The sequence below is a fragment of the Kitasatospora sp. NPDC029312 genome (assembly GCF_055569215.1).
On the sequence record NZ_JBVHXY010000028.1, the window covers coordinates 1 to 57,671 of the forward strand.

35 protein-coding genes (1 of these 35 running past the window's edge) are annotated in these 57,671 nt (G+C 74.2%); 23 read left to right on the top strand and 12 right to left on the bottom strand.

Going from position 1 to position 57,671, the window contains the following annotated elements; all coding sequences use genetic code 11:
* Positions 1–128: 128 nt before the first annotated feature.
* From ACZ4WV_RS22565 to ACZ4WV_RS22580, 4 genes are all read right to left on the bottom strand, one after another.
* Entirely contained in the window at positions 129–1,202 is a 1,074-nt protein-coding gene (locus ACZ4WV_RS22565) for a M14 family metallopeptidase (RefSeq protein ID WP_465749424.1), read from the bottom strand.
* 14 nt (positions 1,203–1,216) lie between these two features.
* On the bottom strand, positions 1,217–1,555 hold the full coding sequence (locus ACZ4WV_RS22570) for a hypothetical protein (RefSeq protein ID WP_465749426.1): 339 nt from the start codon (positions 1,553–1,555) through the stop codon (positions 1,217–1,219).
* Positions 1,556–1,640: 85 nt separating this feature from the next.
* Entirely contained in the window at positions 1,641–2,363 is a 723-nt protein-coding gene (locus ACZ4WV_RS22575; protein ID WP_465749428.1) for a TetR/AcrR family transcriptional regulator, read from the bottom strand.
* A 197-nt stretch (positions 2,364–2,560) separates the two neighbouring features.
* The gene (locus tag ACZ4WV_RS22580; RefSeq protein ID WP_465749430.1) at positions 2,561–3,211 is read right to left on the bottom strand and encodes a LysE family transporter; all 651 of its coding nucleotides are present in this window, start codon (positions 3,209–3,211) and stop codon (positions 2,561–2,563) included.
* Positions 3,212–3,413: 202 nt separating this feature from the next.
* Here ACZ4WV_RS22580 and ACZ4WV_RS22585 point away from each other — a divergent pair, with 202 nt between their 5' ends.
* The 8 genes from ACZ4WV_RS22585 to ACZ4WV_RS22620 all read left to right on the top strand — a co-directional run bounded on the left by ACZ4WV_RS22585 (position 3,414) and on the right by ACZ4WV_RS22620 (position 24,445).
* Positions 3,414–4,043: a maleylpyruvate isomerase N-terminal domain-containing protein gene (locus tag ACZ4WV_RS22585; RefSeq protein ID WP_465749432.1), complete on the top strand. Its 630-nt coding sequence runs from the start codon at positions 3,414–3,416 to the stop codon at positions 4,041–4,043.
* A 102-nt stretch (positions 4,044–4,145) separates the two neighbouring features.
* Complete coding sequence (locus tag ACZ4WV_RS22590) at positions 4,146–4,490, top strand: hypothetical protein (protein ID WP_465749433.1); 345 nt, start codon at positions 4,146–4,148, stop codon at positions 4,488–4,490.
* 173 nt (positions 4,491–4,663) lie between these two features.
* Positions 4,664–6,154 carry a class I SAM-dependent methyltransferase gene (locus tag ACZ4WV_RS22595; RefSeq protein WP_465749435.1) on the top strand — a complete coding sequence of 497 codons (1,491 nt, stop codon included), beginning with the start codon at positions 4,664–4,666 and terminating at the stop codon, positions 6,152–6,154.
* Between the two features lie 251 nt (positions 6,155–6,405).
* Positions 6,406–20,151 (top strand): non-ribosomal peptide synthetase, encoded by a 13,746-nt coding sequence (locus tag ACZ4WV_RS22600; RefSeq protein ID WP_465749437.1) that lies wholly within the window; start codon positions 6,406–6,408, stop codon positions 20,149–20,151.
* Between the two features lie 49 nt (positions 20,152–20,200).
* Entirely contained in the window at positions 20,201–20,416 is a 216-nt protein-coding gene (locus ACZ4WV_RS22605) for an MbtH family protein (protein ID WP_465749439.1), read from the top strand.
* A complete protein-coding gene (locus ACZ4WV_RS22610; RefSeq protein WP_465749441.1) occupies positions 20,413–21,486 on the top strand; it encodes a ferritin-like domain-containing protein in 1,074 nt (357 codons plus the stop codon). Before ACZ4WV_RS22605 ends, ACZ4WV_RS22610 begins: the two co-directional genes overlap by 4 nt.
* A gap of 126 nt (positions 21,487–21,612) precedes the next feature.
* On the top strand, positions 21,613–22,977 hold the full coding sequence (locus ACZ4WV_RS22615; RefSeq protein ID WP_465749443.1) for an MFS transporter: 1,365 nt from the start codon (positions 21,613–21,615) through the stop codon (positions 22,975–22,977).
* A 73-nt stretch (positions 22,978–23,050) separates the two neighbouring features.
* Positions 23,051–24,445 (top strand): condensation domain-containing protein, encoded by a 1,395-nt coding sequence (locus ACZ4WV_RS22620; RefSeq protein ID WP_465749445.1) that lies wholly within the window; start codon positions 23,051–23,053, stop codon positions 24,443–24,445.
* Positions 24,446–24,515: 70 nt separating this feature from the next.
* Here ACZ4WV_RS22620 and ACZ4WV_RS22625 read toward each other — a convergent pair whose 3' ends face one another.
* Positions 24,516–25,940 carry an aminobutyraldehyde dehydrogenase gene (locus tag ACZ4WV_RS22625; protein ID WP_465749447.1) on the bottom strand — a complete coding sequence of 475 codons (1,425 nt, stop codon included), beginning with the start codon at positions 25,938–25,940 and terminating at the stop codon, positions 24,516–24,518.
* Between the two features lie 85 nt (positions 25,941–26,025).
* Positions 26,026–27,270 (bottom strand): cytochrome P450, encoded by a 1,245-nt coding sequence (locus ACZ4WV_RS22630; protein ID WP_465749450.1) that lies wholly within the window; start codon positions 27,268–27,270, stop codon positions 26,026–26,028.
* Between the two features lie 334 nt (positions 27,271–27,604).
* Here ACZ4WV_RS22630 and ACZ4WV_RS22635 point away from each other — a divergent pair, with 334 nt between their 5' ends.
* The 11 genes from ACZ4WV_RS22635 (at position 27,605) to ACZ4WV_RS22685 (ending at position 44,708) form a co-directional block, all read left to right on the top strand.
* Positions 27,605–28,966: an aromatic ring-hydroxylating oxygenase subunit alpha gene (locus ACZ4WV_RS22635; RefSeq protein WP_465749452.1), complete on the top strand. Its 1,362-nt coding sequence runs from the start codon at positions 27,605–27,607 to the stop codon at positions 28,964–28,966.
* Positions 28,959–29,603, top strand: coding sequence for an aromatic-ring-hydroxylating dioxygenase subunit beta (locus tag ACZ4WV_RS22640; protein WP_465749454.1), 645 nt, complete (start codon positions 28,959–28,961; stop codon positions 29,601–29,603). The genes ACZ4WV_RS22635 and ACZ4WV_RS22640 overlap by 8 nt, the downstream gene beginning before the upstream one ends.
* A 43-nt stretch (positions 29,604–29,646) precedes the next feature.
* Complete coding sequence (locus ACZ4WV_RS22645; protein WP_465749456.1) at positions 29,647–29,892, top strand: hypothetical protein; 246 nt, start codon at positions 29,647–29,649, stop codon at positions 29,890–29,892.
* Positions 29,889–30,758 (top strand): FAD binding domain-containing protein, encoded by an 870-nt coding sequence (locus tag ACZ4WV_RS22650; protein ID WP_465749458.1) that lies wholly within the window; start codon positions 29,889–29,891, stop codon positions 30,756–30,758. The genes ACZ4WV_RS22645 and ACZ4WV_RS22650 overlap by 4 nt, the downstream gene beginning before the upstream one ends.
* A 3-nt stretch (positions 30,759–30,761) precedes the next feature.
* Complete coding sequence (locus ACZ4WV_RS22655) at positions 30,762–31,238, top strand: (2Fe-2S)-binding protein (protein WP_465749460.1); 477 nt, start codon at positions 30,762–30,764, stop codon at positions 31,236–31,238.
* Entirely contained in the window at positions 31,235–33,757 is a 2,523-nt protein-coding gene (locus ACZ4WV_RS22660; protein ID WP_465749462.1) for a xanthine dehydrogenase family protein molybdopterin-binding subunit, read from the top strand. The genes ACZ4WV_RS22655 and ACZ4WV_RS22660 overlap by 4 nt, the downstream gene beginning before the upstream one ends.
* Positions 33,758–33,797: 40 nt before the next feature.
* Positions 33,798–35,405 (top strand): benzoylformate decarboxylase, encoded by a 1,608-nt coding sequence (mdlC, locus tag ACZ4WV_RS22665; RefSeq protein WP_465749464.1) that lies wholly within the window; start codon positions 33,798–33,800, stop codon positions 35,403–35,405.
* Between the two features lie 78 nt (positions 35,406–35,483).
* Positions 35,484–35,765: a hypothetical protein gene (locus ACZ4WV_RS22670; protein ID WP_465749466.1), complete on the top strand. Its 282-nt coding sequence runs from the start codon at positions 35,484–35,486 to the stop codon at positions 35,763–35,765.
* Positions 35,762–42,109 (top strand): condensation domain-containing protein, encoded by a 6,348-nt coding sequence (locus ACZ4WV_RS22675; RefSeq protein WP_465749468.1) that lies wholly within the window; start codon positions 35,762–35,764, stop codon positions 42,107–42,109. The genes ACZ4WV_RS22670 and ACZ4WV_RS22675 overlap by 4 nt, the downstream gene beginning before the upstream one ends.
* Complete coding sequence (locus ACZ4WV_RS22680) at positions 42,109–42,387, top strand: acyl carrier protein (protein WP_465749470.1); 279 nt, start codon at positions 42,109–42,111, stop codon at positions 42,385–42,387. Before ACZ4WV_RS22675 ends, ACZ4WV_RS22680 begins: the two co-directional genes overlap by 1 nt.
* The gene (locus ACZ4WV_RS22685) at positions 42,384–44,708 is read left to right on the top strand and encodes an amino acid adenylation domain-containing protein (RefSeq protein WP_465749472.1); all 2,325 of its coding nucleotides are present in this window, start codon (positions 42,384–42,386) and stop codon (positions 44,706–44,708) included. The genes ACZ4WV_RS22680 and ACZ4WV_RS22685 overlap by 4 nt, the downstream gene beginning before the upstream one ends.
* Positions 44,709–44,827: 119 nt before the next feature.
* On the opposite strand, the gene ACZ4WV_RS22690 is transcribed toward ACZ4WV_RS22685, so the two are convergent.
* Positions 44,828–46,726, bottom strand: a complete 1,899-nt coding sequence (locus ACZ4WV_RS22690; RefSeq protein ID WP_465749474.1) for a KedN5 family methylcobalamin-dependent radical SAM C-methyltransferase — start codon at positions 46,724–46,726, stop codon at positions 44,828–44,830.
* 124 nt (positions 46,727–46,850) lie between these two features.
* Here ACZ4WV_RS22690 and ACZ4WV_RS22695 point away from each other — a divergent pair, with 124 nt between their 5' ends.
* Positions 46,851–47,576, top strand: coding sequence for a thioesterase II family protein (locus ACZ4WV_RS22695; RefSeq protein WP_465749475.1), 726 nt, complete (start codon positions 46,851–46,853; stop codon positions 47,574–47,576).
* Between the two features lie 21 nt (positions 47,577–47,597).
* Here the strand turns inward: ACZ4WV_RS22695 and ACZ4WV_RS22700 are convergent, their stop codons facing one another.
* Genes ACZ4WV_RS22700 through ACZ4WV_RS22710 form a run of 3 tightly spaced genes read right to left on the bottom strand, consistent with a single transcriptional unit; the run spans position 47,598 to position 51,699 of the window.
* Positions 47,598–49,400: an AMP-binding protein gene (locus tag ACZ4WV_RS22700; RefSeq protein ID WP_465749477.1), complete on the bottom strand. Its 1,803-nt coding sequence runs from the start codon at positions 49,398–49,400 to the stop codon at positions 47,598–47,600.
* Positions 49,397–50,650, bottom strand: coding sequence for an FAD-dependent oxidoreductase (locus ACZ4WV_RS22705; RefSeq protein WP_465749479.1), 1,254 nt, complete (start codon positions 50,648–50,650; stop codon positions 49,397–49,399). Before ACZ4WV_RS22705 ends, ACZ4WV_RS22700 begins: the two co-directional genes overlap by 4 nt.
* Entirely contained in the window at positions 50,647–51,699 is a 1,053-nt protein-coding gene (locus tag ACZ4WV_RS22710; RefSeq protein WP_465749481.1) for a transcriptional regulator, read from the bottom strand. Before ACZ4WV_RS22710 ends, ACZ4WV_RS22705 begins: the two co-directional genes overlap by 4 nt.
* Positions 51,700–52,402: 703 nt before the next feature.
* On the opposite strand from ACZ4WV_RS22710, the gene ACZ4WV_RS22715 reads away from it, so the two are divergent.
* Complete coding sequence (locus tag ACZ4WV_RS22715) at positions 52,403–53,317, top strand: VOC family protein (RefSeq protein ID WP_465749485.1); 915 nt, start codon at positions 52,403–52,405, stop codon at positions 53,315–53,317.
* Between the two features lie 184 nt (positions 53,318–53,501).
* Here the strand turns inward: ACZ4WV_RS22715 and ACZ4WV_RS22720 are convergent, their stop codons facing one another.
* Positions 53,502–54,296: an SDR family oxidoreductase gene (locus ACZ4WV_RS22720; protein WP_465749487.1), complete on the bottom strand. Its 795-nt coding sequence runs from the start codon at positions 54,294–54,296 to the stop codon at positions 53,502–53,504.
* 792 nt (positions 54,297–55,088) lie between these two features.
* On the opposite strand from ACZ4WV_RS22720, the gene ACZ4WV_RS22725 reads away from it, so the two are divergent.
* Positions 55,089–56,174, top strand: a complete 1,086-nt coding sequence (locus ACZ4WV_RS22725; protein WP_465749489.1) for a peptidoglycan-binding protein — start codon at positions 55,089–55,091, stop codon at positions 56,172–56,174.
* A gap of 172 nt (positions 56,175–56,346) precedes the next feature.
* On the opposite strand, the gene ACZ4WV_RS22730 is transcribed toward ACZ4WV_RS22725, so the two are convergent.
* Positions 56,347–57,246: a lysozyme gene (locus ACZ4WV_RS22730; RefSeq protein WP_465749491.1), complete on the bottom strand. Its 900-nt coding sequence runs from the start codon at positions 57,244–57,246 to the stop codon at positions 56,347–56,349.
* A 273-nt stretch (positions 57,247–57,519) separates the two neighbouring features.
* Between ACZ4WV_RS22730 and ACZ4WV_RS22735 the strand changes: the two genes are divergently transcribed.
* On the top strand, positions 57,520–57,671 hold the beginning of the coding sequence (locus tag ACZ4WV_RS22735) for a GNAT family N-acetyltransferase (protein WP_465749492.1). Its footprint extends 445 nt past the window's final position; only the first 152 of its 597 coding nucleotides appear in the window; it begins with the start codon at positions 57,520–57,522; the stop codon falls past the right edge of the window.

Below are 57,671 nucleotides of genomic sequence, written 5' to 3' on the forward strand. Positions count from 1 at the left end.
TGCCTCCCCCGGCGAGGCAAGCCCACCCCACCCCCCCCCCCCCCCCCCTCCCTGCCCCCCCCCCCCCCCCCCTTCCCCCCCCCCCCCCCCCCCCCGCTGTCGGGCACGGTGGCTACGGTGGCCGGGCGTCAGGCGGTGGCCAGGCAGAACCGCACGAGCCCGGCGTCCACGTCGAGGACGATCCTCTCCATCTCCGCCCACGGCGGGTGGAAGGACTTCACGCCCCACTCGACGGTGAAGCCGAGCACCTTGCCCTGGTCGGGATCGGTGAAGTGGCGGGAGTAGACGTAGTCGTCGCTGGTCCCACTAGTCGGGTAGAGGTGGAAACCGCTCAGCGGCCGGTAGGTGACGCCGCGTACGCCGTGGACGCCCTGGCAGAACGCCTCGGCGAGATCGAGCGCGGTGTCGGCGTCGTCCTTGGGGATGTACTCGGCGTAGTCGTCGCCGGGCAGGCCGCGGGCGCCGTCGTACCGGCTGTTGCGGAAGTTCATGTCGGGGTCGACCGACTGGTTCTCGTCGTCGCCCCAGTTGTAGAGCATGTCCTGGGAGTAACTGTGCACGTCGACGAACCAGCGGGTCCGCGGGAACTGGTCGAGCAGCCAGCGGACGTTGCGGGTCTCGGGCTCGGAGAACGGGCTCGGGCCCTCGTAGACCTGCTGGTCGCACGGGTCGGCCGACACCTGTGGGGTGGCGGTCGGAGCGAAGGCGGAGCGGAAGTCGAACAAGAAGTCGTAGTTGCGGTTGATGTCGACGCCGATGCACGCCGGGTTCGAACTGCCGCCGGAGTGGGCCGCGTTGCGGTTCTTGCGCCACATCGGGTCGACGGTCTGGCTGTGCAGCCGGCCGTCCGGGTTGACCAGCGGGAAGACGACGATGTCCAGCCGCTCGAGCAGTCCCCGGACTTGGGCGGCGGTGAAGGCGGTGCCTCCGTAGCCGAGGCCGGTGCCGACCTCGAAGGCCTCCAGCAGGTCGGCGGCGAAGTGGATGAGGACCTCGCAGCTGCCCCACTCGCGGGCGTGCACACCGCCGATGATCATCACGCAGCTCTTGGGGATCGGGGCGACGGCTCCGATCTGCAGCGCGTGACAGGTGCGGCCCTCGACCGAGGGCTCGGGCAGGGTGATGAGCTGGGACGTTCCGGGGTAGGCGGTGGCCAGGCCGGCCAGGGCGGATTCCACCTCGGTGATGTTCAGATACGACATGACGACCTCCCGCCTCAGTCCGCGAGCTTCGCGGCCAGGCCGTGCGGGACGGCGTCGTCGGCGGCGAACCGGTCACCGGTGCCGACCTCGGCCTGGGCGGCCAGGCCGGCCTCGCTGGCGTTCCCGATGCGGGTGACCGTGACGCCCTCGCGTTCGAGGGCCGCGACCCGGTCCTCCGGGACGTAGACGTCGATGCCGACGCGGCCGTCCGCCTCGACGTGGGCGCGGCCGCCGGTGTCGGGACGGGTGTCGCGCAGCAGTGCGCGCAGGGTGTCCGCGTCCTTGGCGGTGACGCGGAGCTGGAGGATGTCAGGCCGGGGTGGGACGGGTTGTGCGGATGGGACGGCGGACATGGTGACTTCTTCCGGGCGCCGTGGGGTCGGGCCCGTTCGGCGCCGTGATGATGAGCGGATATGTCCGACGTGTACCTCGTATACCTCAGGATGTGCCGTCGCCGTAGAACGAGTCAAGAGGTGGCTCCGGCACCCCGTTCAGCAGGCTGTCCAGACCGGCCAGCATCTCGCCGTCGTCGTCGAAGTCGGCGAACCGGGGCACCAGGGAGCGCAGCCGGGGGTACTCGGCGGCGGGCAGCCGGTGCAGGCCCAGGCGCAGCACCGGATCCGGGTCGTCCGGATTGTCGACCACCTGGCGCTTGTCCACCAGCAGGCAGCCGAGGTTCCACGCGACGAAGGTGCGGTAGACGGTCAGCGCACTGGCGTCGTCGAAACCGGCCCGTACGAGCACCGAGAGGATGTGCTCGGTGAGGTCGAGCACCGGGGCTGGGCGGCGGGCCATCGGCACGGACAGCGGCCGGGTCGCCACCAGCGGCAGGATCGCCGGGTGGGCGTGCGCGACGGCCGCGAACGCCCGGGCGATCCGGCGCAGTTCCCTCCGCCACTCGGGCTCGTGGGCGTCGCCGCCGGAGCTGATCCGCAGCCGGTTGTTGACCTCGGCGAAGTAGGCCTCGACCAGGCCGTCGAGCAGGCCCTCCTTGCCGGGGGTGTAGCGGTACAGGGCCATCGACTCGACGCCGAGTTCGGCCGCCAGCCTGCGCATGGTCAGGGCGCCCAGGCCCTCGCGGTCGACCAGCGCCACGGCGGCGCCCAGCACCAGCGGGCGACTGAGGCGTCCCCGCTTCTCGGGGGTGTCCTGCTCAACCATGTCCGCGCTCCTCCGGGTCGGTGCCGGGGTCGTCGGCCGCTCCGGGGCCGGTCAGCCGGGTGGGCGGGTTACGCAGCGGATGCGAGACCAGGATACAAGGTACGAATCGGTCGGAAACAGGCGGAGAGGCGGGTGCGGTGGGTGACACTGCGTAGCCGGTGCGGGGTGTCGGGATGCCGGGGTGCTGGGTGCCGGGGTCAGCCGGTCAGCAGCCGGACGGCGAGCCCGCCGACCAGGGCGGCGGAGCCGAGGGCGGTGACCAGGCGACCGCCCGGGCCGGTCAGCGCCCGGCCGAGCAGCGCGCCGCCGCAGGCGAGCAGCAGCTGCCAGCCGGCGGAGGCGGCGAAGACCGCGGCGGTGAACACCGCCCGGGCGAGCGGGCCGCTGGTGGCGTCGCCCCGGCTCCCGTCGCCCAGGACCAGGGCGGTGAAGTACACGACGGTCAGCGGGTTCAGCAGGGTGACCCCGAGCAGGGTCAGGTAGGCCCGGAGCGGGCTCGCGGACTGCGGCGGCGTCCCGGCCGGCGGCGCCCCCGCCCCTGGCGTGGCGGACGCGCGACGGTGGCGCAGGGCGGAGACGGCGGTGCGGGCGGCGAGGGCGAGGAGCGCGAGCGCCGAGGCGAGCCGCAGCGGTCGGGCGGCCGGCTCGAGCAGCGGCGCGAGGCCGGTGCCGCCGACGGCTGCGACCAGCGCGTACAGTCCGTCCGCGGTGGCCACGCCGAGGGCGGCGCAGACACCGGTGCGTAGCGAGGTGCGCGCGGTGAGCGACACCAGGTAGGCCCCGACGGCCCCCACCGGCACGGCGACGCCGAGCCCGGCGAGCAGCCCCGCGACCAGCGCGGCGTTCACGCCCGGCCGTGGTCGCGCCTCCACTGGCGGTCGCGCTGCTGCTGGACCGGGGCCGGGAGGGCGGCGGTCGCGGGCAGTGGGCGGCTCAGGGCATCGGTCATGGGCTGATCGTGGCGGTCGCGGCTGCGGGGCCGCAAATGGTTTACCGGGGCGCCAGGGTAGCGTGGGGACACCGGTGACCGCTGTGCGAAAGGATGATCAGATGGCACGTCAGACCGATCCCGTACGCGCGCTGTTGGCCGAGACCTGGGCCTCCTGGGCCGAACGCGGCTCGGCGCTGGCCGCCGAGGACTGGGACCGGCCCACCCGGCTGCCCGACTGGACGGTCCGCGACCTGTACGCCCACGTGGCACCGGTGCCGGAGATGTTCTCCGGACTGCGCACGGCGGTGCAGGACGGTCCGGCCGAGGTGGGCAGCGGGGCCGGCATCCTCCAGGCCTACAACCGGCCGGGCGGGATCGCCCACACCGCCGCCGGGCAGGTCGCCCAGGCGGCGAAGGCGTCGGCGCAGTCGGTCGAACCGGCCGCGCTGATCACCCGGTTCGGCGTCGAGGGGCCGGCCGCCCTGGCCGGGCTCGCGGACCTGCCGCCCGCCACCGTGGTGGCGCACCCACTGCTCGGCAGTGTGACGGTGGGGGCGCTGGGAGAGGTGGCGCTGATGGAGGCGACCGTCCACCTGCTCGACCTGATCGCCGCGGTCGGCGGCCCGGCGCCCGCTCGGGGAGCCCTGGACTTCACCCGGGCCTTGCTGGCCGAGGTCGCCGATCCGGTGGCCTTCATCGAGGCGGCGGCGGGCCGCAGCGCGGCGCCGGTGCTGCCGGTGATCCGCTGACCCCTGCGGGACGGCGTCCGGCCTGGTCAGGTCGTATGATCAGCGCCAGGAAATCGGTACCAGTGGGGGTCGTCAGTGGATTCGTTGTGGAACCTGTGGTGGTTGGTGCCCGCCGTACTCTACGGCAGCGGGTCGGTCACCGCGAAGCTCCGCCGCTCCCTAAAGGTCCGCCACGAGCGCAAGTTGGAGCTGCTGGACGCCGCCCAGCGCCGGCAGCTCGCCCTGGAGTCGGCCAACCGCCCGCCCGAGCCGGTCTGCGGCTGCACCCACCACCTGGCCAAGCACGACAGGCAGGGCCGCTGCCACGAGGTGGTCGAGGCGCCCACCGCCTGGGATGCCGACCGGCGCCCGCTGAGCTACGAGCCGCGGCCCTGCAACTGCCAGCAGTACGTGGGCCCCGAGCCGCTGGGCACGGTGTTCGCCCCGGAGCTGGTCGACCCGCGCTGAGGTGCACAGCAGGCGTCCGATCGCCACGTCCGCAGTGTTCGACTGCCGCTGTGCGCGGTTGGACGCCCCGATCTCGGTGATCGATTGACAGACCGTTCGCGCGTCCCGGTAAATGGCGCAGCAGTGGCCCGCCGTCGCGGGTGTTCCTCCGGTCGCAGTGAGGAGTTGATGCTGTGTCAGCGCGAGAGCGAGAGCACGAGAACGAAGGCGCGCCGGACCTCGGCGGCATGGTCGCCGCCGCGCTGGCCCCGCTGGTGCCGGTTCGGGCGGTCAGCGTGCGGGCGGGCACGGCCGGGGCGCGGCGGCTGGTCGTCGAGGTGCTGCCCGAGCCCGGGCCGGCGGGCGGTCCGGAGGCGGCGGCCGTCGTGGTGGAGTCCTGGCAGGCCGTGTTCGAGGACGCCTACGGACTCGTCGCGGACGACGACGGACCGGAGGCCGACCGGCTGGCGGGGTGGACGGACAGTTTCACCGGCCGTCCGATCGACGCCGCCCACATGGCCGAGTGGGTGGACACCACGGTGGCGCGGCTCGCCCGGCTCGAACCCCGAGCGGTCCTGGAGATCGGCGCCGGCACCGGGCTGCTCACCCGACCGCTCGTCGAGCGACTCGGCCTCCGCGAGTACACCGCGACGGACTTCTCCGCCGAGGCGGTGCGCCTGCTCCGCCGGCTGGGCGACGACCTGCGGCAGGTCCGGCCGGAGACCGTGATCACGGTGGCGGAGGCGGCCGCCGACGTACCCGCCCCGCCGGCCGCGACGGCGGGCGGGTACGACACGGCCGTCGTCAACTCGGTGGTGCAGTACTTCCCCTCGGTGACGTACCTGGAATCGGTGATCGCCGCGACGCTGCCCCGGATGGCACCCGGTGGGCACGTGTTCCTCGGCGACCTGCGGGACTCCCGGCTGCTGGAGCACTTCGCGGTGCTCAAGCACGAGCTGCGCCGCGAGCCGGGCCCGCGCAGCGGCCTGCGGCTGGACCACGTGGCGGTCGAACTCGCCGGTGACGTCGAACTGAGCGTCGATCCCGGCTACCTGGCCGGCCTGCCGCGGCGCTTCCCGGCCATCACGGCGGTGGAGCTCGCGCCACGGCTGGGCAGGGCGCCCACCGAGATGACGCTGTTCCGTTACGACGCCGTCCTGCACGTGGGCTGCCCGGCCCCGGCGGACACCGGCCCGTGGCGGCCCGCGGGCCGGATCGGCCTCGACGAGCTCGACCGGCTGCTGGCGAGCGTGGGTGGGTTCGGCCTCACCGGGATCGTCAACGCCCGCCTGGCCGAGGCCCGCCGGCTGCACGCGGCGCGCCGGGGTGCGCGGGCCGACGAGCCGTGTGTGGCAGGCCTTGATCCGGAGGCCGTCCACCGGCTGGCCGAACGGCATGGCCGCCCCGTCCGGCTGCGTTGGAACCCGGCCGGGCGGCCGGGGGACTTCGACGCGTGGTTCCCCGGCCGGGACGCGGACGAGCACGCGCACTACCGCGTCGCGGTGCCGGTGGTGGCCCCGGCAGCGATGGCGGCGATGGCGGCGCCGGGCGTGGAGTGCGGGCAGCAACCGGTACCGCCCGCCGTCGCGGAGGAGTGGCGACGGGCGGTGCGTGAGGCGCTTGCGCGGCACGTGCCGGACTCCGGTGCGCTGCCGGAGGTCGAGTTCGTCCTGGCGCTCGACTGAGCGCTGGTGGCCGGGGCGTCAGGCGCTTCCAAGGTGCCGGGCGGGGCCGGGCGGGGCCGGGCTGTCCGGGGGAGTCGGGTGGGCCTGGTGAACGCCCGGGTCTTCGGGTCATGATGCGGCTTCGACGGCTTCGGCGGTGTCCGTCCGTCCGGGGGTGCGCGCCGTGCTGCCGCGCGCCCTTCCCCGCGGGTACTCGCTCCGCCCACCTGAGAGCCACCCCCACAGCCCCACGATCCCGATGAGGTGACGCCATGCCGACCAACCCCGACCAGCCCCTCGCCGACGCGACGCGAGTGCCTCGGACGGCGCGCGAGGAGGTGCTCTGCGGCCTGTTCGAGCAGGTGCTGTCGCGCCCGCGGGTCGGGGTGGAGGACGACTTCTTCGACCTGGGCGGGCACTCCCTGCTGGCCACCTGGTTGCTCGGACGGATCCGCGCGGTCTTCGGGGTGGAGATCGGCCTCCGGGACTTCTTCGACGCCTCGACCGTCGTGGGCGTGGCCGAACTCCTGGACAGCGGCGCGGCGGAGAAGCGAGCGCCGCTCCAGGCGATGGCACGCCCCGAGCTGCTGCCGCTCTCGTTCGCGCAGCAACGCCTCTGGTTCCTGCGCGAGTTGGAGGAGGGCGCGGCCGTCTACAACGAGGTCGTCGCCGTGCGGCTGCGGGGCGCGCTGGACGAAGGGGCGCTGCGGGCTGCGCTGGAGGACGTGGTGGGCCGGCACGAGAGTCTGCGGACGGTCTTCCCGGCGGTGGACGGCGTGCCCTGGCAGCAGGTCGTGCCGGTGACCGGTGAGCCGCTGGTGCCCCTGGAGGTGCGGGAGTGCGCGGAACAGGAGGTGGCCGGGCTGGTCGATGAGAGCGTCGCCCAGGCCTTCGACCTGGCGCGCGAACTGCCGTTGCGGGCCTCGTTGTTCCGGATCGCGCCGGACGAGCACGTGTTCCTGCTGGTGGTGCACCACATCGCGTGCGACGGCTGGTCGATGGGCCCGCTGCTGCGCGACCTCGCCACCGCCTACGGCGCTCGCGGGGCGACCGGTGAGGCGCCCGTCTGGTCCTCCGAACTGCCGGTGCAGTACGGGGACTACGCGCTGTGGCAGCGGGAGGTGCTGGGTGAGGAGGACGAATCCGGCTCGCTGATGGACCGGCAGCTCCAATTCTGGCGGCGAAGGTTGGCCGGCGTGCCGGAGGAGTTGGCGCTTCCGGTGGACCGGCCGAGGCCGGCGGTCGCGAGCTTCGCGGGTGACACGGTGGAGTTGGCGGTGCCGGCGGAGGTGCATGCCGGTTTGGTGGGGCTGGCTCGTGAGTGTGGTGCGACGCTGTTCATGGTGTTGCGGGCGGGGTGGGCGGTGCTGCTGTCGCGGCTCGGTGCCGGCAGTGACATTCCGGTCGGGACGGTGGTGGCGGGGCGTTCGGATGAGGCGTTGGACGAGCTGGTGGGGTTCTTCGTGAACACGCTGGTGCTGCGGACGGACCTGTCGGGTGACCCGAGCGTCCGCGAACTGCTGCGCCGTGTCCGGGAGGCGGACCTGGAGGCGCTGGGCAACCAGGACGTGCCGTTCGAGCGCCTGGTCGAGGTCCTCAACCCGGTTCGGTCGGCGGCCCGGCACCCGCTCTTCCAGACCATGGTGGTGTTGCAGAACAACTCCTGGACCACCCTGAGTCTGCCGGGCCTTTCCGCCGAGGAGTTCCGGGTCGACCACCGGATCGCCAAGTTCGACCTGTCCCTGGACGCCTGGGAGCGGTTCGATGCGGAAGGTCAACCAGCCGGTCTCGGCGGTCAGTTGGAGTACGCGAGCGACCTTTTCGACCGGTCGACGGCTGAGGTGTTGGTGGGGCGGTTCGTTCGGGTGCTGGCCGGGATGGTGGCGGAGCCGGACGTTCGGGTGGGGGCGTTGGAGGTTCTGAAGTCGTCGGAGCGGTGCCGGTTGTTGGGGGAGTGGGCCGGGGTCGTGGAGCCGGTGCCGGACCTCGTTCCGGTGTACCGGCTGTTCGAGGAGCAGGCGCGTGCGCGCCCGGATGAACGGGCTGTGCTGTGCGAAGCGCGGGAGTTGCGCTTCGGTGCGTTGAACGCGTGGGCGAATCGGGTGGCGCGGGAGTTGGTGGCGCGGGGGGTGGGGCCGGAGGTGCGGGTCGCGGTGTTGTTGCCGCGGTCGGTGGAGTCGGTGGTGGCGTTGCTGGCGGTGTTGAAGGCGGGTGGCACGTATCTGCCGGTCGACGCGGAGTATCCGCGGGAGCGGGTGGAGTTCATGCTGGGGGACGCGGCTCCGCTGGTGGTGGTCACTGATCGGGAGCTGGGTGCGGAGTACCCGGACTTCGCTCAACTGCTGCTCGACGAACCGGCGGAAGCGCTGCAGGCCGATGAGAACCTGGCGGTGGCGGTGGCTCCACGGCACGCGGCGTACGTCATCTACACCTCGGGCTCGACAGGCCGCCCCAAGGGCGTCGTGGTCGACCACGGCAGTCTCGCCAACCTCTGCCACCACTACCAGGTCACGACCTACGCGGAACTGCTCGCCACCACCGGGCGGGAACGGGCGAGCGTGGCGACGGCGGCTCCGCTCGCGTTCGACTCGTGCTGGGTGGCACTGCTGGCCATGTTCGTCGGCCACGAGCTGCACCTGCTGGACGACGAGACCCGCCGCGACGCCGCGCGGCTGGTGGAGTACGTGGAGCAGGCCCGGGTCGAGTTCCTGGACACCACTCCGGGCTACGCGGCGGAGCTGGTCGAGCAGGGGCTCCTGGACGGGGACGACGGCTTCGCGCGGATGCTGAACGTCGGCGGCGAGGCCGTGTCGGAGTCGCTGTGGCGCCGGGTGCTGGACGCGCCGGAGTGGGTAGGGCAGAACACCTACGGTCCGACGGAGAACACGGTCGACGCGCTGATGGCGTGGTTCACCGTCGCGGAGTCTCCGGTGCTGGGCCGGTCGACGACGAATACCCGGGCGTACGTGTTGGATGCTGGGTTGCGTCCGGTGCCGGTGGGGGTGGTCGGGGAGCTGTACGTGGCCGGGGCGCAGGTGGCGCGGGGCTATCTCGGCCGTCCTGGGCTGACGGCGTCGCGGTTCCTGCCGGATCCGTTCGGTGGTCGGGGGGAGCGGATGTACCGCACGGGAGACCTGGTGCGGTGGACGGCGGACGGCCACCTGGTCTTTCTGGGCAGGTCGGACGATCAGGTGAAGGTGCGGGGTTTCCGGATCGAGTTGGGTGAGGTGTCGGCGGCGCTGGAGCGTTGTGCGGGCGTCGCCGGTGCGGTCGCGGTGGTGCGGGAGGACCGTCCGGGGGACCGCAGGCTCGTCGGGTACGTGGTTGCGGCGGTCGGTGCGGTGTTGGATGCCGCCGTCGTGCGCCGGGAGGTGGGGTCGGGGCTGCCGGAGTACGCGGTGCCGTCGGCGGTGGTGGTGCTGGACGCACTGCCGCTGACCGGCAACGGCAAGGTGGACCGCCGTGCCCTGCCCGCTCCGGAAGCCGAGGTGCACGCCGTTCGCGCGCCGAGGGATGCGCGGGAGGAGGTGCTGTGCGGGCTGTTCGAGCAGGTGCTCGGGCGGCCGCGGGTCGGGGTGGAGGACGACTTCTTCGAGCTGGGCGGGCACTCCCTGCTCGCGACGCGTCTGGTCAGCCGGGTGCGGTCGGCGCTGGGTGTGGAGCTGGGCATCCGGGACCTGTTCCAGGCGCCGACGGTGGCCGGGCTGACCGCCCTGCTGGACGAGCGCGGCGAGGCGCCCCCGAGGCCGCCGCTGCGACCCGTCGAGCGCCCGGAGCGGCTCCCGCTCTCGCACGCGCAGCAGCGCCTGTGGTTCCTGCGCGAATGGGAACGGGCGAGTGGCGCCTCGACGTACACCGTGCCGACCGCGCTGCGGCTGCGGGGCGCGCTGGACGAGGAGGCGCTGCGGGCTGCGCTGGAGGACGTGGTGGGCCGGCACGAGAGTCTGCGGACGGTCTTCCCGGTCGTGGACGGCGTGCCCTGGCAGCAGGTCGTGCCGGTGACCGGCGAACCGCTCGTCCCCTGGGAGGTATCGCCGTGCGGCCCCGAGGAACTCGGCGAGCGGCTGGCGTCGGCGTCCGGCTACGGCTTCGACCTCGCGCGTGAACTCCCAGTCCGTGCTTGGCTGTTCCGGATCGCTCCGGAGGAGCAGGTGCTGCTCCTGGTGGTGCACCACATCGCCTGCGACGGCTGGTCGATGGGCCCGTTGTTGCGCGACCTCGCCGCCGCATACGCCACCCGCAGCACGACCGGCGACGCTCCGCAGTGGTCCGAACTTCCGGCACAGTACGGCGACTACGCGCTCTGGCAGCGTGATGTGCTGGGCGATGAGGGCGAGTCGTCGTCGACGATGAGCCGCCAGCTCCATTTCTGGCGCTCACGACTGTCCGGGCTGCCGGAGGAACTCGCACTGCCCACCGACCGGCCCCGGCCGCTCGAACCGGGCTTCGCCGGTGGTGTCGTCGACGTGGTGGTGCCGGCGGAGGTGCACGCCGGTTTGGTGGGGCTGGCTCGTGAGTGTGGTGCGACGCTGTTCATGGTGGTGCGGGCGGGGTGGGCGGTGTTGCTGTCGCGGCTCGGCGCGGGAGTGGACATTCCGGTCGGGACGGTGGTGGCGGGGCGTTCGGATGAGGCGCTGGACGAGCTGGTGGGGTTCTTCGTGAACACGCTGGTGCTGCGGACGGATCTGTCGGGTGACCCGAGCGTGCGCGAGCTGTTGCGCCGGGTGCGGGAGGCGGACCTGGAGGCCTTGGGCAACCAGGACGTGCCGTTCGAGCGCCTGGTGGAGCTGGTGAACCCGGCACGCTCGGCGGCCCGGCACCCGCTCTTCCAGACGATGCTGATTCTCCAGAACAACGCCTGGTCCGAGGCCGCACTGCCGGGCCTGCGGGTCGACGAGGTCCCGGTGGACCACCGGATCTCGAAGTTCGACCTCTCCGTCGACCTCTGGGAGAACGCCGGGCCGGCGGGTGAACCAACTGGCCTTGGTGGTCAGTTGGAGTACGCGAGTGATCTGTTCGATCGGTCGACGGCTGAGGTGTTGGTGGGGCGGTTCGTTCGGGTGCTGGCCGGGATGGTGGCGGAGCCGGACGTTCGGGTGGGGGCGTTGGAGGTTCTGGAGTCGTCGGAGCGGTGCCGGTTGTTGGGGGAGTGGGCCGGGGTCGTGGAGCCGGTGGCCGACCCTGTGCCGGTGTACCGGTTGTTCGAGGAGCAGGCGCGTGCGCGCCCGGATGAACGGGCTGTGGTGTGCGAAGCGCGGGAGTTGAGCTTCGGTGCGTTGAACGCGTGGGCGAATCGGGTGGCGCGGGAGTTGGTGGCGCGGGGGGTGGGGCCGGAGGTGCGGGTCGCGGTGTTGTTGCCGCGGTCGGTGGAGTCGGTGGTGGCGTTGCTGGCGGTGTTGAAGGCGGGTGGCACGTATCTGCCGGTCGACGCGGAGTATCCGCGGGAGCGGGTGGAGTTCATGCTGGGGGACGCGGCTCCGCTGGTGGTGGTCACTGATCGGGAGCTGGGTGCGGGGTATCCGGGCTTCGCTCAACTGTTGCTCGACGAACCGGCGGTGGCGCTGCAGGCCGATGAGGACCTGGCGGTGGCGGTGGCTCCGCGGCAGGCGGCGTACGTCATCTACACCTCGGGCTCGACAGGCCGCCCCAAGGGCGTAGTGGTCGACCACGGCAGTCTCGCCAACCTCTGCCACCACTACGAGCAGGTGACCTTCGCCGGTCACCGGGACCGTTCCGGGGGCACCTGGATCCCCATGGTCTCGACGGCTCCGCTGGCCTTCGACTCCAGCTGGACGTCGGTGTTGGGACTCTTCCTCGGCCACGAGCTGCACCTGATGGACGACGAGGACCGCCGCGACGCCGCCCGACTCGCCGAGTACATCCGGCGGGAGGGCGTCGAACTGCTGGAGACCACGCCGGGCTACGCCGCCGAACTGGTCGACCAGGGCCTGCTGGAGACGGACCCGCGCGTGCCCCGCACTCTCGTCGTGGGCGGTGAGGCGCTGCCGGAGTCGCTGTGGCGCCGGGTGCTGGACGCGCCGGGGTGGGTGGGGCAGAACACCTACGGCCCGACGGAGAACACGGTGGACGCCCTGGCGGCGTGGTTCGGGGAGGGCGACGGGCCGGTGCTGGGCCGGCCGACGACGAACACCCGGGCGTACGTGTTGGATGCTGGGTTGCGTCCGGTGCCGGTGGGGGTGGCCGGCGAGCTGTACCTCGCCGGGGCGCAGGTGGCGCGGGGCTATCTCGGCCGTCCTGGGCTGACGGCGTCGCGGTTCCTGCCGGATCCGTTCGGTGGTCGGGGGGAGCGGATGTACCGCACGGGAGACCTGGTGCGGTGGACGGCGGACGGCCACCTGGTCTTTCTGGGCAGGTCGGACGATCAGGTGAAGGTGCGGGGTTTCCGGATCGAGTTGGGTGAGGTGTCGGCGGCGCTGGAGCGCTGCGCGGGCGTCGCCGGTGCGGTCGCGATGGTGCGGGAGGACCGCCCGGGGGATCGCCGGCTCGTCGGGTACGTGGTTCCGGCGGCCGGTGCGGGGCTGGACGCTGCGGCGGTGCGCCGGGAGGTGGGGTCGGGGCTGCCGGAGTACGCCGTGCCGTCCGTGGTGGTGGTGCTGGACGCACTGCCGCTGACCGGCAACGGCAAGGTGGACCGCCGTGCCCTGCCCGCTCCGGAGGCCGAGGTGCACGCCAGCCGTGCGCCGAGGGATGCGCAGGAGGAGGTGTTGTGTGGGTTGTTCGAGCAGGTGCTCGGGCGGCCGAGGGTCGGGGTGGAGGACGACTTCTTCGAGCTGGGTGGGCACTCGCTGCTGGCCATGCGCCTGGTCGCCCGGGTGAGGGGCGCGCTGGGTGTGGAGCTGGGCATTCGCGACCTGTTCCAGGCGCCGACGGTGGCCGGGCTGACCGCCCTACTGGACGAGCGCGGCGAGGCGCCCCCGAGGCCGCCGCTGCGACCCGTCGAGCGCCCGGAGCGGCTCCCGCTCTCGCACGCGCAGCAGCGCCTGTGGTTCCTCGGGAGCGTGGACAACGAGGCACGGACAGCCACGTACGCGATGCCGCTGGCCGTCCGGCTGCGGGGCGCGCTGGACGAAGGGGCGCTGCGGGCGGCACTGGAGGACGTGGTCGGCCGACACGAGAGCCTGCGGACGGTGTTCCCGGTGGTCGACGGCGTGCCCTGGCAGCAGGTCGTGCCGGTGACCGGCGAACCGCTCGTCCCCTGGGAGCTGGTCGATTGCGCCGAAGGTGAGGTCACCGGCCGGATCGACGAGGCCGTGCACCAGGTCTTCGAACTCGCGCGCGAACTTCCGGTCCGGGCTCGGCTGTTCCGGATCGCGCCGGAGGAGCACGTGTTCCTGCTGGTGGTGCACCACATCGCCTGCGACGGCTGGTCGATGGATCCGCTGTTGCGCGACCTCGCCGCCGCATACGCCACCCGCAGCGGGACCGGCGAGGCTCCGCAGTGGTCCGAACTGCCGGTGCAGTACGGCGACTACGCGCTCTGGCAGCGCGAGGTCCTGGGCGAGGAGAGCGACCCCGATTCACTGGTGAGCCGCCAGCTCGACTTCTGGCGCGATCGGCTGGCCGGGCTTCCGGAGGAGTTGGCGCTACCGGTGGACCGTCCGAGGCCGGCGGTCGCGAGCTTCGCGGGTGACACGGTGGAGTTGGCGATACCCGCCGACGTGCACGCGGCCTTGACAGGACTGGCTCGTGAGTGCGGTGCGACGCTGTTCATGGTGTTGCGGGCGGGGTGGGCGGTGCTGCTGTCGCGGCTCGGTGCCGGCAGTGACATTCCGGTCGGGACGGTGGTGGCGGGGCGTTCGGATGAGGCGTTGGACGAGCTGGTGGGGTTCTTCGTGAACACGCTGGTGCTGCGGACGGACCTGTCGGGTGACCCGAGCGTCCGCGAACTGCTGCGCCGTGTCCGGGAGGCGGACCTGGAGGCGCTGGGCAACCAGGACGTGCCGTTCGAGCGACTGGTGGAGCTGGTGAACCCGGCGCGCTCGGCGGCTCGCCACCCGCTCTTCCAGACCATGCTGATCCTCCAGAACAACGCCTGGTCCGAGCTGGATCTGCCCGGACTGGAGTCCGAGGACGTCCCGGTCGACCACCGGATCGCCAAGTTCGATCTGCTGGTGGACTGCTGGGAGGCGACGACGGCGACCGGCGCCCCGGCCGGGATCGGCGGGCAACTGGAGTACGCCACCGATCTGTTCGACCGCTCGACGGCCGAGGCGCTCGCCCGCCGGTTCGTCCGCCTGCTGGCCGGGATGGCGGCCGCCCCGGACGCCCGGATGGGCACGGTGGAGATCGTGGAGCCTGCGGAACGGCGCCGGTTGGAGGAATGGACCGGCAGCGTGGAGCCCGCGCCGGACGGTGAGCCGGTGCACCGGCTGTTCGAGCGGCAGGCGCGAACCCGCCCGGCAGAACGGGCGCTGGTCTGCGGAGAGCAGGAGTTGGCCTTCGGTGAGGTGAACGCGCGGGCGAACCGGCTGGCGCGGGTGCTGGTGGCGGGGGGTGTGGGCCCGGAGTCGGTGGTGGCGGTGGCGCTGCCGAGGTCGGTGGACGCCGTGGTGGCGGTGCTGGCCGTGCTGAAGGCGGGAGGTGTCTATCTGCCGGTGGACCCGGGGTATCCGCGTCAGCGGGTGGAGTTCATGCTGGCGGACGCGCGGCCCTCGCTGGTGGTCACGACGTCCGAGCTGGGGATCGAAGGGCCGCGCCTGCTGCTGGACGATCCGGCGACGACGGCCGCGGTGGCGGCCCAGCCGGATACGGACCTGTCCTGCCGGGTCCACCCGCAGAACGCCGCCTACCTGATCTACACCTCCGGCTCGACCGGCACCCCCAAGGCCGTCCAGGTCCCGCACGCCGGCCTCACCAACCTCGCTCGGCACCTCGACCACTCGGTGCTGGCCGACCACCTGGCCGCGACCGACCGCTCCCGGGCGCGCGTCGCCAGCACCTCCTCGTCCTCCTTCGACGCCAGCTGGCAGGCGCTGAACGCGCTGTTCCTCGGCCACGAGCTGCACGTGCTGGACGACGAGACCCGCCGGGACGGCACCGCCGTCGTGGCCGAGCTGCGCCGCGCCGGGGTCGACCTGCTGGACACCACGCCCGCGTACGCGACGGAGCTGGTCGAGCAGGGCCTGCTCCGGCCGGACCCGGCCGACGGCCTGCCCGTCGTCCGGAGCCTGCTGCTGGGCGGCGAGGCGCTCCCGGCGCCGCTGTGGGAGCGGCTGCGCGCCACACCCGGCCTGGTGGCCCACAATGCGTACGGACCGGCCGAGTGCACCGTCGACACGGTGATGACGCGGCTCTCCGCAGCCGGTTCGCCGGTGCTGGGCCGGCCGACGACGAACACGCGTGCCCATGTGCTGGACGCGGGGTTGCGTCCGGTGCCGGTGGGGGTGGCCGGCGAGCTGTACCTCGCCGGGGCGCAGGTGGCGCGGGGCTATCTCGGCCGTCCCGGGCTGACGGCGTCGCGGTTCCTGCCGGATCCGTTCGGTGCTCCGGGGGAGCGGATGTACCGCACGGGGGACCTGGTGCGGTGGACTCCGGACGGCCACCTGGTCTTTCTGGGCAGGGCGGACGATCAGGTGAAGGTGCGGGGTTTCCGGATCGAGTTGGGTGAGGTGTCGGCGGCGTTGGAGCGCTGCGCGGGCGTCGCCGGTGCGGTCGCGGTGGTGCGGGAGGACCGTCCGGGGGACCGCAGGCTCGTCGGGTACGTCGTTCCGGCGGCCGGAGTCGCGCCGGACGCCGCCGCCGTGCGCCGGGAGCTGGCGGCGGTGCTGCCGGAGTACGCGGTGCCGTCGGCGGTCGTGGTGCTGGACGCACTGCCGCTGACCGGCAACGGCAAGGTGGACCGTCGAGCCCTTCCGGCGCCCGCGGTGGTCACGCGGGTCGCGCACGCCCCACGCGACGCCCGCGAGGACCTGCTCGCCGGGCTCTTCGCGGAGATCCTCGGCGTGCCCAGGATCGGCGTGCACGACGACTTCTTCCACCTCGGCGGGCACTCCCTCCAAGCGATCCGTCTGGCCGCCCGGGTGCGGGCGGCGCTGGGTGTGGAGCTGGGCATCCGCGACCTGTTCCAGGCGCCGACGGTCGCCCGGCTCGCCACGCTCCTGCACTCCCGGACCGCCGAGCCGCCGGAGCCGCTGGTCGCGGTGGAGCGGGGCGAGCGGACGCCGCTGTCGTACGCCCAGCAGCGCCTGTGGTTCCTGCGCGAGTGGGAGGGTGCCGGGACCGCCTCGACGTACACCGTGCCGACCGCGCTGCGCCTGCGCGGGTCGCTGGACGCGGCGGCGCTGCGGGCGGCGCTGGAGGACGTGGTGGGGCGGCACGAGAGTCTGCGGACGGTGTTCCCGGTCGTCGACGGCTCGCCCTGGCAGCAGGTCGTTCCGGTGACGGGTGAGCCGCTCGTCCCCTGGGAGGCCGCCGACTGCGCCCCGCAGGAGCTGCCCGGACGGCTCGCCTCGGCGGCCCGGCGTCACTTCGACCTGGCGCGCGAACTGCCCTTGCGGGCCTCGCTGTTCCGGCTGGCGCCGGAGGAGCACGTGTTCCTGCTGGTGGTCCACCACATCGCGTGCGACGGCTGGTCGATGGGCCCGCTGCTGCGCGATCTCACGGCCGCCTACGCGAGTCGCAGCGCGGCCGGCGAGGCTCCGCAGTGGTCCGAACTGCCGGTCCAGTACGGCGACTACGCGCTCTGGCAGCAACGAGTGCTCGGGGTGGATCACCTGCTCGACCAGCAGCTCGACTTCTGGCGCGATCGGCTGGCCGGGCTTCCGGAGGAGTTGGCGCTTCCGGTGGACCGTCCGAGGCCGGCGGTCGCGAGCTTCGCGGGTGACACGGTGGAGTTGGCGATACCCGCCGACGTGCACGCGGCCTTGACAGGACTGGCTCATGAGTGCGGTGCGACGCTGTTCATGGTGTTGCGGGCGGGGTGGGCGGTGCTGCTGTCGCGGCTCGGTGCCGGCAGTGACATTCCGGTCGGGACGGTGGTGGCGGGGCGTTCGGATGAGGCGTTGGACGAGCTGGTGGGGTTCTTCGTGAACACGCTGGTGCTGCGGACGGACCTGTCGGGTGACCCGAGCGTCCGCGAACTGCTGCGCCGTGTCCGGGAGGCGGACCTGGAGGCCCTGGGCAACCAGGACGTCCCGTTCGAGCGCCTGGTCGAGGTCCTCAACCCGGCGCGCTCGGCGGCTCGCCACCCGCTCTTCCAGACCATGCTGATCCTCCAGAACAACGCCTGGTCCGAGGCCGCACTGCCCGGCCTGGAGATCGAGGAGGTCCCGGTCGAACTGCCCGCCGCGAAGTTCGACCTCGCCGCCGACCTCTGGGAGCGCCACACCGGCGGGCCGGACGGCCCAGGCGCCCCGGCCGGGATCGGCGGGCAACTGGAGTACGCCACCGATCTGTTCGACCGCTCGACGGCCGAGGCGCTCGCCCGCCGGTTCGTCCGCCTGCTGGCCGGGATAGCGGCTGCCCCGGACACCCGGGTGGGGGCACTGGAACTCCTGGATCCCGCCGAGCGGGCCGCCCTCCTGGCCCACGGGACGGGCCCCGCGCGCCCTGCGGATCCCGGTCTGCTCGCCCACCAGGCATTCGAGGCCAGGGCCGCGGAGCAGCCGTCCGCCCCGGCCGTGGTCCACGCGGAGCACGAGGTGAGCTTCGGTGAGGTGAACGCGCGGGCGAACCGGCTGGCGCGGGTGCTGGTGGCGGGGGGTGTGGGCCCGGAGTCGGTGGTGGCGGTGGCGCTGCCGAGGTCGGTGGACGCCGTGGTGGCGGTGCTGGCCGTGCTGAAGGCGGGAGGTGTCTACCTGCCGGTGGACCCGGGGTATCCGCGTCAGCGGGTGGAGTTCATGCTGGCGGACGCGCGGCCCTCGCTGGTGGTCACGACGTCCGAGCTGGGGATCGAGGGGCCGTGCCTGCTGCTGGACGATCCGGCGACGACCGCCGCCGTGGCGGCCCAGCCGGATACGGACCTGCCCTGCCGGGTCCACCCGCAGAACGCCGCCTACCTGATCTACACCTCCGGCTCGACCGGCACCCCCAAGGCCGTCCAGATCCCGCACGCCGGCCTCGCCAACCTGGTGGCCGCCTCCACGGCGAAGCTGCGCCTCGGCCCGGGCCGCTCCCTGCTCCAGCTCGCCTCCCCCGGCTTCGACGCGGCCGTCTACGAGTGGGCCAACGCGCTGCTGTCCGGCGCGGCGCTGGTGCTGCCGCCCGCCGACGGGCGCTCGGGCGAGTCGCTCGCACGGGTACTGGCGGAGCACGGCGTCACCCACGCCGTCATCACGCCCGCCGTCCTCGCGACGCTGCCCGGGGCGGCGGCGGAAGCACTCGGCGAGCTGAAGGTCCTGATCGTCGCGGGCGAGGCCCTCCCGGCCGACCTCGTGGCGCGATGGGCTCCCGGCCGGGCCCTGATCAACGCCTACGGACCGACCGAGACGACCGTCTGCGCCACCGCCAGCGAGCCGCTGCGGCCGGACGGCACCGTCCCGATCGGCCGCCCGCTCGCCAACACCCGGGCGTACGTGCTGGATGCGGGGCTGCGTCCGGTGCCGGTGGGGGTGGCGGGGGAGCTGTACGTCTCCGGCGTTCAGGTCGCGCGCGGCTACCTCGGCCGCCCCGGGCTGACGGCGTCGCGGTTCCTGCCGGATCCGTTCGGTGGTCGGGGGGAGCGGATGTACCGCACGGGAGACCTGGTGCGGTGGAGGGCGGATGGTCAACTGCTCTTCCTGGGCAGGACGGACGACCAGGTGAAGGTGCGCGGCGTCCGGATCGAACTGGGCGAGGTGACGACGGCGCTGGAGCGCTGCGCGGGCGTCGCCGGGGCGATCGCTGTGGTCCGGGAGGACCGCCCGGGGGACCGCAGGCTCGTCGGGTACGTGGTGGCGCGCGAGGGCGCGACCGTCACGGGCGGCGAGCTGCGGCGACAGCTGGCCGGGCTCCTCCCGGAGTACGCGGTCCCGTCGGCCGTCGTGGTGCTGGACGCGTTGCCGCTGACGCGCAACGGCAAGGTGGACCGCCGGGCCCTGCCCGCCCCCGAAGCCGAGGTGCACGTCACCCGCGCGCCCCGGGACCCGCGCGAGGAGTCGCTCTGCCGGCTCTTCGCCGAGACCCTCGGCCTGCCCGGGATCGGGGTGGAGGACGACTTCTTCCAGCTCGGCGGCCACTCCCTGCTGGCCACCCGACTCGTCACCCGGATCCGCGCCGAACTCGGCGAACCCGCCGAGCTCACCGACCTGTTCCGCGCACCGAGTCCGGCCGCCCTGGCTGCCCTGCTGGACGGCGGCCCGGCCGCCGACGCCGGGGTGCTGGTCCGGCTCGGCGGCGACGGCGCCAGGGCGCCGCTGTTCTGCGTCCACCCCGTGACCGGCCTCAGCCGCTGCTACACCGGCCTCGCCGACGGGCTGCCGGAGCGCCCCGTCTACGGCCTCCAGGCCCGTGCCCTGGACCGCCGCGCCGAGCAGCCGGCGAGCCTTGCGGCGATGGTCGAGGACTACGTCGCGCGGATCCGCGAGGTGCAGCCGACCGGCCCCTACCACCTGCTCGGCTGGTCGACCGGCGGGAACATCGCGCACGCGATGGCCTGCGCGCTGCGCGCGGCCGGTGAACAGGTGCGCCTGCTGGCCGTGTTGGACGCCTACCCGGTCGAGAGCGGACACTGGGGCGCCGAACCCGAGGACATCGACGCGGCCCTCGTCGCCGACCTGCTCGGCCGCGAGGGCGGCCGGTTCACCCCCGCCACCGCCGCACTGGACCACCTGGCCGCCACTGCGACCGCCGTCGTCCGGGCGGTGGCGGACGCCCCGACCGGACGGTTCGACGGCCGGCTGCTGCACGTCACGGCGACGCTAGGCCGGCCCGAGGACGCGGCCGGTGCCGAGGCCTGGGCGCCCTATGCGACGGGCGGGATCGACCGGCACGAGATCGCGGCCGAGCACTTCGACCTGACCCGCCCGGAGCCGCTGGCCGCGATCGCCCGGCTCGTCGCCCGAGCCCTGGACGGCTGCTGAGCCCCTCCACCCTTCCCCCCGCTCCCCATCACCCCCGAAGGGACCAACCATGTTCGACAACGACGCCGCCCGTTACCACGTCGTCCTCAACCACGAGGAGCAGTACTCCGTCTGGCCCGAGGACCAGGAGATCCCGGCCGGCTGGACCGCCGAGGGCACCACCGGCACCCTCGACGAGTGCACCGCGCACATCGACCGGGTCTGGACCGACCTGCGGCCGCTCAGCCTGCGCCGGCTGATGGCGGAGCAGGCCGAGCAGGCGTGACGACCCCGCCCCGGGACGACGGGCGCGCGCACCCACCGGCCGGGCGGCCGGCGGCGCCCCGGCTCCCGGCCGCGCTCGCCGGGCTGGCCGACCTGCGCATCGACACCCCGGTCAGCGCCGTCCTCAGCTGGGACCGTCCCACCGCCGGCTCGGGGTTCGCCCAGCTGTACGAGGGGGCCAAGCTCGCGCAGTGGAACGCCACCACCGACATCGACTGGTCGCTGGACGTGCCCTTCGGCGAGCCGCTGCCCGTGGGCTCGCCGTACGCGCTGGACTCGCTGCGCGCCTCGCCGATCGGCCGGCGTGGGCCCCGGGCCTGGGACGCCTTCCGCTGGCAGACCCAGGCGTGGATGGTCTGCCAGTTCCTGCACGGCGAGCAGGCGGCGATGCTGGCCGGCGCCCGGCTGGCCGAGGTGCTGCCGGACATCGAGGCGAAGCTGTGCGCCGTCAGCCAGACCGGGGACGAAGCCCGGCACGCGGAGGCGTTCGGGCGCTACGTCGGTGAGCACGTGCCCGAGCCGTACCCGGTGTCGGCGGGGCTGCGGCGGCTGTTCGCGGACGCGCTCGGGGCCACCGAGTGGGACCTGCTCGCGCTGGCCGTCCAGTGCCTGGTCGAGCCGCTGGCGCTGGCGGGCTTCCGGCTGGCCGAGGCCACCTTCCACGATCCGCTGATCAAGCAGATCGTGGCCCGGGTGGCCCGGGACGAGGCCCGTCACGTCTCGTTCGGCGTGTTGTTGCTGCGCGAGGCCGTCCCCGGGCTGTCGGCGGCCGAATTGGCCCGGCGGGAGGAGTTCCTGCTGGAGGCCGTCGAACTCATGCGCCGGCGCTTCCTGTTGGGCGACCTGTGGGAGCGCTTCGAAGTCCCGGCGGCCGAGGGCGCGGCCTTCGCGCTGGCCGACCCGGGCCTGGCCGGCTACCGGCAGATGCTGTTCTCCCGGGTGGTGCCGATGCTGGCCCGGATCAGGCTGCTCACCCCGCGCGTGATGCGCGGCCTGGAGTCGATGGACCTGCTGAGCCGGCTGAGCGCGGACACCGTCGCCCGGGTCCGGCACGAGGGGGCGCTCGCCTGATCACGGCCCGGCCGTGTGCAGAGCTGATCGCTTGTCGTGAACGAGCCGTCCTGAGTACGGTCGCTGACCGTGTCCGGTCCATCACGGCCGCCGCGCTGCGGCGGTCCCCCGAACAAGAGGTCCACCATGGCCCAGTCCCCAGACGCCGAAGCCCCGGCCACCCGAGCCCCCGACACCGACAGCGCGGACGCTGGCAGCGCGAACGCCGGCAGCGCGGACAGCGCCTCCGCGGCGAAGCAGCCGAGGCCCTCGGGCCTGTGGCGCAACCGTGACTTCGGACTGCTGATCAGCGGTCAGGTGGTCTCCTTCCTGGGCAGCCAGGTCCAGGTCTTCGCGCTGCCGCTGCTGGTGCTCGCCGTCTCCGGCTCGCCGACCCAGGCCGGCCTGGTGATGGGCCTGAGCTCGCTGTCCTGGCTGCTGTTCGGCCCGTTCGCGGGTGCCCTGGCGGACCGCTGGGACCGCAAGACCACCATGATCCTGTGCGATCTGGGCCGCGCCGTGGTGACGGTCAGCGTGCCGCTCGCGCTGTGGCTGGACGGCCTGACCGTCGCCCAGCTGTGCGGGGTGGCCGTGCTCAACGGGGTGCTGGAGACGCTCTTCGAGTCGGCCAACTCGGCAGCCCTGCCGAACGTCGTCGGTGCCGGGCAACTCTCGGCGGCGCTCGGCCGGTTCGAGACGGCGACGAACACGGTACGGATCGGTGGCGGGATGGTCGCCGGTGCGCTGTACTCGCTCGGGCGGGCGGTGCCGTTCGTGGTGGACGCGGTCTCCTTCGTGGTCTCCGCGATCTCGCTGCGCTTCACGCGGGCGGAGTTCCAGGAGGAGCGCAGCGAGGAGACCCCCGCCGGCCTGCTGAAGGAGGTCCGGGCGGGCCTGAGCTGGCTGATGGGCCAGCCGCTGATCCGGTTCCTCGCGATGATCTCGGCGGCGGACGCGATCCGCTACGGCGCCGGGTACCTGGTGATCATCACGCTGGCGGAGCGGATCGGCGCCTCGCCCACCGAGATCGGGTTCGTCTTCACGGGGGCCGCCGTCGGTGCGATGGTGGGTGCGCTGGTCTCCAGCCGGGTCAACGACCGCTTCCCGCTCGGCCGGATCGCCACCGTCACGCTCTGGGTCGAGGCGCTGATGTTCCCGCTCTACGCCGTCGCCCCGAACGCGTGGCTGCTCGGAGCGGTGGCCGCCGCCGAGTCGGTGCTCGCGCCGGTCTACATGGTCGCGCTGTCGAGCTACCGGCTCGCGGCGACCCCGGACCACCTGCGCGGGCGGGTCTCCAGCGCGGTGCAGACCCTCGGCATGAGCGCGATGTCACTCGGCGCCCTGCTCGGCGGTGTCATGATCGACGGCCTCGGCCCGCGCACCACCACGGTGATCTTCGGCGGCTGGCTGGTGATGCTCGCGGTGCTGACCACCGTCAACCGCGCGGTGCGCCACTCCGCCGGGACGCCCCGGTCGGCCCCGGCCACGAAGGCCGCGCAGGCCCGGTCCTGAGGCCCGGTCCTGAGGCCCGGACTCCGGGCGGATCCGGGCCGTCTTCCCCCGCCACCACCAGAAGGGCTCACCGATGACCGTGCTCAGGACCGTCGACGCCACTCCGGGGCAGCGGCTGCTCTGGATGATGGAGCACTACCGCGGCGCCGACACCCCGCTGAACGTCAACGCCTGCTACCGGCTGCGCGGCCCGCTCGACCGCCCCGCGCTGCGGACCGCGCTGGACGGGCTGGTCGAACGGCACGAGGCGCTGCGCACCACCTACGAATCCGTGCGGCGCAGGCTCGTCCAGCACGTCCACGCCCCCCGGCCGGCCGAGCTGGTCGAGGAGGAGGTCGGACCGGGGCCGCAGGCACTGGCCGAGGCGATGCTGCGGCACGCGCGGCACCGGCACGACCTGGCCGTCACCCCGCTGCACGCCGCGCTGCTGGTGCTCGGGCCGGAGGAGTCCGTGCTGGTGCTGAACATCCACCACCTGTCCACGGACGGCTGGTCGGGCGGGGTGCTCTCCCAGGAGCTCGGCCGGCTGTACCGGCCCGGCGGCGAGCCGGCGGCGGAACTCGGCACCGTGGAGTGGCAGTTCGCCGACTTCAGCGAGTGGCAGCGGCAGCGCTACGAGGACGGCGTCCTGGCCGAGAGCCAGAAGTACTGGCGCGACACCCTGGCCGGGGCCGCGGCACCCCGGCTGCCCGGCTCGTCGGCGATCCGCGACGGCGTCGGCCAGTTGCCCGGACTGGCCGCGTTCACCCTGGAGCCGGAGCTGGTGACGGGTCTGACGGCGCTGTGCCGCAAGCAGCGGGCGACCACCTTCGTCGCCGCCCTGGCCCTGTTCGCCGGAGTGCTGTACGGCCGGGGCGGGGAGCGGGACGTCGCGCTCGCCTCGATGTTCGCGAACCGCACGCGGCCCGAACTGGCCGGCACCGTCGGCTTCCTGTGCAACCTGCTGGTGCTGCGCCTGGACCTCGAACCGCAGGCGGGCTTCCTGGAGGTGCTGCGCTCGACCCGGGACACCGTGCTGGACTCGCTGGCCCACCAGGAGGTCCCGTACCACCTGGTGCCGCAGGGCCGGGGAGAGCGGGGCGAGGGTCTGGAGAACATCCTGTTCCAGGTCGCGGTGGGGCCCGAGTACGCGCTGCGGCTTCGCGGCCTGGAGGTGACCCAGGTGCACCCGCCGGGCGGCATGGCGAGCCGCTTCGACCTGGAGTTCGTGCTGATGCCCACCGCGGACCGGATCGAGGGGCAGGTCTGGTACGACCGCCGCCGGTTCGAGCCGGCCTGGGTCGAGGCCCTGACCGGTGACTTCCGGCGGCTCGCGGCGGCGGCCGTCGCGGAGCCGGGCCGGCCGTTGGCGGAGCTGGTCACGGAGCTGGCGGCGGGTGTCGAGGGCGCCGGGTCCGCGGCGGGTGTCGAGGGCGCCGGGTCGGCGGCGGGTGCCGACACCGTCCGAGTGCGCGGCGGCGGCAGTTGAACACGTGCCCGACACCGAAGGGGCCCGAGCGTCGAAACGCTCGGGCCCCTTCGGTGTTCCGGCGGCCGGGCTACTCGCCCAGGTGGTGCATCACGTGCTTCACCCGGGTGTAGGCCTCGAACCCGTAGACCGACAGGTCCTTGCCGTACCCGGAGTGTTTGAAGCCGCCGTGCGGCATCTCGCTCGGGAAGCCCAGGTGGGTGTTGACCCAGACGCAGCCGAAGTCCAGCCGCCGGGTCAGCCGCATCGCGCGGGCGTGGTCGGTGGTCCACACGGCCGAGGCCAGACCCTGCTCGACGCCGTTGGCGAGGGCGACCGCCTCGTCCTCGTCGGCGAAGGGCTGCACGGTGACGACTGGCCCGAAGACCTCATGCTGCACGATCTCGTCGTCCTGGCGGACGTCCGCGATGACCGTCGGCGCGTAGAAGTAGCCGGCCTCGCCCACCCGGTGGCCGCCGGTGACGACCCGCGCGTGGGCGGGCAGGCGGCGGACGAAGCCGTCCACCCGGGCCAGCTGGTCGGCGTTGTTGAGCGGCCCGTACGCCGCCCCGGCGTCGTCCGGCGGGCCGGGGCGGGCCGCCTGCGCGGCCTTGGTGAGCGCCACCAGGAAGTCCTCCTGGACGGCGCGGTCGACGAGCACCCGGGTGGCGGCCGTGCAGTCCTGGCCCGCGTTGCCGTACGCGCCCTCGACGATCTTCGCGGCGGCCGCCGGCAGGTCGGCGTCCGCGCAGACCACGACCGGGGTCTTGCCGCCCAGCTCCAGGTTGACCCGCTTGAGGCCGGCGGCCGCGCCCCGCGCGACCTCCATGCCCGTCGCCACCGAGCCCGTCAGCGAGACCACCGCCGGGACGGGGTGGCGCACCATGAGCCGCCCGGTGGCCGGGCCGCCGCACACCACGTTGAGCACCCCGGGCGGCAGCACGTCGGAGGCCAGCTCGGCCAGTAGCAGCGCCGTCTCGGGGGTGGTCTCCGCGGGCTTGAGCACCACGGTGTTGCCCGCCGCCAGGGCGGGCGCGCTCTTGAGCACGGCCATCAGCAGCGGGAAGTTCCACGGTGCGAGCTGCGCGCAGACGCCGACCGGCTCGCGGCGGGTGTACGAGGTGTGGCCGGGGGCGTACTCGCCCGCCGCCAGGCCCTCCAGCACGCGGGCGGCGCCGGCGAAGAAGCGCAGCTGGTCCACCATCAGCGGGGCCTCGCCGGCCGCCGCCGCACTGCCGGTGCTGCGGGCCTCGGCGGCGGCGAACTCGTCCAGCCGGGCCGCCAGGGCGTCGGCGATGCGCAGCAGGGCACCCTGGCGCTCGGCGGGGCTGGTCCAGCGCCACTGCTCGAAGGCGGTGGCGGCGGCCCGCACGGCCCGGTCGACGTCCTGCTCGCCGCTCTCGGGCGCCAGCAGGTACGCGGTGCCCGTGCAGGGGTCGAGCAGTTCGGTGTACGTCCCGTCGGCGGGCTCGGCGGCCCGGCCGTCGACGAAGTTGCTCAGGCGGGGAAGGGTCATCAGCGCTCCTGGTGGTCGGCGGAGTCGGCGGGTCGGCAGGCGGTGGCGGCGGGGTGACGGCAGCGGTGACGGCGGTGGGCGCCGCTCAGGCGCCGACCCGCAGCGAGGTGAAGCCGTGGAAGCCGAGGTTGTTGTTCCAGTTGAAGCCGTCCTGCGAGACGCGCAGCGCGGGCCAGCGCCGGTACAGGGTGGCGAGGGCGATCCGGAGCGTCTGGCGCACCAGCGGGTCGCCGAAGCACAGATGGCGGCCGGCGCCGAAGGTGAGGTGGCGGTTGGGCAGAGGGCGGTCGAGGACGAGTTCGTCGGCCCGGTCGAAGGCGGCGGCGTCGCGGTTGGCGGAGCCGACGTAGAGCATCATCGGGCGGCGGGCGGGCAGCATGATCTCCTGGCCGGCGGCGGTGGTGTAGGTGAAGTCCTCGCGGGCGACCCGGCCGACGAACTGGACCGGGGTGCAGAAGCGCAGGAGCTCCTCGACGGCCGGGCCGACGGCGGACGGGTCCAGCAGCAGTTCGCGCTCGTGCGGCGGGCGTTCGTCCAGGGCCTGCACGCTGTTGCCGATGAGGTAGCGGATCGAGGCGACGCCGGCGAACAGCAGGAGCGCGGCCTGGGCCACGACGTCCTCGTCGCTGAAGCGGTGACCGTGGATCTCCGTGGTGCGCAGCGTGTGCAGCAGGCCGTTCTGCTCCTCGGAGAGCTTGGCGCACTCGGGCGAGGCGAGGAACTCGGCGAGCTCACGGGTGCTGGTCCGGGTGCGGTCGAGGTGCTCGACGGTGACCTTGGTGGAGCCGAAGAGGTAGGCGATGTCGTCGGTCCAGCGGGTCAGTTCGGGGTGTGCCTCGGTGGGCACGCCGAGGACGTCGGCGATGACCATGGCCGGCAGCGGGAAGGCGAAGTCGGTCATCAGGTCGAAGCCGGCCGGGTCGACGTCGTCGAGGAGCCCGTCGACCAGCCGCTGGATCCTGGGCTCCAGCGCCGCGTCCGTGAAGGGGACGTAACTGCGGTTGGCCTGGCGGCGGTTGCGAGTGTGCTCGGCGCCGTCGTGGAAGGCCAGCCAGCGTTCGTAGACGCCGAGCATGTCGGCGTAGTCGGTGCGCTGTGCCTCGGGCAGGAACCAGAGCGGCACGGCCGCCCGCGCGTTGGAGAGCCGCTCGTCCTTCATCAGGGCCAGGCAGTCGGCGTAGCCGAAGAAGAGCCAGGCCCCGCCGAAGATCTTCTCCGAACGGTACGCCGGGTGTTCGGCGCGCATTCGGTCGTAGAAGGAGAAAGGGTCCGGAATGTACTCGAGGTCGTTGTGTGAGAAATCTTCGGCGGCGAGCGCGTGGGTGGCCAAGGAATTCCCTCCCGGCGGGATTCGGTCGTGGGTCGCCGCAGTCGACGGCCTTCGTGGATGTGCCTCAGTGGACCAACGGCTCAGGCCAGGTGACAAGGCGTCACCCATGAACGGCAGTCGGGCCGTCGGCCGAGGTCAGCGAGGCGTGCGGGCGGCCTCGGTTGGACACTGGCCAGTGGGCGCCGGGAGCGCCTAACCTGCGTTTTCGTTGCGGGGGCGCCCTGCCTCCCATTCCCGGGAACGCCGGGAACGCCGGGCCCGCCGGGCGCGTCCCCCCGTCGTCCCCGTCCTTTCCCCGTCGTTTCCCCGTTCGCGACCGGCCCGTGGAGTACGGATGGCTGAAGCTCTGCCCTGGCAGGAAGTCCTGCCCGGATATCCGCTGGACCGTCGGGCCTTCTCCGACGACGCGGTCCTCGACCGGGAACTGCGCCGGGTGTTCCGGGAGTCCTGGCAGTTACTGGCGTTCGCGTCGGAACTGCCCGACCCCGGCGACTACCTGGTGCGCAGGCTCGGGAACGACAGCGTGATCGTGGCCCGCGACGAGCAGGGCCGGTTCACCGTGCTGCTCAACTCCTGCAGCCACCGCGGCACCCAGCTCTGCCGGGCGACGTTCGGCAACGCCGCGCACTTCCGGTGCAGTTACCACGGCTGGACGTACGCCAACGACGGCCGCCTGGTGGGCGTGCCGGCGCTGCGCGGCAACTACCCGAAGGACTTCCGCAAGGACCGCTACGACCTGCCCCGGGCCCGGGTGGCCTGCTACCGCGGCTTCGTCTTCGCGACCTGGAGCGCGAGCGCCCCGCCGCTGGAGGAGTACCTGGGCGACGCCCGCTGGTACCTGGACGCGCTGCTCGACCTCGCCGGCGGCGAGTGGGAGGTCTACGGGCCGCCGCAGCGCTCGGTGATGACCGGCAACTGGAAGGTCGTCACCGACAACTTCGCCGGCGACGGCTACCACATGGGCACCACCCACCAGGCCGCGTTCGAGCAGGGCGTCTACGGCTCCAGCCTGGCCGACGGCACGCTCGGCAAGGGCGAGTTGGAGCTGATCGGGATCAACGTCCCCACGCCGCAGGGGCACGCGGTGCGGGCCGGCTACGTCGTCGAGAAGGGCCGGCGCAGTCTGCCGGCCAAGGTCGAGGAGCCCGCCTACATCGGCTACCCGCGCGAGGTGTGGGAGGCGTTCACCGCCGGGCAGACCCCCGAGCAGGTGCGCTTCAACTCGCACTGCGAGGTGGTGCACGGGGTGCTGTTCCCGAACGCGGCCTTCCTGAGCGTCTCGCACGACCGGGCGATCGGCCGCGAGGGCGACCCGCTGACCAAGTACTTCGTCTGGCGGGTGCACCACCCGATCGACGCCCGGCACACCGAGTGCCTCTACTGGACGCTGGTGCCCAAGCGGCACGTGGACGAGGAGTGGAAGCGCCGCTCGTACGCCTTCCAGGCCCGCTCCCAGTCGGCCGGCGGAATCCTCTTCGAGATGGACGACTTCGAGAACTTCGCCCGGATCGACGCGGCGATCGGCGGCACGGTGGCCGACGGCGCCCCGCTGGACCTCTCACTCGGCCTGGGCCTCGGAGAGCCGGTGCCGGACTTCCCGGGCCCCGGCCGCGCCGAGTACCTGACCCTCTCCGAGCAGAACCAGCGGGCGTTCTACCGGCGTTGGGCCGAGCTGATGGCGGGCGACGATGACTGAGGCGAGGACGAGCAGGCCCGGGCTCGGCGGGCCGGGGGCGAGCAGCCCGGGAACGAGCGGCCCGGGAACTGCCGGGACCACCCGCGCCGAGCAGGAAGCCGCGTACGACCTCCAGCCGTTCCCGCCGCGCGGAGCCCGGCAGGTGGAACTCGACGCCTCCGTCGGCGCGTTCCTCACCGAGGAGTCGGCCGCGCTGGACGAGGGCCGCCACCAGGACTGGCTCGACCTGCTCGACGACCGGTTCCTCTACCAGGTGCCCGTTCCGCTGCTGCGCGAGGACCCGGCCCTGCCCCGGCACAGCGACCGGGCGCTGCTCTTCGAGGCGACCAAGCACATCCTCGCGATGAAGCTCGGCCGCATCGGCCTGCGGTACGCGTGGTCCGACCGCCCGGGCGGGGTGACGCGCCACTTCCTCAGCGGCGTAAGGGTGTTCGCCGCGCCCGAGCCCGACACCTGGCGGGTCGAGTGCAACGTGCTCGCCTCCTGGAGCCGGGGCCACGGCGAGGCCGCGCTCGCCACCGCCGCCCGGCACGACCTCGTGCGCTGCCTGCCCGGTGCCGGCTACCGGCTGCTGCGCCGCCGGGTCCTGCTGGACACCGAGGTCGCCACGCACCAGCAACTCTCCATCATCTTCTAGCCCGGGCCGGCGCGCGCCGGCCCGGGGGAAGCGAGGCAGCGGCATGAACGGGCTGGCGTGGACGGCCGAGGAACGCGGGGAGACCGAACTGTGCCGGATCTGCTGCGAGTCCGCGGCGGTCACGGTGTCGAGCTTCCCGACCGGGAACGGGGCCCGGCTCAAACTCGTCTCGGAGCGCTCCGGTGCGGCCGTCCTGCTGGACGCCACCGTGCTGGACGCCCTGTGCCACCTCACCCCGGAGCGCGCCGCCGAGCTGGTGCGCGAGCGCACCGAAGGAGCCGCCCCGTGAAACCCGCACCCTTCGAATACCGGGCCGCCGGAACGCTCGACGAGGCCCTCGCCCTGCTCGACCCGCCCGGGCGCAGCATCACCCCGCTGGCCGGCGGGCAGAGCCTCCTGCCGCTGCTCAACCTGCGCCGCGTGCGGCCCGCCGTGGTGCTCGACCTCAACCGGCTGACCGAGCTCGCCGGCATCGAGGTCACCGAGACGGCCGTGCGGATCGGGGCGCTGACCCGGCTGCACGACCTGGAGTGGCACGACGGGCTGCGAGCGGCGCTGCCCGTCCTGCCGCAGACCGCCGCCCGGGTGGCGCACCGGCAGATCCGCCACCGGGCCACCCTTGGCGGCTCGCTCTGCCACGCCGATCCCGCCGCTCAGCTCGCCGCCACCGCGGTCGGGCTCGGCGCGGCGCTGCGGCTGCGCCGGGCGGGCGGCGAACGGACCGTACCGGCCGAGGAGTTCTTCACCGGGCCGCACCGCACCGTCCGACGCCCGGACGAACTGCTGACCGCCGTCTCCTTCCCCCGCAGGCCCGGCTTCCGCCACCGCTTCGAGTCCGTCACCCGGCGCGGCGGGGCCGGCTTCCCCCTGGTCGGCGTGTACGTGGGTATCCGGCTGGAGGCCGGCGCGGTGGCCGAGGCCCGCATCGCCGCCTGCGGGGTGGCCGACCGGCCGCTGCGTCTGACGGCGGCCGAAGCGGCCATGGCCGGGTACCGCGCCGACGTCGCGGACGGCGCGCTGGGCGAGGTCGCGGACGCGGCCGTCGGCGGCGCCCGGCCGCCCTCCGACCTGCACGGCAGCGCCGAGTTCCGCGGCGACCTGCTGCGCGCGGTGTTCCGCCGGGCCGTCGTCCACCTGCTCACCGAGGGGAGCTAGCCCGTGAGGACCACGACGATCAGCCTGACCGTCAACGGGACCGCCCGCGCCGCCGAGGCCGAGGACCGCACCCTGCTCAGCGACTTCCTGCGCCACGGGCTCGGCCTCACCGGCACCCACGTGGCCTGCGAACAGGGCGTGTGCGGCGCCTGCACCGTCCTGGTGGACGGCGAACCGGTGCGCTCCTGCCTGATGCTGGCCCGGCAGGCCGACGGCTGCCGGGTGGAGACGGTCGAGGGACTCGCCGAGGACGGCCGGCCCGCGCCCCTGCAGCAGGCGATGACCGACGCCCACGGCCTCCAGTGCGGCTTCTGCACGCCCGGCGTGCTGATGGGCCTGACCTACGCGGACCGGGCCGGCCTGAGCGCGGACCAGGCGGTGACCGAGGTGCTCCGGGGGCACCTGTGCCGCTGCACGGGCTACGCGGGCATCCGCGCCGCCATCGAGCGGCACTGGCGGCGCGAGGAGGCCCCGGCATGACCGGCCCCGACACCGGCCACCGAGCCGGCTCCGACACCGGTCACCGGACCGGCCCCGACAACGGCCGCCTGATCGGCCGTGCCGTCCCGCGCGTGCACGCGCCCCGGCTGGTGCGCGGCCAGGGTCGCTTCGTGGACGACATCGACGACGCCGGAGCCCTGCACGCGGTCGTGCTGCGCAGCCGGGTGGCGCACGGCCGGATCACCCGCTTCGACCCGGCCGCGGCGCTGGCCGGCGGCGAGGCGCTGCTGGTCCTCGGCCCGGACGAGATCGAGCGGTTCACCGACCCGATCCCCACCGCCTGGGGCCTCCCCGGCCAGCTCACCACGACCGTGGCGCTCAGCGACCGCACCGTCCGCTACGTCGGTCAGCCCATCGGCCTGGTGGTGGCCCGCAGCCGGGCCGTCGCCGAGGACGTGGCGGAGCTGGTCGCCGTCGACATCGACCCGCTGCCCGCCGCGATCGGCCTGTCGGCCGCGCTCGCACCGGACGCCCCGAGGCTCTACCCGCAGGCCCCCGACAACATCGGCGGGCGGATCCACTTCGGCGACGACCGGGCCGTCCTCGACGCCGTGCTCGCCGCCGCCCCGCACGTAGTGGAGCGCGAGTTCGCGGTGCAGCGGATCAACCACAGCCCGATGGAGCCGCGCGGCGTGCTCGCCGAGTGGATCCCCGCCACCGGGAAGCTGACGGTCCACAGCAGCACCCAGTCCCCGCACGCCGTCCGCCAGGAACTCGCCACCGCGTTGCGGCTGCGAGTCGACCAGGTGCGGGTGGTGACGCCGGACGTCGGCGGGTCCTTCGGCGGCAAGGTCACCCTCTACGTCGACGAGGCGCTGGTCTGCCTGGCCGCCGTCCGGCTCGGCCGCCGGGTCAAGTGGATCGAGGACCGCACCGAGAACCTCAGCTCCTCCTACCAGGGCCGCGGCCAGCGGGCCCGCGCCCGCCTCGCCCTCGACGGGGACGGGCGCTTCCTCGCGCTCGCCGCCGAGATCACCGGCGACCTCGGCGCCTTCGCGATCCAGGCCGGCAGCGGCCCCTTCCAGGTCACCGGCCTCGCCCTGGAGGGCCCGTACCGGTTCCCGCACGCCGGGGCCACCATCACCGCCGTCCACACCAACACCGTGCCGACCGGTGCCTACCGCGGCTACGGCATGCAGGAGGCGGCCTGGATCCGGGAACGGCTGATCGACGAGGCCGCCCGGGAACTCGGCCACGACCCGGTCCGGCTGCGGCTGCACAACCTGCTCGGGCCGGAGGAACTCCCGCACACGACGCGCACCGGGCTCACCTACGACAACGGCGACTACCCCGCCGCGCTGCGCCGCGCCGCCGAACTGGCCCGGGAACGCGCCCGGGAGTCCACCGCCACGGTGCGCCGCGGGGTCGCGGTGACGGCCAGCGTGGAGATCACCGGCTTCGCCCCCTCCGCGGTGCTGGAGCTGTTCCGGATCGACTGGGCCGGCTGGGAGAGCGCCCGGGTGCGGGTCAACCAGGACGGCACGGTCACCGTGTTCGCCGGGGTGATCCCGGTCGGCCAGGGCATCGAGACCACCCTCGCCCAGATCGTGGCCGACCGGCTCGGCGTCCCCCTGGACTGGGTGGCGGTGGAACTCGGCGACACCGCCACCGCGCCCTACTCGGACCTCACCTCACAGGCCAGCCGCTCGGTCACGCTGGCCGGCGGGGCCCTGGTGCGGGCCGCCGGGCGGATGCGCGACCGGATGCACGCCCTCGCCGCCGCCCACCTGGGCGCCCCGGTGGACGAAGTGGTGCTGGACGGCGCCCAGTTCTGCTGGCCGGCCGGGAACGCCTCGACGGCGTGGTCCGAGGTGGCCGCCCGGGGCTGGCGCGGCTGGGGCCGGCCCGACCCGGACCGCATCCGGCTGGAGGAGAGCGTCGACTTCGACCCGCCCGCGATCACCTACTCCTACAGCGCGCACGGCGCGGCCGTGGCCGTCGACCTGGAGACCGCCGAGATCACCGTCGAGGACTACTGGACCGTCAACGACAGCGGCGTGCTGGTCAATCCGGCGATCGCCGACGGGCAGATCGTCGGCGGCGTGGCGCAGGGCGTGGGCATCGCCCTGGTCGAGGAGGCCGTGCACGACCCGGCCACCGGACGGCCGCTGGCCACCGGCTTCACCGACTACGTGCTGCCGGTCTGCGCCGACGTCCCGCCGGTGACGGTGGAGCACCGGTGCACGCCGAGCACGGTCATCCCCGGCGGATTCAAGGGCCTCGGCGAGGGCGGGGTCATCCCGGCCCCGGCCACGGTGGCGGGGGCCGTCGCCGCGGCCGTCCCGCACATCGCCCACCGGCTGACCGCCACACCGCTCACGCCGGCCCGGATCTGGGCGGCGCTGTCGGAGGCCAAGGAGCCGTCCGGGGCCCGGGAATCGTCCGGACGCAGAGAGCCGTGCGGACGCCGAGAGCCGTCCGGAGGCAGAGAGCCGTCCGGGGCGAAGGAGCCGCTCGAGGTTGGGGTGCCGTTCGAGGTTGGGGACCAGCAGAACTGAACCCGCGACCGCATCCGCCGACCCGGAAGGGACCACCCCCGTGCCAGCCCGTGTACCAGCCTCTCAGGACGAGCCGACCAGCCGCCCGCCCACCGTCCGCGAGGCCACCTTCGCGGTACTGCGCAGCCTCGGCATGACGACGGTCTTCGGCAACCCCGGCTCCACCGAGCTGCCGATGTTCCGCGACTTCCCCGCCGACTTCCGCTACGTCCTCGGACTCCAGGAGTCCGTGGTGCTCGCCATGGCCGACGGCTTCGCCCAGGCCGGCCACCGCGCCGCCGTGGTCAACCTGCACTCGGCCGCCGGCGTCGGCCACGCGATGGGCAGCCTGTTCACCGCCTGGCGCAACCGCACCCCGCTCGTGGTCGTGGCCGGCCAGCAGGCCCGCTCGCTGCTGGGCGGCGAGCCGTACCTCTTCAACGACCAGGCGTCCGAACTGCCCAAGCCCTACGTCAAGTGGAGCCGCGAACCGGCCCGCCCGGAGGACGTCCCGGCCGCCATCGCCCGCGCCTGCCACCTGGCCATGTCCCCGCCGTACGGCCCGACCCTGGTCTCGGTGCCGGCCGACGACTGGGACCGGCCCGGCGAACCCGTCGAGCCGAGGACCGTCTCCACCACGCTGCGCGCCGACCCCCAGGCGCTGGAACGCGTCGGCCGGGCCCTGGCCGGTGCCGCCCGCCCCGCGTTCGTGGTGGGCGCCGCCGTCGACCAGGACCGCGCCTTCGCCGAGGTGGTGGAGCTCGCCGAGCGCCACCGCGCCGCCGTCTGGGCCGCGCCGATGTCCTCGCGCTGCGCCTTCCCCGAGACCCACCCGCTCTTCGCCGGTTTCCTGCCCCCGATCCGGGAGGAGATCGTGGCCCGGCTCACCGGCCACGACCTCGTGCTGTCGCTCGGCGCACCGGTCTTCACCTACCACGTCGCGGGCAGCGGCCCGGTGCTGCCGCCGGGCACCGTGCTCCACCAGCTCACCGACGACCCGGCCACCGCCGCCTGGACCCCGGTCGGCGACGCACTGCTCACCGGCATCCGCCTCGGGGTGCTCGACCTGCTCGCCTTCGACCCGGCCGTCCCTCGCGAACTCCCGCCCAGGCGGCCCGCCCCGGAGCCCGTGCCGGACGCCGACGTGATCACCCAGCCGCTGCTGATGCACACCCTCGCCGGCCTGCGCCCGGCCCGCAGCGTCATCGTCGAGGAAGCCCCCGGCAGCCGCCCGGTGATGTGCGAGTACCTGCCCAATGAGCGTCCCGAGAGCTTCTACACCTGCGCCAGCGGCTCGCTCGGCCACGCGTTGCCGGCGGCCGTCGGCATGGCGCTCGGCCGGCCCGACGAGCGGGTGATCGCGGTGGTCGGCGACGGCTCAGCGATGTACTCGATCCAGGCCCTGTGGTCCGCCGCCGAACTCCGCCTGCCGCTGACCGTCCTGGTGGTCAACAACGGCCGCTACGCCACGGTGGACCGCTTCGCCGACCGCTTCGGGCTCGGCAAGGCCGTCGGCACGCGGATCGGCGGCCTCGACTTCGCCGCCCTCGCCCGCGCCCAGGGCTGCGCGGCCGGCCGGGTCGAGCACCCGGCCCGACTGGCGCGGGCCCTGCGCACCGCGCTGACCTCGCCCGACCCGTACCTGCTCGACGTCCGGGTCGGCGACTGATCCCCGGCCCCGGCACCGGCCCCGTATCCGCCAGGCGTCAGACGTCAGACGTCAGACCCCCTCCGACAGGAGAGACCCATGAGCCAGCGCACCGCGGAAGAGACCCGGCAGGACATCCGCGACATCGTGATCGGCATGGCGCCCGACCAGGGCCTCGCCGACCGGCCCGACCCGGAGCTGGTCGACGAACTCGGCTACCACTCCCTCGCGTTGCTCGAACTGGCCTTCGCGCTGGAGGACGAGTACGGCCTGCCGCCGATCGACCGGGAGCGGGCCCGGCTCATCCGCCGCCTCAGCGACGTCCAGGACTACGTGCTCGGCGAGCTGGCCCGGGCCGAGACGAGCGGGGGAGCGGCGTGATCGACGAACGGCTGAACGCCGTGGCGGACCGCGAACCCGCGCGGATCGCGCTGATCCACGGTGAGCGGCGGATCACGCACCGGGAGCTGGCCGACCGGATAGCCCGGGTGCGCGGCGGACTGCACGCCCTGGGCCTCGGGCCGGACGGTCTGCTGCTGCTGGCGCTGCCCAACTGCCCGGAGTTCGTGGTCGGTTACTTCGCCACCGCAGGTCTGGGCGCGCGCGTGCTGGCGCTGGACCCAGGCCTCACGGAGGCCGAGTACCGCCGGGTGCTGGCCGAGGGGCAGCCGGACGTGGTGGTCACCACGGCGGCCCTGGCCGCCCGCTGGTCCGAACTCGCCCCGTCGGCCGCCCTGGTGGTGGTCGGCGGCCGGGCGGCGGGCGGTCACGCCTTCGACGAGCTGGCCCGCGCCGAAGCGGTGCCCGCCCGGCCGGCCGACCCCGACCGGGCATGGGTGCTCGCCTACTCCTCCGGCTCCACCGGCGAACCCAAGCGGATCTGCCGCAGCCAGGACAACCAGCTGGCCGAGGCCGACCACATCATCGTCAGCGCCGCCGTCACCCCCGCCGACGTCCTGCTCTGCCCGGTGCCGCTGTACCACGCGCTCGGCCAGTTCTGCTGCATGCTCGTCGCGGTGCTGGCCGGCGCCACCCTCGTCCTGCCCGAGCCGGCCGGCGCGTCGCACCCCGGCGGCCCCGACCCCGCCGACGTGCTCGCGACCGTCGCCCGCCACCGCGTCACCGTCCTGCCTTCCGTGCCCTACCTGCTCGGCGCCCTCGCCGACTGGCCCGAGGACCGCCCCGCCGACCTCTCCTCCGTCCGGCTCTGCCTCTCCGGCAGCAACTTCCTGCCGCCCGCCATCCGGGAGCGGTTCCGCGCCCGGTTCGGCGTGCCCGTCCGCCAGACCTACGGCAGCACCGAGGCCGGCAGCGTCAGCTGGGACTGCGACCCCGACGGCTTCGTCCCCGAGTCGGTCGGCCGCCCCCTGAACGGCGTGCGGGTCGAGGTGCTGGACGAGCACGGCCACGCCCTGCCGGCCGGCAGCGTCGGCGACATCGCCGTCACCAGCCGGTCCGTCATGCTCGGCGAACTCGCCCCCGGCGGCACCCTGCTGCGCCCGGGGCCGGAGCGCTACCTGACCGGCGACCTGGGCCGGCTCGACGAGGACGGCCGCCTCCACCTCACCGGGCGCAAACGGATCCTGGTCGACACGGGAGGCCACAAGGTCAATCCCGTCGAGGTCGAGGAGGTGCTGGAGGCGCACCCGGCGGTGCGCGCCGCGGCCGTGGTGGGCGTCCCCCTGGCCGGGGGCGGAGACCTCCTCGTCGCCGCCGTCGTCCCGGGCGTCGACGGCCCGGTCACCGCCGAGGAGCTGCGTGCGCACTGCCGCGCCCGCCTCGTCCGGCACAAGGTGCCCACGCGCTTCGAGACCGTCGACAGCCTGCCGCGCACCGAACTCGGCAAGCTCCGGCGCGGCCGCCTGACCGCCCAACTCGCCGCCCTCGTCGACGCCGAGGGCCTCGCCGCCGAGGACCCCTCGACCACGGCGATCCGGCAGGAGCCGGACGCGGGGCGGCGCACCCGCCTGCTCACCGAACTCCTCCGCCGGCGCGCGGCCACCCTGCTGGCCGTCCCGCCCGAACGGCTCGACCCGGCCGCGCCGCTGCGCGCCCAGGGTCTCGACTCGCTGGCCGCCCTGCGCCTCAAGATGGCCGTCCAGGACGACCTGCGCCGCACCGTCGGCCTGCCCGAACTCCTCGGCGGCGCCAGTCTCGACACCCTCGCGCGCCGCCTCGCCCACGACACCGCAGGCCCCACCGAGGCGCTCGTCACCCGCGGCCCCGTCGCCGGCGAATTCCCGCTCTCCCACAACCAGTCCGCGATCTGGCACGCCGACCAACTCGTCCCGCAGGCCGCCGCCTACAACCAGAGCTTCGCGGCCCGGATCACCTCCCACTGCGACCCGGCGACCCTGCGCCGCGCCTTCCAGACGCTCGTCGACCGCCACCCCGCCCTGCGCACCACCTTCGCGCTGCGCGACGGCCGCCCCGTCCAGCGCGTCGCCGAGCACGCCGAGGTGGACTTCGCGGTGCTCACCGTCCCGCCCGAGTGGCCCGACCGGACGGAGCGACTGAGCGCGGCGGCGTTCCGCCCCTTCGATCTGGAGCACGAGACGCCGCTGCGGGTCCGGCTCTACCTCGGGGCCGCCGACGGCCCGGTCCTGCTCGTGACGGTGCACCACATCGCCACCGACTTCTGGTCCACCGTCGCCCTGCTGCGCGACCTCGCCGCCGCCCACGCCGCCGACGGCGAGCTGTACCAGCCCGCGCCCCGGCACAGCTATCCCGACTACGTCCGCTGGCAGGCCGAAACCCTCGCCGGCCCGGTGGCCGACCGCGACTGGGCGTACTGGCGCGACCTGCTCGCCGACCCGCCGCCCGCCCTCGAACTGCCCGCCGACCGGCCCCGCCCGGTCGTCCAGACCCAGCGCGGCGCCCTGCATGTCCACGCGTTCGACCAGCCGCTCGTCAAGGCCCTCCAGGAGTTCGCCCGCCGCCACGGCAGCACCGTCTACACCGTCCTCCTCGCCGCCTTCCAGGGCCACCTGCACGCCTGGACCGGCGAGCGGGGCATCGCCGTCGCGACCATCACCACCAACCGCCAGCGCTCCGAATTCGCCGACGTGGTCGGCTACTTCGTCAATCCGGTGGTGTGCCGCACGGTGGTGGACCCGCAGCGTCCGTTCACCGACCTCCTCGCCGCCACCGGCCGTGGCCTGCTGGCGGGCCTGGAACACCAGCAACTGCCGTTCGCGACGGTCGTGGAGCGGCTGGCCGCCGAACACCCCGGCCGCCGGCGCGACCGCAGCCGGGCGCCGCTGGTGGAGATCGGCTTCGGCCAGAACAAGGCCCAGGACGGCGCGATGCTGGCCGTGAGCCGCTTCCTGTCCGGGGCCGGCCAGGAACTGCGGCTCGGCTCGCTCACGCTGGAGTCGCTGCCGCTGCGGCGCCGGGGCGTGGTCTACGACCTCTCCGGCGCGGTCCACGAGTCCGCGGACACGGTGGCCATCGCCTGGGAGTACAACACCGACCTCTACGAGGCGGCCACCATCGAGCGCTTCGCGGCCGAGTTCGAGGCGTGGGTGGGGCGGCTGCTGGAGCGGCCGGAGCTGCCACTGGCGGAGCTGGGCGCGGGAGGCGACGGCGCCTTGCCGGACGCCGCCGATCCTGCGGGTCCGGGGGGTCCGGCGGGTCCGGTGGGTCCGGCACCCGCGCTGCCGGAGGCGATCGGCGAGCTGGCGCGCTCCCACCCGGCGCGGGCCGCCCTCGTGGCCGGCGCCGACACACTGACGTACCGCCAGGTGGCCGACAGTACCCGGGAACTGGCGGGCCGGATCGGCGCGCAGGGCCTGGAACCGGGTGCGCGCGTCCTGCTCTGGCTGCCGGAGCGGCCCGCGGGGCTGGTGGCCGCCGGGCTCGCCGTGCTGTGGAGCGGCGCGGTCGCCGAGCCGCTCGACACCGCCGCCGAGGTCCGCAGGGCCTGCGCGAACGCGGACCTGCTGATCACCACGGCGGCGGGCCGCGCCGAACTCGGCGAGCTGCCGGTGCCGGTGTGCTGCCCGGAGGAAGCGGGCGAGGCCGGCCGGGCCGAGCCGGCGCCAGCCCGGCCCGGCGATCCGGCGCTGGTGCTGCGCAGCTCCGGCGTGACCGGTGAGCCCAGGGCCGTGGTGCAGCCGCACGGCGCGCTGGCCGCCTGGGTGCGCTGGCTCGCCGGGCAGACCGGCCCGGCCGCCCGCATCCTGGTGCACGGCACGCTGAGCGCCGACCAGGTGCTGGCCAGGTCGCTCGCCGCGCTCGGAGGGGGCGGCACCGTGGTGCTCGCCGCCACCTCCGCCCCCGCTGTTCGTCTCTCCCAACTCCTCTGCGCCGACGATCCGTTCGACCTGGTCACCGTCACTGCGACCGAGCTGGCCGGGCTCCTTCCCGAGCTCGCCGCGTCCGGCCGCGAGCCCACGGTGCGCACCCTGCTCGTCACCGGTGAGCCGCTCACCCCGGCGATCGCGGCGCGGTGGCGGGCGGCCAGTCCCCACCCCCGCCTGCTGCACGGCTACGGCAGCGCGGAGACCGCGCCCGTGGTCTGCGCCCGGGAGGTCCTCGCCGACGACCTGCCCGCCACCGACCCGTTCCGCCCGCTCGCCGTCGGGCGGCCGCTGGCCGGGATGACCGCCCGGGTGCTCGACGACGTCGGTCGCCCGACGCCGGCCGGGGTGGCCGGGGAGTTGTGGGTGACCCGCTTCCCGGACGACGAACCGGTCCCCACCGGTGACCTCGCCTGCCACCTGCCCGACGGAGGGATCGTCGTGCTGGGCCGCACCGCCGATCTCACCAGGCGCAACGGCTACCGAGTGCCGCCCGGCCGGGTGGAGGCCGCGTTGCTGGGGCTGCCCGGGGTGCTGGGCGCCGTCGCCGTGGCGGAGGACGCCGGCGTGGTCGCGCGGGTGGCCGTGGAACGGCCCGCCGGGCGGCCGGCGCCCCGGCTGCGGGAGGCCCTGCGTGAGCTGCTGCCCGAGTACCTGCTGCCCACCGAGGTGCTGTTGACCGACCGCCTGCCCACGGCCCGGAACGGCAAGACGGCCCGGAACGGCAAGACCGCCCGGATCGGCCCGTCATCGCCGGCACGCCCCCGGAGCGAGGCGCCGGACCGCCCGGCCGCCGCGCCCGACCCGGTGGAGGCCGTGCTCGCCCGGATCTGGGCCGAGGTGCTGGGCGTCGAGGAGGTCGGTCCGGAGGACGACTACTTCGACCTCGACGGCGACTCGATCACCAGCATGAGCATCGTCTCCCGGGCCGCCGAGGCCGGTCTGCGGATCACCCCCCGGCAGATCTTCACCCACCCGACGGTGCGCGAACTCGCCGCGGTGGCCGAGCGGACGGCAGCCCCGGGCGCCGTCACCCCCTCGCCGCCGGAAGGCCCCGCGGAGGTCCCGCTCGCGCCCGTCCAGCAGTGGTTCCTGGAACTGCCGCTCGTCCAGCCGCAGCACTGGAACCAGACGCTGCTGCTGCGCGCCGACCCCGGTCTGGACACGGCCCTGCTGCATCGGGCCCTGCTCGCCGTCGCCGGACACCACCCGGCCCTGCGGCTGCGCTACCACCGGGAGGAGGACGGCTGGCACCAGACCCTACGGCCCGACGCCGAGCCGGTCCGCGTCATCGACGCCACGAGCGCGGTGGACGGCCATGATCCGGCGGCCGCCGCCGCCCGCGCGCAGGCCGAACTGGACCTCGCCGACGGCCCGTTGTTCGCCGCCGTGTTCCTCCCCGGGAGTGACGGCCCCGGTCTGCGCCTCCTCCTCACCGCCCACCACCTCGTCGTCGACTTCGTCTCCTGGCAGATCCTGCTGGACGACCTCGGCCGGGCCTGCGAGCAGCTGCTCGCAGGGGAGGAGGTGCGCCTGCCCGAGCCCACCACGCCCTTCGCCGAGTGGACGGCCCGGCTGCGCGCCCACGCCGACACCGTCGCCCTCCGGGCCGAAACGGACCGCTGGAGCGGCCCCATCGCCCACCCGGCCGCCCGCCCCGATGCCGGCACGGAACGCCAAGCCGCCCTCGCCGAGGCCGCGCTGCCCGCCTCGGTCACCGCCGCGCTGCTGGCCGCCACCGGTGGCCGCGGGCGGGACCGCGCGCAGGACGTGCTGCTCGCGGCCGTCGCCCAGGCGGTGGCCGAGTGCACGGGTGAGCCCCAGGTGGTGCTGGACGTCGAGACGCACGGCCGGGCCGAGCTGTTCCCGGACGTCGACCTCAGCCGCACCGTGGGCTGGTTCACCGCCGTCCATCCGGTGACGGTCACACCGGACCGCTCGGCCGGCGCGGCGGGAGCCGCCGCCACCTACCGTACGGTCCGCACGCTGCTGCGCGGGCTGCCCGCCGAGGGCCTCGGCCACGGCCTGCTCCGCTACGCCGCGAGCGATCCCGCGGTGCGCGAGCGGCTGGCGGCGCGCCCGCCCGCGACCGTCAACGTCAACTACCTGGGCCGCGCCGGCCGTCTGGTCGGCGGAGGCGGAGGCGGAGGCGGGGCCGCCGAGGGCCGGCTGCTGACCCCGCTGCCGCTCGCCGACACCGGCGACCGAGGCCCCGACAACCCGCGCCCCTACCCGCTGGAGGTCAGCGCCCTGCTGATCGACGACCGGCTGCTGGTGCGGGTTCGCCACAACGCGGCCGCGCACCCGGAGGCGGACGTCCGACGGCTGCTCGACCGCGTCCTGACCGGCCTGACGGCCATCGTGTCCACGCTCGCGACGGTCCCCGCCGCGGACCGCGCGCACCCACTCGCAGGAGGCCACTAGTGTCAACAGCCGATTCCGTCCCCTCCGCCACCGCCCTGGTCCGGGCCGGCTGGGCGGCCGCGCTGGGGCGCGACGACTTCGGTGACGAGGACGACTTCTTCGCGATCGGCGGCCACTCGCTGCTGGTCGCCCGGATCATGGCCGGGATCGGCCGGCAGGTCGGCGTCCGGCTGCCGCTGCGGATGTTCTTCGACCACCCGACCGTCGCGGACCTCGCCGGGGCGCTCGCGGCCCGCGGGCTGGTCCTGGGCGAGGAGAAGGAGGCCGGCGCCTCATGACCGGACCGGACCGCCACCTGCCCCCGCCGCAGTGGTTCGCCACCGCCCGCCCCTTCCCCGACACCGCGACCGTCCCGGACCTGCTCCGGGCCGCCGCCCGGGCCCACCCCGACCGGCCTGCCCTGGTGGCGAGCGACGGCACCGCCTGGACCCACCGCGAACTCGACGCCTGGTCCGACCGCTTGGCCCGTCTGCTGGCCGAGCGCGGCATCGGGCGCGGCTCGTACGTGGCGCTGTACGCCGACCGCACCCCAGCGGCCGCCGCCTCGCTGGTGGCGGTGCTCAAGTCCGGCGCCGCCTACGTGCCGATCGATCCGGCCTGGCCCCGGGCCCGCGCCCTCGAACTGCTCACCGACCTCGGGGTGAGCTGCGTCGTCGCCGGCCGCGCCCGGCTCAAGGCCGTCCAGGAACTACGCTGGGACGTGCCCTCGGTGCGCGAGGTGATCTGTCCCGAGATCAGCGCGGAGGACACCTGGGCGGAGGTGCTGGACCGCGAGATGGTCGAGGAGTTCTTCGACTTCCTCTCCGGCGAACCCGACCCGCTGGAGGCGGCCGGCTTCAACCTGCGCCGCTCCGAACGCCCCTACCGGCCGGGCGACGTGACGGGCTACCGCGACCACGTCGCCCGGCTGGGCCGCGAGGCCGCCGGGGAGGGCGCCCGGATCCTGGAGGTGGGCTGCGGCTCCGGCCTGATCACCGAGGCGCTGGCCCCCACCGCAGCCCGCTACGTGGCGGTCGACCCGTCCTCGGTGGCCGTCAAGCGCAACCTGGCCGCCGCGGCGGCGGGCGGCTACGCCGCAGAGGGCGCGGTCTGCTACGCCCACGAGGTGCCGCGGGCCGTGTCCGGCCGCTTCGATCTGGCGATCATGGCGAGCACCGTCCAGTTCCTCCCGGACCTGGACTACTTCCTGGAAACCCTCCGGGGCCTGCTGCCGATGCTGCGCCCGGGCGGCACGCTGCTGCTGGCGGACCTCATCGACCCCGGCCTGGAGGCCCACGCCGGCCTGCGGATCCCGCCCGCCCTGCTGGAACGGCTCCCGCGGCTGCTGCCGCTGGTCTCCGGGGTCGAGGTGCGCCGCCGCCGCGCGGCGGACTTCGCCGGCGAACTCTCCCACCGGTACGACGCGTTCATCGCGGTCGGCGAGGGCGCGGCTCCCGCCGTTCGGCCCGGCCGGGTGTGGACCGGCGCCGACATCGAGGCCCGGCCCGCCGCACCATTGCCGCCCGGCACCGTCACCGCGGACGACCTCGGCTACGCCGTCTTCACCTCCGGCTCCACCGGCAAGCCCAAGGGCGTCATGGTCCAGCACCGTCAGGTCGTCAACCTGATCGACTGGCTGAACCGGACCTGGGCGGTCGGCCCCGGGGACCGCCTGCTCGCGGTCGCGTCGTTCTGCTTCGACCTGTCCGTCTACGACCTGTTCGGGACGCTGGCCGCGGGCGGCTCCGTCCACCTGGCGACCCAGCCGGAGATCGCCGAGCCGGAGGTGCTGATCGACCTGCTGGAGGCCGAACCGATCACCCTGTGGGACTCGGCACCGGCCGCGCTCGCGATGCTCACCCCCTTCCTCGACGGCCGCCCCGCCGACGGCCGGGGATCGCTGCGCCTGGTGCTCCTGAGCGGCGACTGGGTGCCGCTGACCCTCCCGGACGAGATCCGCGCCGCCTTCCCCAGCGCCGAGGTGGTGGCTCTCGGCGGCGCCACCGAGTGCACCGTCTGGTCCAACGCCTTCCCGGTGGGCGAGGTGGACCCGGCCTGGCCGAGCATCCCGTACGGGCGCCCGATGGACAACGCCCGCTACCACGTGCTCGACGCCGCCCTGCGGCCCGTGCCCGTGGGGGAGCCCGGAGACCTCTACATCGCCGGAGCCTGCGTCGCGGTGGGCTACGCGGGCCGGGCGGCCCTGACCGCCGCCTCCTTCCGCCCCGAACCCGGCTCCCCGGAGCCCGGCGGACGGATGTACCGCACCGGTGACCGCGCCCGCTGGCTGCCCGACGGCAACCTGGAGTTCCTCGGCCGACTGGACGACCAGGTCAAGGTGCGCGGCCACCGGATCGAACTCGGCGAGGTGCAGCACGCCCTGCACCAGTGCCCGGGGGTCCGGGCCGCGCTCGTTACCACCGTCGACCTCTCCGGCAGCCGGGACCTGGCCGGCTTCTACGTGCCGGCGCCCGACGGGCCGTCCCCCGAGGAGGCCCGGGCCTTCCTGCGCACCCGGCTGCCCGAGCACCTGGTGCCCGCGCGGGTGCTGGCGGTGGACGCGTTCCCGGTGCGCGACACCGGCAAGGTGGACCGGGCGGCGCTGCTGCGGCTGCTCTGAGCGGGTCCGTCCCGCAGGCACGCCGCGACGGGCGGTGGCGCCGGACGGAGCGGGCGGAACCGACGGAACGGGCGGTGGCGGGGGGCTCCCGCCACCGCCCGTCGTGGTGGGGGCACCGCTCAGAACGCCGCGCCGGCCGGCCGGGGCTCGCCCATGAAGTGGACGATCTCCTCGTGGTTCGTGGAGCGCACCGCGTTCAGCGCGCCGCTGCGGTAGTAGAGGTCCAGACAGGTCGGGTCGGGTCCGAGGTCCGGCTCCTGCCCCGCCCGCATCAGGGCCAGGGCCGCCGGGACGTTGTGGCTGAACGTCACCCCGGCGCGCCGGAAGTAGCCTCGGCCCGCCACCTCCTCGACCAGCGCCTCCTGGTCCGCCACGACCGGCTGGGTCAGCAGGTCGTAGCGGAACACCTCATCGAGGAACGCCCGGTGCTCCGCGCCCAGCCGCGGGCTCACCGCCTCGCTCCACCACCGTTCGAGCGCCGTGCGGCCCGCCCGCTCGGTGAACAGGTAGCCGATCGCCGCCGCGTAGGCCGGGGCGCCGCCGCCGTGGGCCCGCGCGGCCGCCTCGCGCAGCGGCGCGGCCTCGGGCGCCGGGGTGGTGTCGATCCAGTCGGCCAGGCTGTCCAGGACCTCGGACTGGGTCCACCCGGCCAGCCGCCGCAGCGGCAGCCAGCAGTGCCGCAGCACGGCGTTCTCGGCCACCACGCGGGCCCAGAACAGGAAGCGCTGCATCCGGGCGTTGTCCTCGAAGGTCATGGTGCGGTGCGCCAGCACGTACTCGAAGTCGTCGTGGTCGCCGCGCAGCGCGACGATCCCGTGGACCTCCTTCTGCTCCGAGTACTCCGTGTTGGGCAGCAGCATGATCGGGTAGACGGCGATCCGCGAGACGTGCTCGGCGAGTTCGTCGTAGCCGCGCAGGAAGGACTCGACCGTCTCGCCCGGCGCGCCCCAGATCAGCTCGGCGTAGCAGTCCAGGCCCTCGCGGCCGAGCCACTCGACCAGCTCCCGCCAGTCGTTGACCTTCATGTTGCGCCGGCGCATCGAGTCCAGGGCGTCCGGGCTGAGCGACTGCAGCGCGAGGGTGAAGGAGCTGCGCAGCCCGGCCTTCTTCATCCGCCGTACGATCTCGTAGAACACCTTGGACTTGTTCTTCGCCCAGGACGTCTCGAAGGCCCGGGGAAATCCCAGCCGCCGGTTGACGGAGATCAGGTCCTCGACCAGTTCGAGGTCGATCGGCAGCATCCCGAAGTTCGCGTCGCAGGCCACCACGGTGTGGACGCCGAGTTTGCCGAAGAGTTCGAGTTCGGCGCGCAGCCGTTCGCGCGAGAAGGCCCGCACGCGCTGCCCGACGGCGCCGCCCCAGTAGCAGAAGGCGCATTTGTACGGGCAGCCGCGGTTGGTCTCGATCAGGGCGACGTCGTAACGGAAGTTCCCGGCCCCGTCGAGCAGGTCGATCGCGCCCGTCAGGAAGGGGGAGGGAATGATGTCGAGGTTCTCGATCCGGGGCCGGTCGGGGGTGGTCACGACGGTGCCGTCGGCACGCCGGAAGGATATCCCGGCGACGTCGTCGAGTTCGTGCCGGGAAAGGCCGTCCCGGCGGGCCCGGACCAGCTCCGGGAACGTCAGCTCGCCCTCGCCGTTGACGATCACGTCGACCTCCGGGTGGAGCCGGAACACCCGCTCCGCCTGGCCGCTGACGTGCGTGCCGCCGAACACCACCCAGCCGTCCGGCTGCAATTGGCGGTAAGTCGCGGCGAGTGCCCCGAAGGCCCGCACGTTCCAGCCCAGGACGGAGAATCCGACGAGGTCCGGGAGCTCCCCCCGGAACAGCCGGTGGGCCATCTCCCCGTGCGTGACCCGGCCGCGGAAGTTGCAGATCTCGACCGCCGTGCGGGACCGCAGTCCGGGATCCTCCTGAATCATGGCCTTCAGGTATCCGGAGGCCAGCGGCATGGATTCCAGCGGCATGTCCCAGACGCCCTGCTGCACGAGTGCCACCCTGAGCTGCGGACCATGCATTCAGCGCTCCAATTCTCCACGTCGGACGGTTCGGGAGAAAGTCTGAAGGCTGGCGGCAGAGGGGTAAAGCCGCGTTTGACCTTACGGCGGACAGTGGTCGACGGAATTTCCTATCATGCCGTCCATGGGAAAACATCGATGGCTGGTGGAGATATCCGGGCAGCCCTCCGCCGGAACGGTGCTGTACGCGTTTCCGCACGCCGGGGCGGGCGCCGCCGCGGTCAAGCCGCTGTGCCGGGAACTGGGCGACGTCTGCCAGGCGGTGGCGGTGCGGCTGCCCGGGCGCGAGTCGCGGATGGACGAGGAGGCGTACACCGAGCTCGAGCCCCTGTGCGACGGCCTCGCCGAGCAGGTGGCCGCGCACGCGGACGGGCGTCGGCTGCTGTTCTACGGCCACTGCGGCGGCGCGGTGTTCGCCTACGAGACGGCCCGTCGGCTGCCCCCGGGCCGGCTGGCCGGTTTCGTCCTGTCGGCCCAGCAGGCCCCGGACCGGATCCCTCCGGTCCACACCTGGCGGCTGCCCGACGAGGAGTTCCTGACCCAGGTGGCGCGGGACGGCTACCTGCCCGAGGCGGTCCTGCGCCAGCCCGAACTGCGCGAGCTGGTCCTGCCCGCGCTGCGGGCCGACTACGAGGCCATCGAGCGGCACGCCTACACGGCCGATCCGATCGCGGCGCCGGTGCTCGCCCTGCTCGGCGTGGCGGACCGCTCGGTGGCCGAGGAGGACGTGGCGGCGTGGTCGCGCTTCACCACCGGCGGGTTCCGTCTCGACCTGCTGCCCGGCGGGCACAACCTGCTGCTGGAGGACGCGGGCGCGGTGGCGGCCGTGCTGCGGGCGGAACTCGCCTGAGGGGTGGGGGCGGTGACCCGGTCAGCTGCCCGGGCCGCCGTCCACCCCCTCGGCGCCCACCGCCTCGCCGCACAGCACCGGTCCGACCAGCACCCGCCCGGCCACCACCCGTCCGCCCAGCGTGCCCGCCGCGAAGGCGTCCCACATCGGCCGCCGCCGGGGCTTGCCGCTGGACGTGCGGCGGATCAGGCCGGGCGGACCGGCCACCACCACGACCTCCGCCCCGTCCAGCCGGCGCCGTAGCCGCTCGACGGCCGCCGCGACCCAGCCCCCGGTCCGACCCTCGACCACCGCCACCGCCGTGTCCACGCCGTCCAGGACGCCCAGCAGCACGGCCGGGCGCCGGTGCCGCAGCTCCGCGATGCCCGTCAGCACCGCCTCCAGGTCCTCGGCGAAGACGGTCCGGGCCCGCTGCTTCAGGCTGTCCCCGAGGCGACCGAGGACGTAGAGCTGACCTTCGTACAGGAAACCGCTGTCCCCGGTGCGGAGTCCGGCGGGTCCGAAGGCGGTGGGGTCGGGGCCGGGGCCGGTGGTGGCGCCGGCTCGGAGGTAGCCGTCGGCGATCGAGGGCCCGGCGCAGACGATCTCGCCGACCCGGCCCGGCGGCAGCTCCCGACCCCGGTGGTCGACCACCCGGACCCGGCCGTCCGGTAGCAACGGCTCCCCGCAGCCTACGAGTTCGAGCCGTCGTTCCGCCGGGACGTCCGGGCCGGCCGGCCGGATCGGCCGGCCGCTGCGCAGCGTGCCCCGGTCCACCCGCAGCGTGCGCGGCTCCTGCGTCAGCGGCGTGCCGGTGACGGCCAGGGTGGCCTCGGCCAGTCCGTAGGCCGGCAGCATCGAGGCGGCCCGGAACCCGTGCGGCGCGAGCAGCTCGACGAAGCCGGAGAGGATGGCCGGATCGATCCGCTCGGCACCGGTGATGACCGCCCGCCACCGGCGGAAGTCCAGCCCCGCCAGCGCCTCCGGACGGACCCTGCGCAGCACGTGGGCCAGCCCGAACGCGGGCGTCGCGGTGAGCCGCGCGCCGTGCTCGCCCTCGCCGAAGCAGCGCAGCCAGGTGAGCGGTGAGCGGACGAAGTCGTCGGGGCGCATCACCCACAGCTCGCTGCCGGTGGTCACCGGGGTGAGCAGGCAGCCGACCAGTCCCATGTCGTGGTGGAACGGCAGCCAGCTGGCGGTGGGGTCGTGCGGCCCCATGCGGAGCCAGCGTCGGACGGCGGCCAGGTTGGCCTCCAGGGCCCGCGCGGAGACCGCCACCGCGCGGGCCGGGCCGCTGGAGCCGGAGGTGAACTGGACGAGTGCGGGCGCGGGCCGCCCCGCCGGGGCGGTGTCGGCGGCGCAGCCGTCGGACCACGCGGCGGCGAGGTCCAGCACGGGGGCGGCGCCGGGCGGGCGCAGCCGCTCGGCGAGGCTGGGGACGGTCCGGCCGGGGCCCGGTCGATCGTGGCCCGGCGCGCGGGCACCGGCCGGATCGCTGCCGGTGAGGATCACCGTGGGCCGCAGGACCGTGAGCTGGGCGGCGAGCCGGTCGCGGTACGCCGTGTCGTCCTGGAAGGTGGCCGGGGGCGCGATCGGCGCCGGCACCGCCCCGCACAGCAGCGCGCCGAAGAAGGCCGCGACGAACTCCGGCCCGGAACCGAGCACCAGGGCCACCGCCCGGCCCGGCCGCACGCCCGCCGCCCGCAGCCGTCGGGCCACGGTGTGGGCGGCGGCGGCCAGTTCGGGGTACGGGTGCCGCGACCACGTGCCCTCCGGCCGGAGGAAGCGGATGCCGCGATCCGGGTCCGGCGCGTGCAGCCAGTCGAGCAGCCCTCCTGCCGTCACCGGGTGTCCGTGGCGGTGCGGGAGGCGGTGCGGGGGAGCAGTTCCTCCAGCCTGCGGGCTCCGGCGAAGACGCCGAGCAGCCGCCCGGCCGCGACGCGGTCCTCTCCCGCCTGCCGCACGGCGGCGGTGAGGTGCTCGTCGGCCCCGGTCAGCGCGGCCTGGCGGCAGGCGAACTCGAACATCGCGGCGGAGCCCGCGTCCCGCCGGGCCTGGTAGCGGGCCAGGGCCCGGTCGGGCGGCAGCTTCCCGGTGAGGGCGTCGTGCAGGGCGGCGGCGAGGTTCTCGGCGTCGGTGAAGGCGTCGGAGATGCCGCGGGCGGCGATCGGGTCCTTGTGGTGGCCGGCGTCGCCCGCCAGGGCCCAGCCGGGGCCGTGGGACTGGCGGTAGTAGTTGCGCAGGCCGGCGGCGCCGTGCACCCGGCCGGTGAGTTCGGCCGCGTCGATCCGTTCGGCGGCGCCGGGGAAGCCCGCGAGCGCGTCGAGGTAGCCGCGCCGCCGGTCGCGTCCCCAGGCCCGGAAGGCCTCGCGGCGCAGGCTGAGCGCGACGACGGTGCGGCCGTGGTGGGTGGGCCACATCGACAGGCCGCTGCCCGGCCGGAAGTGCGCCTCGACGCCGGCCACCGGCAGTCCGCTCCAGTAGGCGTACGCGGTGGCGGCGAGCGGGCCGCGGTCCACCAGCATGGGGGCGCCGACGGCCCGGGCGACGGTCGAGTTGCGTCCGTCGGCCCCGACCACCACCCTGGCCCGGACGGTGAACCGGCCGCCGTCCGCGGTCTCGGCGAGCACGCCGGTGACGGGGGCGGCCCCGGCCGGCTCCCGGAGCACGTCCCGTACGGTGACGCCCTCGCGCAGGTCGGCGCCGGCGGCGCGGGCGGCGTCGGCGAGCAGCCGGTCCAGCACGGTGCGGCGCGGTGCGTAGGTGACGGCCGGACCGGTGGCCGTGTCGTGGGAGGTGGGCGCGCCGCTGAGGGCGAGGCCGCCGAAGTCCAGGCTGACGCGTTCCAGCGGCGGACAGCCGGTGGCGGTGAGGGCGTCCAACAGGCCCCAGCGGGCGAGCCGTTCGACGCCGGGCCGCTGCACCCAGTGGGTGGACATGGTGTCGCTGGGGAAGCGGTCGCGCTCCAGCACCAGCACCCGGTGCCCCTGCCTGGCCAGCAGCATCGCCAGCGGGGCGCCCGCGCACCGGGCGCCGACCACGACCACGTCGACCTCGGTTCCGGGGAGCGGCGGTTGCGCCGGAGCGGTGTTCAACTGACGCCCGTCCGCGCTTGAACCGCCCCGGCGGCCCGGGCGTCCTCGCCCCGCTGCAGGCTGTCGGCCAGCGACTGGAGGATCCCGGCGCACCCGGCGCTCAGCTCGACGACCGACACCCGGCAGTGCGCGGGCAGGCGCCGGGCGATCTCCTGCTGTTCGCGGACCACCGCGTGACAGGCGTCGAACATCCGCAGCAGCGTGCGGCCCGTCTCGTTGAAGCGCAGCGACGGATCCTTGCGCAGCCGGTCGAACAGCCCGGCCAACTCCGCCGGGGACTTGGGCTCCTGGCCCCGGGTCGGGGCCTCGCGCGCCGGCGCACTCCGCTCGGCCCCGCCGCGCCGCCGGGCCGGCACCGGGTCCTCGCCGCGGCGCAGCCGGTCGCGCACGTCCGCGGCGGTGGCCGGCGAGATGCCGGCCTCCCTGGCTATCTGGCGCAGCGAGGCCTGGGGGTTGCGGGCGATCAGCTCGACGGCCCGTTCGCGCCCCTGGGCGCAGTCCAGCGGCCGGGAGCGGCCGTCGCGGCCGATCCGGCTGGTGAGTTGGGGCAGCTGGGACACCTGCTCCTGGCGCAGTTCGGCGACCTTCTTGGCGGACAGCCCGGCGACCGAGGCGACCATCCGGTCCGACCAGGCGGGGTGCGTGGCGAAGATCCGCCGGGCGGCCGAGCTGCGGTCGGCGAGCGAGAGCGGCAGCCCGTGCTTGATGTTGGCGGCCACCGAGAGCAGGAAGACGTCCGCCTCGCTGCCCTGGAAGAAGCGGACCTCGATCTCCTGCTGACCGCGCAGTTCCGCCGCCCGCAGCCGGTGCATGCCGTCGACCACCCGCATCGACGGCTGGTGCACCAGGATCGGCGGATAGCTGGCGTCGGACGCGGCGAGCAGCCGGACGTGCTCGCCGTCCTCACCGTCCAGTCTCGGCGAGTCGGCGTCGATGAGCGCGCGGATCGGCACGGTGGCGACGGCGGCTCGCTGTAGCTTGTCGTGCCGGAGCGACAGCAGCAGTGAGGTGGGATCGCCGACGGGACAGAAAGGCTGAGTCGTGCTCATCTCGACGCTACTCCCCATGTGTGACGGAACCGTGTCCGGAAACGCGTGCCTGGGTCGGCTCAGGCCGTAACGTGCCCGAAGTCGTTGAGGTTCAGCGGGTATTCCAATTCCTGGGAGCGATCCGTGGATCGGCGCCCGCCGAGCGTCCGCATCCCGCTGTCGCCCCCCGTCAATGTTCCTGACAATGCGTGATTTAGCTGCGAACAGTCAAGTGCCCCGACGTGCCCGGCACAATGCCCCGAACCGGGTGTGAGGCGGCCCGCGGCCGGGTAAGCATGCGTGTTCCCGGGTGCGGCCGGCGCCGGTGGTGGCCGAATCAACGGAAAGCTTCGGTCTATTCCAAAGCGCCGTCGGCGTGGTTCACGCGGATTGGGCGCGCGGTGTGCTCACGGGCGTGGGGTGCCGTGGGCGCGGCGGAGGCGCGGCGCGGGCGGCCGCGCTCGGAGTGGGCCCCGAGCGCCACGGCGGGCGTGCTGACGCCCGCACCGTTCCCGCACGGCCCGCCGCCGGTCGGGCGGTCGGCCGCGCCCGAGCGTGTGTCCGCGCTTTGTGCGAATGCCGGGTGTTCGGTCACCGTCGACTTCCCCGGAAAATCCGCCTAGGGTGCGAAGCGGGTCGAACTCCGGCCACTCCGTTCGAGTTCACCCGTGATTTCCCGCGCTATTCATCTGCGCGAATCATCGCAATGTCTCCAGGGAGCAGCATGGTTCTGCACGTGCGACATGTCGGTCTGGGCGTCCCGGATCTCCGGAGCGCCGCGGAATTCTACGAGAATCGCTGGCAGCTGGAGGTCGTCGAACGCGACGGCGACCGGATCTATTTCGGTGCCGGCTGCCCCGAGAGCCACGTGCTGCGGCTGCGCACCACCGACGAGCCGAGGGTCGACCTGATCGCGCTCGCGGCCGAGTCCGCGGCCGAGGTGGACCGCGTCGCCGCACGTGTGGCCGCCCACCCGCGCGGCCGGCTGCTCGGCGAACCCGGTCCGCGCCAGGACCTCGGCGGGGGCCACGCGGTGCGGTTCCTGGACTGCGACGGCCGGACGGTCGAGGTCTCCGCCGACATGACGGGGCGGGTGTTCACACCGGTGACCGTCGGCGAGACCCGTCCGAAGGGGATCAGCCACGTGGTGCTCAACACCCCTGATATCCAGGTGGCGCGTGAGTTCTACGAGACGGTCATGGGATTCCGGGTGACCGACTGGGTGGAGGACGTCATGTGCTTTCTGCGCACGGGCCCGGTGCACCACACCATCGCGTTCACCCGCGCCCCGCACACCTCCCTCAACCACGTGGCTTTCGAGGTCCACGGACTTGACGAGTTCATGCGAGCCACCGGCTCGCTGATGCGCTCGGGCATTGCCCCGGTCTGGGGACCGGGACGGCACGGCGTCGGACAGAACACCTTCTCCTATTTCCGGGAGCCGTCCTCCGGTTTCGTGCTGGAGTACACCACCGCCGCCCAGGTGATCGACGAGGAACACGGCTGGATCCCGAAAATCTATCCGGCCAACGCCCAGACCACCGACGTCTGGGGCACCGCCAACGCGCGCGACGAACTCGTCTCGGCGGCCCTGATCGGTCGCCCCGACCCCGGCACCTGGACGCCCCCGCCGGTGTGACGGCCGGGGGCCGGGCGCTCCTCCCCGCCGGCGCCCGGCCCCTGTCCCGTCGGCCCCTGTCCCGTCGGCCCCTGTCCCGTCGGCCCCTGTCCCGTCGGCCTCTGTCCCGTCGGCCCCGGCGCCCGGCCCCCGTCCCGTCGGCCCCTGTCCCGTCAGCCCGGCGCCCCGCCCCCGTCCCGCCGGTTCAGCGCACGCCCAGGCCGCCGTCCGGCCGGAGGACCTCGCCCGTCATGCCCCGCGCGTGGTCCGAAGCCAGGAAGCGGTACAGCGGCGCGAGTTGGGCGGGCGTCAGCACCGCGCGCAGCGGGTTGAAGTCGCGGATCACCGCGCTGATCCCGTCCGGATCGCCGAACACCTCCGAGGACCCGTCGGCCCCCACCGCCGCGCGCAGCGCCGTCACGACACCGCCCGGGGCCACCGCGTTCACCCGCACCCGGGGCGCCAGGTCCGCCGCCAAGTGCCGGACCAGCCCGACCGCGGCGTGCTTGGCCATCGCGTAGGCCACCCCCGAACCGTTGCCGCGCACCACGTACGAGGCGTCGGACAGTGTGAACACCATCGCGCCGCGCCGCTCCAGCAGCGGCTCCACCGCCGCCCGGGCCGCCAGCAGGTAGCCCACGACGTCCACGTCGAGCACCCGCCGTGCCAGTTCGGCCAGTTCGGCCCCGGAGCGGTCCCGCAGCGCGACCCCGCCGTCGTGGATCCCGGCATTGCCCACCAGCACGTCCAGCCCGCCGTGGGCCTCCACCGCGGCGCGCACCGCACGCTCGTTGTCCTCGGCGCTGCGCACGTCCCCGAGCACGAGGGTGGCCCCGTCGGGCAGCGGCTTCCGCGGCTCCTCCCGGTCCAGCACCACCACCCGGTGTCCGTACCGCACCAGGTCCTCCACCACCGCCCGCCCGATCCCGGACACGCCACCGGTCACCAGGGCCACCCGGGCCCGCCCTTCGCCCGCTCCGGACGACTGCTGTTCCACCACGGAGAACTCCCCAGGTCCGCACCGATCCGACCTGGCAACGAGTACACCGCCGCCGCACCCGCGTCCAACGCGTTCAACCGCGCCGCGGCAGCCCTCGAACGCCCCGTCCACCCCGCGCCGTTGATCCACCTCGGGCGGGCCGCTAACCTCGGCCCAGCGGGGTCGGCGCGTCCTCTCCGGATGCCCGGGTAGGGGCGCCGCTCCAGGCCGCGGCCCGTCCCGCCCGGCCGTCCTGAACCGCGCCACGCCGTCGGCGCGGCCCGATGCCCGATCAGCGAGTCGCGGGCGGCGAGGGCCATGCCCGAGGGCCGCTCGACCCGTGAAGGGGAAGGCCCGGTTCCATGAGCGCCGACGGGTCAGAGCCGGCACCCGTCCGCGCCCAGACGCGCTCAGACGCGCTCAGACGCGCTCAGACGCGCTCAGACGCGTCCCGACGCCTCTCCGGGCGTCTCAACACGTCTCAGGGCGAAGATGGGACGTTTGAGACGGGGTTCTCCATGGCTGCCGAGGCCGGGGCCGAACTAGGTTCGGGGTCCGCACGTTCGACAGGCCCCGACCAGCCGGTGGCACCCTCGCCCTCGCGCCGTCCTCGGTCTGTCCGCAGCGCCAGCCTCCGCCGCCCAGCCCGGCGCGGCTCGCACGTCGCCGCTGCGGAACGCGCTGCACAGAGCAGGTTCTGACTCCCCCTGCCCGAATTCAGCGCGGCCCTCCGTCCGTCGAGTACGTCGAGCGCCGGAGGGTGAAGCACCATGCCCTTGACTGACCCGTCATCACGAGCCTGGAGATCCTCCTGTGAGCACCCTTCCCCCCACCCGGCGCCGGTTGTCGCTGGGCCTGGCCCTGGCGGCCGTACTGACGGGCGCCGGCGCGTACACCGCGTCGGCCGCACCCGCCACGGCCGCGCCGGCCCCGGTCCCCCTCACCTCCCCGGCCTGCCCCGCCGATCTCCAGCAGGGCGAGACCGACGGCTGCGTCACCCAGCTCCAGCTGGAGCTCGACCTGACCGGTGCCCGGATCACCGTGGACGGGCGGTTCGGGCCGGCCACCGACGCGGCCGTGCGCACCTTCCAGGCGGCGCACGCGCTGGGTGTCGACGGGATCGTCGGTCCGGCCACCAAGTCGGCGCTGGACGCGGCGGCCGCCGCTGCCTCCGGCCCCGTGGACCTGCGCACCCAGTGCGGCGACCTTCGCACCGGCGCAACCGGTGCGTGCGTCACGACCCTCCAGACGATGCTGAACACCTTCGGCGCGGGCCGCCTCACGGTGGACGGCCAGTTCGGACCGGCCACCGACACGGCCGTGCGCAACTTCCAGGCCTCACACGCCCTGCCCATCAACGGGATCGTCGACACGGCCACCAAGGACGCCCTGTACGGCAGTACGCCGACCCCGCTGCCCAGCGGGCCCGTCGACCCCGCCAAGGTTCTGAACGCGGCGAAGTCCTACCTGGGCGTCCCGTACGTGTGGGGCGGCGGCCACTCGCTGCGCGGGGAGGGCCCCGGCCCGTCGCTCGGTACCTGCGACGGCTACACCGGCTCGATCCAGCCCTGCCCGGCCGACACCACCGCCGGCCTGGACTGTTCGGGACTGGTCCGCGCGGCCTACTGGTTCGGCGCGGGCATCGACCTCGCCAACGGCGGTGACACCGACCAGCAGACCCTGGACAAGCACCTCACCCTGATCACGGAGTCCCAGCGCCGGCCCGGCGACCTCGAGTACTTCGGCACGGGCGCGCACACCACCACCCACGTCATCCTCTACGCGGGCACCGACCCCGCCACCGGCGCCGACATGATGTACGAGGCCAAGGAGACGGGCAGCAACGTCCACTACGTCGGCCTGCGCACCGGCGGTTACTGGTACCACGTCACCGCCTGACCGGGCACTTCGCTCGCGTGGGTCGTCGGCGGCCGCACCCTCCACCCAGGGCGGTCCGCTTCGTCCCATGGGCGGGAACGGCCGAAGCCGTTCCCGCCCGGCGTCCGTCAGGTCATCCGCCCCGTCCGGGAAGCCACTGGCGCGACGGTCGCATCACCACGCGGGCCGCGGGCTAGCCGAGCGCGAGCGCGCTCAGGCGGTCGGTGGCGCCGTTGAACAGGTCCTGGTCACCGGGGAAGGTGCCCGAGTCGGCGTACTGCCAGAAGGTCTGATAGCCCCAGCCGTTCGGCAGGGTGCCGACGGTGGGGGCGTAACGGGCTATCCACAGTGGGTTGGTGGCGCCGAAGCCGCCGTAGTTGCCGGTGCAGGTCGACCACCAGTTGGTGGTGGTGTAGATCGTGGGGTAGCGGCCGGTGCGGGAGTGCACGGTGTCGCTGAAGGAGCGGATCCAGCTGACCATGGCGCTCTGGCTGAGGCCGTAGCAGGTGGCGCCGTACGGGTTGTACTCGATGTCCAGGGCGGGCGGCAGGGTCCTGCCGTCGGCGGACCAGCCGCCGCCGTGGTCGACGAAGTAGTCGGCCTGGGCGGAGCCGGAGGAGTTGTTCGGCAGCGCGAAGTGGTAGGCGCCGCGGATCAGGCCGGTGTTGTAGGAGCCGTTGTACTGCTGGGCGAAGGAGGGGTTGGTGTAGCTGGTGCCTTCGGTGGCCTTGACGTAGGCGAAGCGGGCGCCGCCCGCCGCCACCGAGGGCCAGTTGACGTTGCCCTGGTAGCTGGCGACGTCCAGGCCCGCCGTCTGGGTGGCGGCGAGCGACGCGGCGGGCGCGGCGCCGGAGCGGCCCTCGTGGGCGGCGACGGTGGAGCCGGCGAAGTCGCGGTCGGGGTGGAAGGCCGTACGGCCCTCGGCGACAGGGGCGACAGGGGCGATGGGGGCGGGTCCGGCCGCGTAGGCGGGTGCGGCGACGCCGGCGACCAGGGTGGTCGCGGCGGCGAGCGCGGCCGCGAGGGGCAGCCGGCGGCGGGAAGTGGATCTGGTGGTACCGGTGGGGCGGGCGGAGCGGGAAGAGCGGGGCATGGACACTCCTCTGGTTCCGTGCGGTCAGCCCGGGGCCGGACGGCCCAACGGGCCCGGTACGACCGGTGGTTGGACCGGTCGGGGAGCAGGTTAGCCATGTACCCGCCAGCTCCGCCAGGCCTCCACGGCCACATCCTGAACCCGCGTCACACGGCGCGGGACGCCGTGGCCGGGCACGCGGGTGGCCGGTTTCCGTGGTGCGGGCACCGAGGTCCGTGCCGAAAGCGCTGTGGCACCATGCCCGGACGTCGACTTTCGAGGAGAGGAACCGCCATGTCCGAGACCGCCACCGGGCCCGCCGGGAAGCCCGTCTTCCGCCGGGCGACCGCCGCCGACGTCCCGGCGCTGGTCGCGCTGGTCGAGTCCGCCTACCGGGGCGAAGCCAGCAAGGCCGGCTGGACCACCGAGGCGCACCTGCTGGACGG

Bases quoted from the DNA above. Each gene is read 5' to 3' on its own strand.
- ACZ4WV_RS22565 (WP_465749424.1), bottom strand. From the start codon at position 1,202: ATGTCGTATCTGAACATCACCGAGGTGGAATCCGCCCTGGCCGGCCTG.
- ACZ4WV_RS22570 (WP_465749426.1), bottom strand. From the start codon at position 1,555: ATGTCCGCCGTCCCATCCGCACAACCCGTCCCACCCCGGCCTGACATC.
- ACZ4WV_RS22575 (WP_465749428.1), bottom strand. From the start codon at position 2,363: ATGGTTGAGCAGGACACCCCCGAGAAGCGGGGACGCCTCAGTCGCCCG.
- ACZ4WV_RS22585 (WP_465749432.1), top strand. From the start codon at position 3,414: ATGGCACGTCAGACCGATCCCGTACGCGCGCTGTTGGCCGAGACCTGG.
- ACZ4WV_RS22600 (WP_465749437.1), top strand. From the start codon at position 6,406: ATGCCGACCAACCCCGACCAGCCCCTCGCCGACGCGACGCGAGTGCCT.
- ACZ4WV_RS22605 (WP_465749439.1), top strand. From the start codon at position 20,201: ATGTTCGACAACGACGCCGCCCGTTACCACGTCGTCCTCAACCACGAG.
- ACZ4WV_RS22615 (WP_465749443.1), top strand. From the start codon at position 21,613: ATGGCCCAGTCCCCAGACGCCGAAGCCCCGGCCACCCGAGCCCCCGAC.
- ACZ4WV_RS22620 (WP_465749445.1), top strand. From the start codon at position 23,051: ATGACCGTGCTCAGGACCGTCGACGCCACTCCGGGGCAGCGGCTGCTC.
- ACZ4WV_RS22625 (WP_465749447.1), bottom strand. From the start codon at position 25,940: ATGACCCTTCCCCGCCTGAGCAACTTCGTCGACGGCCGGGCCGCCGAG.
- ACZ4WV_RS22635 (WP_465749452.1), top strand. From the start codon at position 27,605: ATGGCTGAAGCTCTGCCCTGGCAGGAAGTCCTGCCCGGATATCCGCTG.
- ACZ4WV_RS22640 (WP_465749454.1), top strand. From the start codon at position 28,959: ATGACTGAGGCGAGGACGAGCAGGCCCGGGCTCGGCGGGCCGGGGGCG.
- ACZ4WV_RS22645 (WP_465749456.1), top strand. From the start codon at position 29,647: ATGAACGGGCTGGCGTGGACGGCCGAGGAACGCGGGGAGACCGAACTG.
- ACZ4WV_RS22660 (WP_465749462.1), top strand. From the start codon at position 31,235: ATGACCGGCCCCGACACCGGCCACCGAGCCGGCTCCGACACCGGTCAC.
- ACZ4WV_RS22670 (WP_465749466.1), top strand. From the start codon at position 35,484: ATGAGCCAGCGCACCGCGGAAGAGACCCGGCAGGACATCCGCGACATC.
- ACZ4WV_RS22685 (WP_465749472.1), top strand. From the start codon at position 42,384: ATGACCGGACCGGACCGCCACCTGCCCCCGCCGCAGTGGTTCGCCACC.
- ACZ4WV_RS22690 (WP_465749474.1), bottom strand. From the start codon at position 46,726: ATGCATGGTCCGCAGCTCAGGGTGGCACTCGTGCAGCAGGGCGTCTGG.
- ACZ4WV_RS22695 (WP_465749475.1), top strand. From the start codon at position 46,851: ATGGGAAAACATCGATGGCTGGTGGAGATATCCGGGCAGCCCTCCGCC.
- ACZ4WV_RS22710 (WP_465749481.1), bottom strand. From the start codon at position 51,699: ATGAGCACGACTCAGCCTTTCTGTCCCGTCGGCGATCCCACCTCACTG.
- ACZ4WV_RS22715 (WP_465749485.1), top strand. From the start codon at position 52,403: ATGGTTCTGCACGTGCGACATGTCGGTCTGGGCGTCCCGGATCTCCGG.
- ACZ4WV_RS22730 (WP_465749491.1), bottom strand. From the start codon at position 57,246: ATGCCCCGCTCTTCCCGCTCCGCCCGCCCCACCGGTACCACCAGATCC.